The sequence below is a fragment of the Asanoa siamensis genome, from assembly GCF_016862555.1.
GTDB classification, from domain to species: Bacteria; Actinomycetota; Actinomycetes; order Mycobacteriales; family Micromonosporaceae; genus Asanoa; species Asanoa siamensis.
The window spans coordinates 1-57404 of sequence record NZ_BONE01000049.1 but is presented as its reverse complement, the minus strand read 5'-3'; the positions used below and the strand labels follow the sequence as shown (position 1 = coordinate 57404).

At 72.4% G+C, this 57404-nt stretch carries 47 protein-coding genes and 1 pseudogene (1 of these 48 running past the window's edge); 33 read left to right on the top strand and 15 right to left on the bottom strand.

What is annotated here, in order from left to right; all coding sequences use genetic code 11:
• The 3 genes in view from Asi02nite_RS26895 to Asi02nite_RS26885 are tightly spaced (at most 60 nt apart) and all read left to right on the top strand, a layout consistent with a single transcriptional unit that may run on beyond the window.
• On the top strand, window positions 1–776 hold the 3' portion of the coding sequence (locus tag Asi02nite_RS26895) for a citryl-CoA lyase (protein ID WP_203716703.1). 22 nt of this gene lie to the left of the window's left edge; only the last 776 of its 798 coding nucleotides appear in the window; the start codon falls outside the window, past its left edge; it ends in the stop codon at window positions 774–776.
• A gap of 14 nt (window positions 777–790) precedes the next feature.
• Entirely contained in the window at window positions 791–1768 is a 978-nt protein-coding gene (locus Asi02nite_RS26890) for a ThuA domain-containing protein (RefSeq protein ID WP_203716702.1), read from the top strand.
• Between the two features lie 60 nt (window positions 1769–1828).
• Window positions 1829–3436: an FAD-dependent oxidoreductase gene (locus Asi02nite_RS26885; protein WP_203716701.1), complete on the top strand. Its 1608-nt coding sequence runs from the start codon at window positions 1829–1831 to the stop codon at window positions 3434–3436.
• Between the two features lie 45 nt (window positions 3437–3481).
• On the opposite strand, the gene Asi02nite_RS26880 is transcribed toward Asi02nite_RS26885, so the two are convergent.
• A complete protein-coding gene (locus Asi02nite_RS26880; RefSeq protein WP_239127127.1) occupies window positions 3482–5632 on the bottom strand; it encodes a bifunctional SulP family inorganic anion transporter/carbonic anhydrase in 2151 nt (716 codons plus the stop codon).
• Window positions 5633–5845: 213 nt separating this feature from the next.
• Here Asi02nite_RS26880 and Asi02nite_RS26875 point away from each other — a divergent pair, with 213 nt between their 5' ends.
• The 8 genes from Asi02nite_RS26875 (at window position 5846) to Asi02nite_RS26840 (ending at window position 16241) form a co-directional block, all read left to right on the top strand.
• Entirely contained in the window at window positions 5846–7027 is a 1182-nt protein-coding gene (locus tag Asi02nite_RS26875) for an ROK family transcriptional regulator (protein WP_203716699.1), read from the top strand.
• A 152-nt stretch (window positions 7028–7179) separates the two neighbouring features.
• Window positions 7180–8280, top strand: a complete 1101-nt coding sequence (locus Asi02nite_RS26870; protein WP_203716698.1) for a sugar ABC transporter substrate-binding protein — start codon at window positions 7180–7182, stop codon at window positions 8278–8280.
• Complete coding sequence (locus Asi02nite_RS26865; protein ID WP_203716697.1) at window positions 8277–9830, top strand: sugar ABC transporter ATP-binding protein; 1554 nt, start codon at window positions 8277–8279, stop codon at window positions 9828–9830. Before Asi02nite_RS26870 ends, Asi02nite_RS26865 begins: the two co-directional genes overlap by 4 nt.
• The gene (locus Asi02nite_RS26860) at window positions 9823–10761 is read left to right on the top strand and encodes an ABC transporter permease (RefSeq protein ID WP_203716696.1); all 939 of its coding nucleotides are present in this window, start codon (window positions 9823–9825) and stop codon (window positions 10759–10761) included. Before Asi02nite_RS26865 ends, Asi02nite_RS26860 begins: the two co-directional genes overlap by 8 nt.
• Entirely contained in the window at window positions 10758–11684 is a 927-nt protein-coding gene (locus Asi02nite_RS26855) for an ABC transporter permease (protein WP_203716695.1), read from the top strand. The genes Asi02nite_RS26860 and Asi02nite_RS26855 overlap by 4 nt, the downstream gene beginning before the upstream one ends.
• Window positions 11677–12522 carry an SMP-30/gluconolactonase/LRE family protein gene (locus Asi02nite_RS26850; RefSeq protein ID WP_203716694.1) on the top strand — a complete coding sequence of 282 codons (846 nt, stop codon included), beginning with the start codon at window positions 11677–11679 and terminating at the stop codon, window positions 12520–12522. The genes Asi02nite_RS26855 and Asi02nite_RS26850 overlap by 8 nt, the downstream gene beginning before the upstream one ends.
• A gap of 29 nt (window positions 12523–12551) precedes the next feature.
• Complete coding sequence (locus Asi02nite_RS26845) at window positions 12552–15311, top strand: helix-turn-helix transcriptional regulator (RefSeq protein WP_203716693.1); 2760 nt, start codon at window positions 12552–12554, stop codon at window positions 15309–15311.
• A 174-nt stretch (window positions 15312–15485) separates the two neighbouring features.
• The gene (locus Asi02nite_RS26840; protein ID WP_203716692.1) at window positions 15486–16241 is read left to right on the top strand and encodes an EAL domain-containing protein; all 756 of its coding nucleotides are present in this window, start codon (window positions 15486–15488) and stop codon (window positions 16239–16241) included.
• A gap of 6 nt (window positions 16242–16247) precedes the next feature.
• On the opposite strand, the gene Asi02nite_RS26835 is transcribed toward Asi02nite_RS26840, so the two are convergent.
• On the bottom strand, window positions 16248–16763 hold the full coding sequence (locus tag Asi02nite_RS26835) for a nitroreductase family protein (protein WP_203716691.1): 516 nt from the start codon (window positions 16761–16763) through the stop codon (window positions 16248–16250).
• Between the two features lie 144 nt (window positions 16764–16907).
• Here Asi02nite_RS26835 and Asi02nite_RS26830 point away from each other — a divergent pair, with 144 nt between their 5' ends.
• Together Asi02nite_RS26830 and Asi02nite_RS26825 are read left to right on the top strand one after the other, a co-directional pair.
• Window positions 16908–18203 (top strand): KAP family P-loop NTPase fold protein, encoded by a 1296-nt coding sequence (locus tag Asi02nite_RS26830; protein ID WP_203716690.1) that lies wholly within the window; start codon window positions 16908–16910, stop codon window positions 18201–18203.
• Window positions 18200–20002, top strand: coding sequence for an Hsp70 family protein (locus Asi02nite_RS26825; protein WP_203716689.1), 1803 nt, complete (start codon window positions 18200–18202; stop codon window positions 20000–20002). Before Asi02nite_RS26830 ends, Asi02nite_RS26825 begins: the two co-directional genes overlap by 4 nt.
• Here the strand turns inward: Asi02nite_RS26825 and Asi02nite_RS26820 are convergent.
• Window positions 19995–20624 carry a TetR/AcrR family transcriptional regulator gene (locus Asi02nite_RS26820; RefSeq protein ID WP_203716688.1) on the bottom strand — a complete coding sequence of 210 codons (630 nt, stop codon included), beginning with the start codon at window positions 20622–20624 and terminating at the stop codon, window positions 19995–19997. The two genes, Asi02nite_RS26825 and Asi02nite_RS26820, sit on opposite strands and share 8 nt — an antisense overlap.
• A gap of 119 nt (window positions 20625–20743) precedes the next feature.
• On the opposite strand from Asi02nite_RS26820, the pseudogene Asi02nite_RS26815 reads away from it, so the two are divergent.
• Window positions 20744–21700 (top strand): annotated as a pseudogene (locus tag Asi02nite_RS26815) (aldo/keto reductase); the annotation flags it as partial.
• 156 nt (window positions 21701–21856) lie between these two features.
• Here the strand turns inward: Asi02nite_RS26815 and katG are convergent.
• The 3 genes from katG to Asi02nite_RS26800 are packed head-to-tail and all read right to left on the bottom strand — an operon-like array spanning window position 21857 to window position 24769.
• Window positions 21857–24106, bottom strand: coding sequence for a catalase/peroxidase HPI (gene katG, locus Asi02nite_RS26810; protein ID WP_203716686.1), 2250 nt, complete (start codon window positions 24104–24106; stop codon window positions 21857–21859).
• A complete protein-coding gene (locus tag Asi02nite_RS26805) occupies window positions 24103–24546 on the bottom strand; it encodes a Fur family transcriptional regulator (protein ID WP_203716685.1) in 444 nt (147 codons plus the stop codon). The genes katG and Asi02nite_RS26805 overlap by 4 nt, the downstream gene beginning before the upstream one ends.
• A gap of 58 nt (window positions 24547–24604) precedes the next feature.
• Window positions 24605–24769, bottom strand: coding sequence for a hypothetical protein (locus Asi02nite_RS26800; RefSeq protein ID WP_203716684.1), 165 nt, complete (start codon window positions 24767–24769; stop codon window positions 24605–24607).
• 266 nt (window positions 24770–25035) lie between these two features.
• Here Asi02nite_RS26800 and Asi02nite_RS26795 point away from each other — a divergent pair, with 266 nt between their 5' ends.
• The 6 genes from Asi02nite_RS26795 (at window position 25036) to Asi02nite_RS26770 (ending at window position 34228) form a co-directional block, all read left to right on the top strand.
• Window positions 25036–26325, top strand: coding sequence for an MFS transporter (locus Asi02nite_RS26795; RefSeq protein ID WP_203716683.1), 1290 nt, complete (start codon window positions 25036–25038; stop codon window positions 26323–26325).
• 68 nt (window positions 26326–26393) lie between these two features.
• The gene (locus Asi02nite_RS26790; protein WP_203716682.1) at window positions 26394–28412 is read left to right on the top strand and encodes a molybdopterin oxidoreductase family protein; all 2019 of its coding nucleotides are present in this window, start codon (window positions 26394–26396) and stop codon (window positions 28410–28412) included.
• Window positions 28409–29809 (top strand): FAD-dependent oxidoreductase, encoded by a 1401-nt coding sequence (locus Asi02nite_RS26785; RefSeq protein WP_203716681.1) that lies wholly within the window; start codon window positions 28409–28411, stop codon window positions 29807–29809. The genes Asi02nite_RS26790 and Asi02nite_RS26785 overlap by 4 nt, the downstream gene beginning before the upstream one ends.
• Window positions 29806–32499, top strand: a complete 2694-nt coding sequence (nirB, locus tag Asi02nite_RS26780; protein ID WP_239127124.1) for a nitrite reductase large subunit NirB — start codon at window positions 29806–29808, stop codon at window positions 32497–32499. Before Asi02nite_RS26785 ends, nirB begins: the two co-directional genes overlap by 4 nt.
• On the top strand, window positions 32496–33584 hold the full coding sequence (locus tag Asi02nite_RS26775) for a uroporphyrinogen-III synthase (RefSeq protein WP_203716680.1): 1089 nt from the start codon (window positions 32496–32498) through the stop codon (window positions 33582–33584). The genes nirB and Asi02nite_RS26775 overlap by 4 nt, the downstream gene beginning before the upstream one ends.
• Window positions 33581–34228: a sirohydrochlorin chelatase gene (locus Asi02nite_RS26770; protein WP_203716679.1), complete on the top strand. Its 648-nt coding sequence runs from the start codon at window positions 33581–33583 to the stop codon at window positions 34226–34228. Before Asi02nite_RS26775 ends, Asi02nite_RS26770 begins: the two co-directional genes overlap by 4 nt.
• Here Asi02nite_RS26770 and Asi02nite_RS26765 read toward each other — a convergent pair.
• Entirely contained in the window at window positions 34204–34401 is a 198-nt protein-coding gene (locus Asi02nite_RS26765) for a hypothetical protein (protein WP_203716678.1), read from the bottom strand. The two genes, Asi02nite_RS26770 and Asi02nite_RS26765, sit on opposite strands and share 25 nt — an antisense overlap.
• A gap of 133 nt (window positions 34402–34534) precedes the next feature.
• On the opposite strand from Asi02nite_RS26765, the gene Asi02nite_RS26760 reads away from it, so the two are divergent.
• The 3 genes from Asi02nite_RS26760 (at window position 34535) to zwf (ending at window position 37952) form a co-directional block, all read left to right on the top strand.
• Window positions 34535–34795 carry a DUF1330 domain-containing protein gene (locus Asi02nite_RS26760; protein ID WP_203716677.1) on the top strand — a complete coding sequence of 87 codons (261 nt, stop codon included), beginning with the start codon at window positions 34535–34537 and terminating at the stop codon, window positions 34793–34795.
• Between the two features lie 69 nt (window positions 34796–34864).
• Window positions 34865–36493 (top strand): glucose-6-phosphate isomerase, encoded by a 1629-nt coding sequence (gene pgi / locus Asi02nite_RS26755; protein WP_203716676.1) that lies wholly within the window; start codon window positions 34865–34867, stop codon window positions 36491–36493.
• Between the two features lie 73 nt (window positions 36494–36566).
• A complete protein-coding gene (gene zwf, locus Asi02nite_RS26750; protein ID WP_203716675.1) occupies window positions 36567–37952 on the top strand; it encodes a glucose-6-phosphate dehydrogenase in 1386 nt (461 codons plus the stop codon).
• On the opposite strand, the gene Asi02nite_RS26745 is transcribed toward zwf, so the two are convergent.
• Window positions 37949–39172 (bottom strand): RNA polymerase sigma factor, encoded by a 1224-nt coding sequence (locus Asi02nite_RS26745; protein WP_203716674.1) that lies wholly within the window; start codon window positions 39170–39172, stop codon window positions 37949–37951. The two genes, zwf and Asi02nite_RS26745, sit on opposite strands and share 4 nt — an antisense overlap.
• Entirely contained in the window at window positions 39169–39492 is a 324-nt protein-coding gene (locus tag Asi02nite_RS26740) for a YciI family protein (protein WP_203716673.1), read from the bottom strand. Before Asi02nite_RS26740 ends, Asi02nite_RS26745 begins: the two co-directional genes overlap by 4 nt.
• A gap of 242 nt (window positions 39493–39734) precedes the next feature.
• On the opposite strand from Asi02nite_RS26740, the gene Asi02nite_RS26735 reads away from it, so the two are divergent.
• Window positions 39735–40790, top strand: a complete 1056-nt coding sequence (locus tag Asi02nite_RS26735) for a hypothetical protein (protein ID WP_203716672.1) — start codon at window positions 39735–39737, stop codon at window positions 40788–40790.
• Here the strand turns inward: Asi02nite_RS26735 and Asi02nite_RS26730 are convergent, their stop codons facing one another.
• From Asi02nite_RS26730 to Asi02nite_RS26710, 5 genes are all read right to left on the bottom strand, one after another.
• On the bottom strand, window positions 40791–41732 hold the full coding sequence (locus Asi02nite_RS26730) for a M15 family metallopeptidase (protein WP_239127123.1): 942 nt from the start codon (window positions 41730–41732) through the stop codon (window positions 40791–40793).
• A 170-nt stretch (window positions 41733–41902) separates the two neighbouring features.
• Entirely contained in the window at window positions 41903–42688 is a 786-nt protein-coding gene (locus Asi02nite_RS26725; RefSeq protein WP_203716671.1) for a MerR family transcriptional regulator, read from the bottom strand.
• A gap of 23 nt (window positions 42689–42711) precedes the next feature.
• A complete protein-coding gene (locus Asi02nite_RS26720) occupies window positions 42712–43458 on the bottom strand; it encodes an ABC transporter permease (protein WP_203716670.1) in 747 nt (248 codons plus the stop codon).
• Window positions 43455–44222 carry an ABC transporter ATP-binding protein gene (locus tag Asi02nite_RS26715; RefSeq protein ID WP_203716669.1) on the bottom strand — a complete coding sequence of 256 codons (768 nt, stop codon included), beginning with the start codon at window positions 44220–44222 and terminating at the stop codon, window positions 43455–43457. The genes Asi02nite_RS26720 and Asi02nite_RS26715 overlap by 4 nt, the downstream gene beginning before the upstream one ends.
• Window positions 44223–44267: 45 nt before the next feature.
• Window positions 44268–44789, bottom strand: a complete 522-nt coding sequence (locus Asi02nite_RS26710; protein ID WP_203716668.1) for a hypothetical protein — start codon at window positions 44787–44789, stop codon at window positions 44268–44270.
• Window positions 44790–44874: 85 nt separating this feature from the next.
• On the opposite strand from Asi02nite_RS26710, the gene Asi02nite_RS26705 reads away from it, so the two are divergent.
• The 6 genes from Asi02nite_RS26705 to Asi02nite_RS26680 are packed head-to-tail and all read left to right on the top strand — an operon-like array spanning window position 44875 to window position 52123.
• The gene (locus Asi02nite_RS26705) at window positions 44875–46518 is read left to right on the top strand and encodes an ABC transporter substrate-binding protein (protein WP_203716667.1); all 1644 of its coding nucleotides are present in this window, start codon (window positions 44875–44877) and stop codon (window positions 46516–46518) included.
• Between the two features lie 8 nt (window positions 46519–46526).
• On the top strand, window positions 46527–47483 hold the full coding sequence (locus tag Asi02nite_RS26700; RefSeq protein WP_203716666.1) for an ABC transporter permease: 957 nt from the start codon (window positions 46527–46529) through the stop codon (window positions 47481–47483).
• Window positions 47480–48364, top strand: a complete 885-nt coding sequence (locus tag Asi02nite_RS26695) for an ABC transporter permease (protein WP_203716665.1) — start codon at window positions 47480–47482, stop codon at window positions 48362–48364. Before Asi02nite_RS26700 ends, Asi02nite_RS26695 begins: the two co-directional genes overlap by 4 nt.
• Window positions 48361–49362 carry an ABC transporter ATP-binding protein gene (locus Asi02nite_RS26690; protein ID WP_203716664.1) on the top strand — a complete coding sequence of 334 codons (1002 nt, stop codon included), beginning with the start codon at window positions 48361–48363 and terminating at the stop codon, window positions 49360–49362. Before Asi02nite_RS26695 ends, Asi02nite_RS26690 begins: the two co-directional genes overlap by 4 nt.
• Entirely contained in the window at window positions 49359–50339 is a 981-nt protein-coding gene (locus Asi02nite_RS26685) for an ABC transporter ATP-binding protein (RefSeq protein ID WP_203716663.1), read from the top strand. Before Asi02nite_RS26690 ends, Asi02nite_RS26685 begins: the two co-directional genes overlap by 4 nt.
• Window positions 50336–52123 carry a gamma-glutamyltransferase family protein gene (locus Asi02nite_RS26680; protein WP_203716662.1) on the top strand — a complete coding sequence of 596 codons (1788 nt, stop codon included), beginning with the start codon at window positions 50336–50338 and terminating at the stop codon, window positions 52121–52123. Before Asi02nite_RS26685 ends, Asi02nite_RS26680 begins: the two co-directional genes overlap by 4 nt.
• 85 nt (window positions 52124–52208) lie before the next feature.
• Here the strand turns inward: Asi02nite_RS26680 and Asi02nite_RS26675 are convergent, their stop codons facing one another.
• Entirely contained in the window at window positions 52209–52877 is a 669-nt protein-coding gene (locus Asi02nite_RS26675) for a GntR family transcriptional regulator (RefSeq protein WP_203716661.1), read from the bottom strand.
• Window positions 52878–53082: 205 nt separating this feature from the next.
• Between Asi02nite_RS26675 and Asi02nite_RS26670 the strand changes: the two genes are divergently transcribed.
• The 3 genes from Asi02nite_RS26670 to Asi02nite_RS26660 form a co-directional block, all read left to right on the top strand.
• The gene (locus Asi02nite_RS26670) at window positions 53083–53760 is read left to right on the top strand and encodes a hypothetical protein (RefSeq protein WP_203716660.1); all 678 of its coding nucleotides are present in this window, start codon (window positions 53083–53085) and stop codon (window positions 53758–53760) included.
• Window positions 53757–56903 (top strand): ATP-binding protein, encoded by a 3147-nt coding sequence (locus Asi02nite_RS26665; protein WP_239127121.1) that lies wholly within the window; start codon window positions 53757–53759, stop codon window positions 56901–56903. The genes Asi02nite_RS26670 and Asi02nite_RS26665 overlap by 4 nt, the downstream gene beginning before the upstream one ends.
• A 29-nt stretch (window positions 56904–56932) precedes the next feature.
• A partial coding sequence (locus tag Asi02nite_RS26660; protein ID WP_203716659.1) for a hypothetical protein occupies window positions 56933–57404 on the top strand: 472 nt, incomplete at its 3' end.

Sequence of the window (57404 nt, the reverse complement as noted above, 5' to 3'; positions counted from 1 at the left end):
AGGACGTGTCGGACTGGTGGGCCACGGCCGTCTCGCGCGTCGAACCCGACGTCATCGAGTTGCGCGGCCGGCCGATCCAGGAGCTGATCGGCACGACCAGCTTCGCCGGGGTCATCTGGCTGCTGCTGCGCGGCTCCGCACCGACGCCCGGCCAGCAGCGGCTCCTCGAGGCGGCGCTCGTCAGCTCGGTCGACCATGGTCCGCACGCACCGTCGATCGCGATCGCGCGGATGGCCGTCACCTGCGGCATCGGGCTCAACGGCGCGATCGCCAGCGGCGTGAACACGCTCGGCGACGTGCACGGGGGTGCCGGCGAGCAGTGCATGGAGATGCTCGCCGAGGTGACCCGGCGCGATGGGACGGACCTCGATGGCGCCGCCGCCGAGGTCGTGTCGCGCTGGCGCCGGCGGGTGCGCTACCTGCCCGGTTTCGGGCACCGGTTCCACACCGTCGACCCGCGCCGCGCGCCGCTGCTGGACCTGGTCCGGGAGGCTGCCGCCGGCGGACACGTCGACGGCGCGTACCTGCGCGCCGCGGAGGCGGTCGAGCGGAACCTGGCGATCGGCCGGGCGCGTCCCGTACCGATCAATGTGGACGGACTGACCGCCGTCGTCTACGGCGAGCTGGGCTTCCCACCGCCACTGGCCCGCGGCCTGTTCGTGCTCAGCCGCAGCGTGGGCATCCTCGCCCACGCCTGGGAAGAGGCCGGCCAGGGCCGGCGCAACAAGGGTCCGATGCCCCCTTCCGTCCTACCCACGTACGAGGGACCTTCCTGACGAAGGAGCAACCCATGCCCGTGAGACGCGACACCGTCCTCGCCGCCACGATCGGCGCCGCCCTGACCGCCATCCTGCTCGCCGGTGCCTCCCTGCCCAGCGCGGCCGACCGTGCCGCGCCCCGTCCGAAGGACACCGGCGCGCAACACCTGGGCGACCCCGACTACGGCGTCTGCCGCGGCACCAACCCTGCCTGTTACCACGACTGGGGCAACTTCGACCCGGCCGCCGACGGCTACCGCGTGCTCGTCTACAGCCGCACCGCCGGCCCGCGGCACGCCCACCTCGGCCCGGCGCTGCCCGCCGGGCTCAACCCGCCCCTGACGCCGGCCCACGCCGCCCAGAGTGCCCTCGTCGAGCTGGGCGCGGAGCACGGCTTCGCCGTCGACTGGACCGAGGACGTCACCCAGCTCTCGTCGCCGTCGCGGCTGTTCCGCTACAACGCGGTCATCTTCATGAGCACCACTCGCGACGCGCTCGACGACCCGGCGCAGACCGCGCTGCGCCAGTACGTCCGCGGTGGCGGCGGCTTCGTCGGCATCCACAACGCGTTCGGCACCGAGTACAACTGGGAGTGGTACGAGGGCCTGCTCGGCGGGGCCAACTACTACGACCACGGCCGCAACCAGCCGGGCACCGTGGTGACCGGCAGCCGTCGGGACGCCTCGACGGCCGGGCTGCCGGCCCGATGGGACTTCGCCGACGAGTGGTACAACCTCGTGCCGTTCCCGAGCGACGTCCGCGTCCTCGCCCGCGTCGACGAGGCGACCCTGCCCGACGGTGCCGAGGGCGGCAGCGGCCACCCCGGCCACGGCCGCGACCACCCGGTGTCGTGGTGCCAGTACTACGACGGCGGGCGGTCCTGGGTCACCACGCTCGGCCATGCGGTGGAGGCGTGGACCGACGCGCCGATGGCCGGCGACCAGCAGTTCATGGCGCACGTCCTGGGCGGCATCGAGTCCGCGATGGGTCGCGCCCCGTTCTGCCGCTGACTTCGCGGTGCCGTCGCGTCCCGGCATCGCGAGGCGTCCGGCTTGGTAGGGTCGACCATTGTGGACGACGCGGAGGGCGGCGCGGCACCGCGCGGACCGTTTCTGGACCCCGACCAGTTCCGCCGCCTGGCCGCCTACGGCGAGCACGAGCTCGTCGAGACCGGCGACCATCTCTTCCGCACCGGCGACAGCACGTACGACTTCTTCCTGCTCGACTCGGCCCGCGTGGAGATCTTCCGCGACCCGACGGCGATCGCGCCGGAGCGGTTGATCTTCCACGCCGGCCCGGGCGACTTCGTCGGTGAGCTCAACCTGCTGACCGGTCAGCACGTCCACCTGACGGCCCGGGTGGTGGAGGGCGGCGCGGTCGTCCGGCTCGGGTCGGCGATGCTGCGCCGGGCCCTCGCCGAGCAGGTCGACGTCGCCGACATCGTGCTCGCGGCGTTCCGCGAGCGCCGCGACGTCATCCGCGCGGCGGCCGGGGACGTCCTCGAGATCGTCGGCCGGCCGGACGCCGCGGAGACACTGGAGCTGCGCACCTACCTGAGCCAACTGCTGCTGCCGCACTCCCTGCTCGACGCGGCCTCGGACTCCGGGCGCACGCTGATGCGCCTCGCCGGGGTCGGCGCCGACGAGCTTCCCGCGGCGACCATCGCCGGCACCACCCTGCGGCGCGCCACCCCGAGCACGGTCGGCGAGCACCTCGGCCTCACCTATCGGTCGGACGGGCCGCCGGCCGACCTCGTCGTGGTCGGCGCCGGCCCGGCCGGGCTGGCGGCCGCCGTCTACGGCGCCTCCGAGGGCCTGTCGACCGTGCTGCTCGACCGCACCGGACTCGGCGGCCAGGCCGCCAAGAGCGCCCGGATCGAGAACTACCTCGGCTTCCCACAGGGCATCAGCGGGGAGAACCTGACCCGGTTGGCGATGGTGCAGGCGCTCAAGTTCGGCGTGCGGATCTACGCGCCGTGCGCGGTGGCCGGCCTGGACCTGCGCGACGCGCGCCGCCCGGCCGTGGTGCTGGCCGGCGGCGAGCGCATCGGCTGCGGGGCGGTCATCGTCGCGACGGGCGCGCGCTACCGCCGGCTCGACATCCCGCGCTGGTCCGCGTTCGAGGAGGCGGGCGCGATCCGCTACGCCGCGACCGAGCTGGACGTGCGGGAGTACGAGAACCGGCCGGTGACGGTCATCGGCGGCGCGAACTCGGCCGGCCAGGCGGCGCTCTCGCTGGCCGGCCGGGGCGCCACGGTGGACCTGGTCGTCCGCGGTGCCGACCTCGGCGCGCGGATGTGGTCCTACCTGACCGAGCGGATCCACGCGCATGCCCGGATCCGGGCGCACACCGGCACCGCGGTCCGCGAGCTGGCGGGCGACGACACGCTGAGGTCGATCGTGGTCGAGCGGGCCGGCGGGCAGCGGGAAGAGCTGGAGTCGCGGGCGCTGTTCTGCTTCATCGGCGCCGAGCCGGTGTCGGGCTGGCTGGCGGGCGTGGCCAAGGACGACAACGGCTTCGTCCGCACGGACGGCGCGGGGGCTCTGCCCTACCAGACGAGCGCGCCGCGCGTGTTCGCGGTCGGCGACGTCCGCGCGGGCTCGATCAAGCGGGTGGCCACGGCCGTCGGCGAGGGCGCGAGCGCGGTCTCCTCGGTGCACACCGCCCTCGCCGACTGACCTCGGCACTCGCCGGCGTAGCGGGTTCCTGGAAGAGCTTCCATGTCAACGCGTGCCGACGGCCTCGCCCGCGTCGTCGAGCACGTGCATCCGGGCCTCCGCGATGTCGAAGTACATGCCGACCAGGCGCAGCCGGCCGGCGGCGAGTGCCGCCCGGACGCTCGGGTAGGTGCGCAGGTGGTCGAGCTGGCGCCGGACGTTGGCCTGGCAGTGCCGCAGCTCCACGTCCGCGTCCGGCTCGCCGGTCACGGGTGGCGCGCCGGCGTGGCTCAGCCACCGGCCCAGTGCCGCGTCCGGTGTGGTCGAGCCGGCGATCAGGGCGCGGACCGCGCCGCAGGCCGAGTGGCCGCAGACCGTGATCGTGGTGATGCCGAGCACGTCCACCGCGTACTCGACGGCCGCGCCCACGGAGTCGTCGCCCGCGCCGTGCGGCGGGACGATGTTGCCGATGTTCCGTACGCAGAACAGGTCGCCCGGGCCGCTCGCGGTGATGAGGTTCGGGACCAGGCGCGAGTCGGCGCAGGTGATGAAGAGCTGCTGTGGTCGCTGGCCGTTGGCCGCGAGGTCGGCCAGGTGCGGGCGGACCAGCGGCGCGACCGTGCGCTCGAACTCGTCGATGCCCGCCGCCATCGCCCGTGCCGGTCGGCCGTCGGCCGCGTGGGCCGCCTGCCACTGCGACCAGGACGCCAGGAAGCGTGGTACGTGCGTGGGCGTGCTCTTGCCGTGGCCCAACCGGCCCGAGCGCGCGCGGTGCAGCCACTCCCGGTGCGTCTCCTGCACCCGCACCTGCCCGCCGCCGCGCTCGTACGCCTGGCGCCATTGCTCGATGGCCTCGAACGCGCCGTGGTCGAGGTAGTCGAGATGCAGCTCGAGGTCGACCGACTGCCCCGGCGGCACCGCGCCCAGCTCCCGGGTGAGCCGGCCCGCGGCGACGAAGGCCAGCGTGCCCGTGACGGTGACCAGCCAGCGGCCCGGCTCGCGTTCCGTGCTCCGGATGTCGCAGCGGGCCAGCCGGTAGAGGGTGAGCCCGAGCGCGACACCGATGCCTGCGGTCACGCCGAGCATGAGGTCGGTCAGCACCACGCCGCCGGCCGTCACGAGATAGACGGGCAGCTCCCGGTGCCGGGCGTACGTGCGCAGGTGGGCGAGGCTGACCAGCCGGATGCCGACGACGACGAGCACGGCGGCCAGCGCCGACATCGGGATCAGCTCGAGGACGTCCGTGAAGGCCAGCGCGAAGACGGCCAGCCAGAGCCCGTGCAACACTGTGGAGAGGCGGGTCCGCGCGCCGGCGGCCACGTTGGCGGAGCTCCGCACGATGACGCCGGTGACCGGGAGGCCGCCGAGCGCGCCGGAGACCATGTTGGCGGTGCCCTGCGCCACCAGCTCCCGGTCGAGGTTCGCGCGCGGCCCGGCGTGCAGCTTGTCGACCGCGACCGCGGAGAGCAGCGACTCGACGCTCGCCACGAGCGCGATCGTGACGGCGGCCAGCACGATCTCGGCGACGGGCGCGTCCGGCCAGCGCGGAAAGGTGAGCTGGGCGGCGGCGAGCGAGACCCGGGGCAGGTCCAGGCCGGCGATCGTCGACACCGCCGTGGCCGCGGCGACCGCCACGAGCGCCGCCGGCAGCAGCGAGACCTTCACCAGCCGAGGCCAGACCAGGAGGATGACCATCGTCAGTACGCCGATCGCCACGGACGCGTCGTGGTGGCCCAGCATCCGCTGGGGCAGGTCGCGCAGGTTCGCGAGCGGTGAGCTGAGCGGCGTGCCACCGAGCACCACGTGCGCCTGGCCGATGACGATCACCACGCCGATGCCGGCCAGCATGCCGTGCACCACCGCCGGTGACAGCGAGAGCGCCGCCCGCCCGAGCCGGGACAGGCCGAGGCCGACCTGCAGGGCGCCGGCCATCGCGACGATCGCCACGGTGCCGGCCCAGCCGAACTGTGCGACCGTCCCGACGACGATGACGGTCATGCCCGCGGCCGGCCCGCTGACCTGCAGCGGCGCGCCGCCGAGCGCGCCCGCGACGACACCGCCGACGACGGCCGCGAGCAGGCCCGCGAACAGCGGCGCACCGGACGCCGCGGCGATGCCCAGCGACAACGGGATGGCGACCAGGAACACCACCACCGACGCGGGCACGTCGTGGGTCAGGGCGGAGCGGAGCCGGGACTGCTGGTGGGGCGACGGCATGACGTCCTCTCTCGACACAGGGGGCGCGACCAGCATGCCCGGTTTGGCCGGTTGAGGAGGATATTTCCGCCTGGGACGTTGCTGAGAGCCGGTGCCGCTGTGTTTTGACTGGACCAGTCTTAATAGGACCGCTTTTTCGCGGAAACACGGTGGAGTATTGACTGCTATCGGCATAGGACTCGATACTCGGTCGCACCCGAGGGAGGAGGTGCGATGTCGTCTCCCGTCCCGTCCGCGCAGCGTTCGGCCAACCGTGCCCGGGTGGTCCGCGCGCTGCGGGAGCGCGGGGCGCAGAGCCGGCGCGCACTCGCCGAGATCGGGTTGTCGCGCTCCACCGTCAAGAGCGTCATCGAAGAACTGCTCGACGACGGCACGATCACGGAGGTGTCCGACGCCGAGCGGCGTACGGGCACGGGGCGGCCGCCCACGCTCGTCGGGCTCAACGGCGACCTCGGCGTGGCGGTGGGCCTCGAGATCGCCAACGGCGTGGTCCGGGCGGGGGTCTGCGACACCGCCCAGCAGCTGCTCCTGCACGACGCCGTGCCGATGGACGACCACACGCCGCCCGAGGCCACGCTCGGGACGGCGGCCACGCTGGTCGGGCGGATGCTCGACCGGCTCGGCATCGGGCGCGACCGCGTGCTCGGCGTCGGGGTCGCGATGCCGGGCCCGATCCAGCGCAACACGGGCGTCAACGGGCGGGCGACCACGCTGAAGCCCTGGGTCAACGTCAACCCCTACGCCACGGCGGCCGGCGTGCTGCGCCTGCCGCTGCTGGTCGGCAACGACGCCAACTTCGCCGCGCTGGCCGAGACCACCTGGGGTGTCGCCCGCGGCATGCGGGACGTCGCCTACGTCTACACGGCGTCCGGCATCGGCGTCGGGTTCATCCTCGGCGGCGCGCTCTACGTCGGCGCCAACGGCACGGCCGGCGAGCTCGGCCACACCACGATCGACGAGAACGGCGAGGTCTGCCGGTGCGGCGGGCGCGGGTGCCTCAACACGCTCGCCAACGCCGACTCCATCACCCGGAAACTGTGGCGCAGCCACCACGACCGGCTCTCCATCGCCGACGTGATCAAGATGGCGAAGCTGGGCGACGTGGGCTGCCGGCGCGTCATCGCCGACGCCGGGCGGCACATCGGCCTGGCCGCCGCCAACATGTACAACCTGCTCGACCCCGAGCTGATCGTCCTCGGTGGAAACCTCGCACCGGCGGGCGAGATCCTGCTGGCTCCCCTGCGGGAGTCGATGGCCCGGCGTGCGATCCACGCCGGGGAAGTGCTGCCTCCGGTCGTCGTCGGCGCGTTGGACGAGCACAGCGTGGTCGTCCTGGGAGCCGCGGCGGCGGTGCTGCGGGACACCGAACGGTTCCCGCTGCCCCTGCAGAGATAACGAGCCCGAACGGCCAGGGCCGCCAAGCCCTGGCCGCCCAGCCACACGCCAGTGCGGGCACTCACACCACAGGTGGCCGGCGGTTGCCCCCGCCGACCACGAGCCAGGCGCCGCAGGTCGGACCCGTCGCGCCCTTCACAGGTGGAGCAACCATGAATCTACCTCGACACCTCGCGGTCGTCGCCGCGACGCTGGTCCTGTTCGCCGGGGCCTGCAGCGACGCCGGCAGCCCGGCCGCCACCGACGACGCCGCGGGCGGCGGCAAGATCAAGATCGCCCTGTCCAACTCGTTCATCGGCAACCAGTGGCGCGTGGAGATGGAGAACGTCTACAAGGCCGCCTGCGCCATGCCGCCGTACGTCGACGAGGTCGAGTGCAGCGTCTTCAACGCCGGCAACGACGTGTCGACCCAGTCGCGCCAGATCTCCAACCTCATCTCGCAGGGCGTCGACGCGATCGTCGTCAACGCCGCCTCGACCAGCGGCCTCAACGGGGTGGTGCAGCAGGCCTGCGACCGCGGCATCGTGGTCGTCTCGTTCGACAACGTCGTCGACAACACGTGCGGCCTGACGGTCAACACCGACCAGGTCAAGTTCGGCCAGCAGCTCGCGCAGTTCATCGTCGACGAGCTCGGCGGGCAGGGCAACGTGGTGATGGTGACCGGCGTCGCCGGCACCGGCGCCGACAACGACCGCAACAAGGGTGCCAAGGAGGTCTTCGCGGCCCACCCCGGCATCAAGGTCGTCGCGACCTACACCGGCATGTGGGACTCGGCCACCGCGCAGCGGGCGACCTCCGGGCAGCTCGCGAACCTGCCCAAGGTGGACGGTGTCTGGGTCTCCGGCGGCACCGACGGCGTCATCAAGGCCTTCGCCGCCGCCAACCGCCCGATGCCCGTCGTCGGTGGCGAGGCCGAGAACGGGTTCCGCAAGTACATGGCCGGCCTGCTCACCCCGAAGGTGAACGGCATGTCGATCGGGCAGCCGCCGTTCCTGTCGGTCATCTCGCTCGAGCTCGCCCGCGCCGTGGTCAAGGGCGAGCACCCGAAGGAGAGTGTCACGATCCCGTTCCCGGTCGCGACGTCCGACCACATGGTGCCCGGCGAGACGGTCTTCCCCGACCTGCCGGACAGCTTCTTCGCCGACTTCACCGACTCGGGACCCAACGCCACCGTCGTCCTCTGCCAGGAGGCGGCGACGGACGGGACCCCGTGCCCCGGCAAGACCCTCGACGTCAAGCTCGGCACGCCATGACCGAGACCCCGTCGATCGCGCCGGCGCCGTCGCGGTCCGGCTCCGAGACCCTGGCGGTACGGGCATCCGGCGTCGACCGCGCCTTCGGCGGGGTCCAGGCGCTCCGGGACGCGTCGTTCGCGGCGCGTCCCGGCGAGATCCACGCCCTCGCCGGTGAGAACGGCGCGGGCAAGAGCACCCTCATCAAGGTCCTGTGTGGAGTGATTCGGGCCGACCGAGGCGCGGTGGAGATCTTCGGCACCGAGGTCACGCGGGTCGTCGGGCCGGCCGCCCGACGACGGCTGGGGGTGGCGACGGCGTTCCAGGAGCTGTCGCTGCTCCCGGACCTGACGGTGGCGGAGAACCTGCTCCTGCACGATCCGCCACGCGGGCGGCTCGGGCTGGTCCGCCGGGGTCGCCTGGCACCGGTCGCGCGGGAGGTGCTGCGCCGTTACGGCGTCGACGACATCGACCCGCGCGCCGCGGCGGCGGACCTGTCGGTCGCGCAGCGGCAGGTGGTCGAGCTCGTCCGGGTGCTGGCCGGCGAGCCCCGGGTGGTCATCCTCGACGAGCCGACCGCCGCGCTGCCCGACCGGCAGGTCGAGTGGCTCGCCCGACACATGCGGCGGCTGCGCGACGACGGCTGCTGCGTCGTCTTCACCTCCCACCGCTGGCGGGAGATCGAGGCGCTCGCGGACCGGGTGACGGTGTTCCGCAACGGCACCCGGGTCGCCACGCGGGAGCGGCTCTCCGAGGCGGAGGCGGTCACGCTGATGAGCGGGCGGAGCTTCGCCGGGGCGTACCCGACGATCAGCGCCCGGCCCACCGACGAGAGCGCGCTGCGGGTCTCCAACCTGTCCGGCGGGCGCCTGCGCGGGGTCGACCTCGACCTGCGGCGTGGCGAGATCCTCGGTGTCGGCGGCCTCGCCGGCCAGGGCCAGCGGGACCTCTTCCTGACGCTGTTCGGGGCGCGGCGCGCCGAGGGCGGCACGATCGAGGTCGACGGCCGGGCGGTCACCGTCCGATCGCCGAAGGACGCGATCCGGGCGGGCGTCGGCATCGCCTACGTGCCCGAGGACCGCAAGGCCGAAGGGCTGTTCCCGCCGTTGTCGATCCGCGACAACATCGCCACGGCGACGCTGTCGCGGCGTGCCACCGCCGGGTTCGTCAACCGCTCCGCCGAGCGGGTGGCCGTGGCGTCCATCGTGGACCAGCTCCGCATCGGGGCGGGACGGTCGACGAGCGGGGCCGCCGACACCCTGTCGGGCGGCAACCAGCAGAAGGTCGTGATGGCCCGCTGGCTGCTCACCGACGCCCGCATCCTGCTGCTGTTCGACGTCACCCGCGGCGTCGACGCGGCCACCAAGCACGACATCTACGAGCTGGTCGACACGCTCGCCGCGCGCGGGAAGGCGATCCTCTACCACTCCAGCGAGACCGAGGAGATCGCCCACCTCTGCCACCGGGTCCTGGTGCTGCGCGAGGGCCGCGTGGCGGCCGAGCTCGCCGGGCCGGTCGGCGACGCGGAGCGGATCGTCGCGGCGTCCATCAAGGAGAGTCAGGATGCGTGAAGCGTTGCGCCGGGTGAGCCTCGGCTATCTGGTGCTGGCGGCCACCGCGGTCGCCTACCTCGTCGTCTACTCGTCGCGGCTGGGGCGCTTCCCCACGTCGTTCGACTACCTGTCGATCCTCAACACCACGCTGCCGCTCGTGTTCGTCGCGATCGGGCAGAGCCTGGTCGTGCTCACCGGCGGCATCGACCTCTCGGTCGGCGGCATCGTCAGCCTCTGCGTCGCCGTCACCGCGTCGACGGTGTCCACGTCGGCACTGTGGCTCGTCGCGGTGCTGGCCCTGGGCGCCGCCTGCGGCGCGGTCAACGGACTGATCGTCGCCTACGGCCGGATCGCGCCGATTCTCACGACCCTGGCGACGCTGTCCGTCTTCACCGGTCTCGCGCTGCGGGTGCTGCCGGTGCCCGGCGGCTCGATCCCGCCGCAGGTGCGGCACGTGCTGACCAACCCCGCGACCCCGACAGGCCTGATCTGGCTCGGGCTCGCGGTCGCCGGCTGGCTCGTGCTGCGCCGCACCCGGTTCGGCATGCGGGTGTACGCGATCGGCAGCGACGAGGCCAGCGCCCGCGCGGTCGGCGTGCCGGCGGCTGCCGTGAAGCTGAAGGTCTACGCGCTCGCCGGGCTGTGTGCCGCGCTCGCCGCGGTGTTCTACGTGTCGACCACGACCTCCGGCGACGCCAACGCCGGCGCACCGTTCATCCTCACCTCCATCGCGTCGGTCGTCGTCGGCGGCGTCGCGTTCACGGGCGGGCGCGGCAGCGCGCTCGGCGCCGTCGCGGGTGCCGTGGCGCTGACGCTGGTCATCGACATCCTGTTCTTCGCGGGCATCGACCCGCTCTACCAGTCGCTCTTCCAGGGCCTGTTCCTGGTCGTGGCGGTGCTGCTCGGCACCGTCGCCGCCCTGGCGGCACGCCGCCGGAGGCCCGCATGAGCCGCCGCGTCCTCTACGCGCTCGCCGGCACCACGGCCGTCCTGCTGGTCGGCGCGATCCTGCACCCCGGTTTCGCGTCCTGGTCGAGCCTGCGGGTGATGCTGGTCGTCGCCAGCTTCACCGGCTTCGTCGCCGCCGGGCAGATGCTCGTCGTGCTCGTCGGCGGCATCGACCTGTCGATCCCGTGGGTGCTCAACGGCGCCGCGATCGTGCTCACCACGTCGAGCCTGGGCCAGACCTCGCGGGCGCCGCTGGCCGTCGTGCTGGCGCTGGGTGTGGGCGCGCTCGTCGGGCTCGGCAACGGGTTCGGCGTCGCCTGGCTCGGTGTGCCGGCCGTCGTCATGACGCTGGGCATGAACGGGGTGATGCAGGGGCTGACGCTCGGGCTCTCGAAGGGACTCACCTGCGCGTCCTGCGGCTCGTACGCCCCGTCGCCGTTGCGTGGCCTGTTCTCCGGCGCGGTGCCGGGGCAGCTGTTCCTCTGGGGCGGAGTGGCGCTGCTGATGACCGTGCTGCTCACGCTGACGACCTTCGGGCGCCGGGTGTACGCCGTGGGCGTCAACCCGCGCGCCGCGTTCCTGTCCGGCGTGGGCGTGCGCGGCGTGACCGTGGCGCTCTACACGCTCAGCGGGGTCTTCGCCGCACTGGCCGGGATCGCGCTCGTGGCCTACGGCGGGCAGCCGTCGCTCGGCCTCGGCGACCCGTACCTCTTCGAGTCCATCGCCGCCGTCGTGGTCGGCGGCGTCTCCATCCTCGGCGGCCGCGGCCACTATCTCGGCGTCATCGCCGGCTCGGTCACCCTGGTGGCGGTGACGACGTTCCTCGCCGCGCAACGCGTCCCCGAGTACGGCCGCCTCATGATCTACGGCCTGGTCATCCTCGCGATCCTGTTCGCCTACGGCCGGGAGAAGGCCCATGACTGACGTGACCGTGTTCAACGACATCCCGTGCACGCTCGGCGAGAGCGCGTTGTGGGACGGGTCCCGCCTCTACTGGGTCGACATCCTGGAGCGGCGGATCTACGCGAAGGCGTGGCCGGCCGGCCCGGTGCGGACGCTGCCCGTGCCGGACCTGGTCGGCAGCGTCGCGCTGCGGGCGGGCGGCGGGCTGGTGGCGGCGTTGCGGGACGCCATCGCCTACTGCGACGTCGACGCGGGGACGGTCGAGGTCGTCCGCGGCATCGACACCCCGCCCGGCACGCGGCTGAACGACGGCGCGGTCGACCCGTACGGCGCGTTCTGGTTCGGCTCGATGGACCTGGCCGAGAAGGAACCGCTCGGTTCCTTCTACCGGCTCGAGCCGTCGCTGACTCTCATCCGGGCCTTCGGCGGGATCGTCTGCTCCAACGGGCCGGCGTGGAGCCCGGACGGCCGGACGCTGTACCACGTGGACTCCACGGTCCGGGTCATCCGCTCCTACCCGGTCTCGCCGTCGGGCGTCGTCGGGGAGGGCGTGGTCTTCGTGTCCGATGTGGAGCACGGCTGGTTCCCGGACGGTGTCACGGTCGACGCCGAGGGGTTCGTGTGGAACTGCAAGTTCGGCGGCGGCCGGATCGTCCGCTATGCCCCGGACGGCACGGTCGACCGCGTGGTGCCGGTGCCCGTGGCCAACCCGACCCGCTGCGCGTTCGTGGGGCCGGACCTGGACCTGCTGGCGGTCACCTCGGCGCGGCTCGGCGGCGACCCCGCTCCCCTGGCCGGCCAGACGTTGCTGCTCGATCCCGGTGCGCGTGGGCTGCCCGCTTCCCGCTATGCCGGTTGACAGCGGTCCACGGGATTACTGTGAAAGGGATGCATCCAGGACAGGGACTGTACGGTCGGGCCCACGAGTGCGAGGTGCTCGACGCGCTTCTGGACGAGGCCCGGGCCGGTCGGCACGTGGTGCTGGTGTTGCGCGGCGAGTCCGGTGAAGGCAAAACGGCCCTGGTGGACTACCTGGGCGAGAAGGCCGCCGACGCGCGGATCATCCGGGTCACCGGCGTGCAGTCCGAGATGGAGCTGCCGTACGCCGGCCTGCACCAGTTCTGCGTCTCGATGCTCGACCGACTGCGCGACCTCCCCGGCCCGCAACGGGAGGCGCTGGGTGTCGCGTTCGGGCTCGTCGACGGGGCGGCACCCGAACGGTTCCTGGTCGGTCTGGCGGTGTTGACCCTGCTGTCGCAGTCGGCCGACGGCAAGCCCGTCGTCTGCCTGATCGACGACGTCCAGTGGCTGGACCACGCCTCGGTGCAGGCGCTCGCGTTCGTCGCGAGACGGCTGGGGGCCGACCCGATCGCCCTCGTCTTCGCCCAGCTCGACCCGAGCGACAACCATGAGCTGTTCGGGTTGCCGGAGCTCGCCGTCACCGGGCTGGACGACCGGAACGCGCGCGCCTTGCTGGCCGCGGCGGCACCGGCGCTGCAGGACGAACGGGTGCGGGACCGGATCCTCGCCGAGGCGCGCGGGAACCCGCTCGCGCTGCTCCAACTGCCGGCCGAGCTCACGTCGACGGAGTTCGACAGCCGGCCCAGAGCCCGGCCGCTGGAGAGCCGGTCCGCCCGGATCGAGGACGCCTACCTGCGGCGCATCCGCGCCCTGCCGGCCCACACCCAGCAGTTCCTGCTGCTGGCGGCGCTCGAGTCCGTCGGTGACCCGACCGTCCTGTGGGGGGCCGCGCGCGTGTGCGGCCTCGAGGACGACGCCGCCGCACCGGCCGAGGCCGCCGGGCTGATCACGCTGGGCACCCGGGTCCGCTTCACGCATCCGCTGGTGCGGTCGGCCGTGCACCGGGCTGCCGGGCGCGCCGACCGGCAGGTCGCCCACCGGGCGCTGGCGGAGGTGACCGATCCCCAAACCGATCCGGACCGGCGCGCATGGCATCTCGCGGCCGCGGCGGTCGCCCCGGACGAGTGGCTGGCGGCGGAGCTGGAGCGCTCGGCGAGCCGGGCGCAGGCGCGCGGCGGGGCCGCCGCGGCGGCGGCGTTCCTGCGGCGGGCCACCGAGCTGACGCCGGTGCAGGCGCACCGCGGCCGGCGGGCCCTGGCCGCGGCGGAGGCCGCGGTGGCCGCCGGCGCGCCGGACGCGGCCGACGAGCTGCTCGCCACCGCCGAGATGGCCCGGCTGGACAGCCTGCAGATGGCCCGGCTGGAACGACTTCGCGCGGACCTGGTGTTCAAACGCAGTCGCGGCACCGACGCACCGGCGCTGCTGCTCGACGCGGCGCGCCGGCTCACGCCGCTGGACGTGCCCCTGGCCCGCGAGACCTACCTGGAGGCGCTGCTGGCCCCGGTGTTCGCCGGTGCCGGACGCCTGGAGCCGGAGCACGGCGTGCGCGTGGTGGCGGAGGCCGCGCGGTCCGCGCCCGGCAACCCGGGCAGCCGCGATCCGGTGGACCTGCTGCTCGACGGCCTGTCGGTCCAGTTCACGGAGGGGTACACGGCGGGGGCGCCGCTGTTGCGGCGCGGGCTGCGGGCCAGTCTCACGCGGGAGCAGCGCACGCTGATCTGCGTGGCGGCCTCCCTGGTCGCCGCGGAGCTGTGGGAAGGGCCGTCGTGGGCCGACCTGCTCGGCCGACACGTCCAGGAGGCTCGCGCGAGCGGGATGCTGAGCCTGCTGCCCACGGCGCTGGACTACCTCGCCAGCTTCCACCTCCAGGCCGGGGACTTCGTGACCGCGGCCGCCATGACCGAGGAAGCCGCCGCCCTCAGCGGTGCCATCGGGCTGGCGCCGCTGCCGTACACCCCGATCATGTTGGCGGCCTGGCGGGGCGACCAGGCGAGCACCGAGGAGCTCACCGAGGCCGTGGTCCAGGAGGCGTTCCCCCGTGGGGAAGGCAGCGCCCTCGTGCTGACCGAGTACGCGGCGGCGGTGCTCGACAACGGGCTCGGCCGTTATGCCACGGCGCTGGCCTCGGCCCGGCGGGCCACCGCCGGCGACCAGCTCGTGGCGAAGTCGTGGGCGCTGCCCGAGCTGGTCGAGGCGGCCGCGCGGCTGGAGGAGTGGGACGTCGGCGAGGCCGCCCTGCGCGAGCTGACGAAGCGGACCCAGGCGAGCGGCACCACGTGGGCGCTGGGGACCGAGGCCCGGTCGCGGGCGCTGCTCGCGCGCGGTCCGGACGCCGACGGCCTCTACCGGACGGCCATCGACAAGCTGACCGGGTGCCGCATGAGCGCACACCTGGCGCGCGCGCATCTCGTGTACGGCGAGTGGCTGCGCCGCAACAACCGCCGGGCCGACGCCCGCGACCAGCTCCGGCACGCCCACGACCTGTTCACCCACATGGGAGCGGACGCGTTCGCCGAGCGGGCGCGCAACGAGCTGCTGGCCACGGGCGAGACGGTGCGCAAGCGTACGCCGGACACCACGATGGACCTGACGCCACAGGAGACGCTGATCGCCTCGCTGGCCTGGGAGGGCCGGACCAACCAGGAGATCGGGGCCGAGCTGTTCATCAGCCCGCGGACGGTCGAGTGGCACCTGCGAAAGGTGTTCGCGAAGTTGGCGATCGGCTCCCGTCGGGAGCTGCGGGACACCCCGCTGGACACGGGCATGGCGGTGCCCGCGTCCCGGTGACGGCCCTCCCGTGCCCCTGAACCGGACATCCGGGCCTGGTCCGGGCTCCCCCCGGGGCCCCCGTGAACCCGACCGGGTGCCCCGGGACCCGCGTCGCCGACAGGGCTGATGCCACCACGTGCCCGGCCACAGTGGGGCGGTCCTCAGTTCGCCTCTCCCAGGAGCCCGCAGATCATGACCACCTGCCTGCCCGAGCCCACCCTCGCCGAAGCCGTCGCCCACGACGAGCTACGGCTGCTCTACCAGCCCATCGTGCGGATCGCTGACCGGGCCGTCGTGGCGGCGGAGGCCCTGGTGCGCTGGCAGCACCCGGACCGCGGGCTGATCACGCCGGCCGAGTTCCTGCCGGCCGGCCACGAGGCGGGTCATATGCCCCTGCTGGACCAATGGGTGCTGCAGCGGGCCTGTGGCGACCTCGCCTCGCTCGGCCGGCTCGCCCCCGCGCACGTCAACGTCAACCTCTCCGCGCCCACGCTGGCGACCGACTTCTGCCACCTGGTCACGTCGGCGCTGCACCACGCGGGGCTGCCCCCGGAGCGGCTGCGGCTGGAGCTGTCCGAAGGCGCCGACCTCACGACGCTGACCCACGCGGCGCCCCGGCTGGAGAGCCTGATCGCGCGCGGCGTCGGCGTCGCCCTCGACGACATGGGCACGGGGTCGACGGACCTGCGCTACCTGTCGCGGCTCGCCCTGCACGGCATCAAGATCGACCGTGAGTTCGTCGGCGGGATGCTGCACAACCCGCGCGACCACGCCATCGTCCACCTGCTCACCGACCTGGCCCACACCCTGCGGTTGCACGTGACGGCGGAAGGCGTCGAGACGGCCGAACAGCTCGCGGCGCTGGAGCGGATAGGGGTCGCGTACGCGCAGGGCTACCACCTCGCGCGGCCGTTGACGCTGGCCGAGTTGGCCAGCAGCCTGGCCTGACCCGCGTCACCAGCGGCCGCGGTGCACGACCTCGTCGAAGGGGCGGCGGTTGGGGCGCTTGACGGGCCGCAGCGGCCGGTCGGCCGGGTGGCCGACGCCGAGCAGGTAGGCCACCTCGTGGTCCTCCGGCACACCCAGGATCGCGCGCGCCCGGGCCTGGTCGCCCACCGAGGAGTGCCCCGTGCCGATCCCGCGGTCGGCGGCGGCGAGCATCATGGCGTAGGTGGCCTGACCGAGGTCGTACTGGTCGAGCACCTTCTGCCGCTCGTCGACGGGCAACGGCACCACCAGCGCGATCGCGGCGGCCGCGCGTCCGATGTGCCCCGCCGAGGGCCACACGGTCGCGAGATCGGTGAGCTGCGCCCGGTCGGTGACGAGGACGAAGTCCCAGTGCTGCCGGTTGGACGCGGACGGCGCCCGCCAGCCGGCCTCGACGATGCGGTCGAGATCGTCGCCAGACACCGGGTCGGCGGTGTAGTCACGCACGTTCCGCCTGGCCCGAAGGGCATCCCACGTCTCCATCGCGGTCCAGTCTAGGCCGGGTGGCGGATCGTGTCGGGAAATCGACGCGGCGTGTGTACGGCGTGCCCGATCAGGTGATTTCGCGTGTGGCGGCGGCCGCCAGAATGGAATGATTCGCATTCGCACCGTCGAATGGAGTGTCCATTGGGGCCGATCCTGCTGACAGACAACCCGATCCGGGGCACGTCGGCCGACGAGTTCGGTTTCCAGGACCACGCGGAGCTGCTCTGCGACGCGATCGCGGCCACATCGGACCTTCCGCTGACGCTCGCCGTGTTCGGCCCGTGGGGTTCGGGCAAGTCGAGCTTCCTCAACGTGTGCCGCGACCTGCTGGACGCGAAAGGCATGTCCACGGTCGCGTTCAGCCCGTGGAAGTACGACAAGCGCGACGAGGTCTGGCACGCGCTCATCCAGACGCTGCTGAACGAGCTCGTCCGGGCCGCCGCGAGCTCGCCCGAGCCCGCCGTCCGCAACCGGCTGCGCGGCACGCTGGCCCGGGTGGCCCGGCTGTCCGCGTCGGCGACCTGGCTCGTCGCCCGCCAGCTCATCACGACCGCCACCGGCAGCCTGGTCTCGGTCGACGACCTCGAGTCACTCAAGCAGCAGGCGCGGAAGGAGTTCTCCGGCACGGAGGCCGCGGGCCAGGAGCTGCCGGCCGACATCTACGGGTCGGTCAACCGGTTCGAGAAGGACTTCACCGAGGTGGTCCGGGCGCTGACCGGCGACCGCCCGCTCGTCGTCTTCATCGACGACCTCGACCGCTGCCGCCGCGAGACGGCGCTGTCGGTGCTGGAGGCCCTGCGGATCTTCACCGGCGACGCGCCGTGCGTCTTCATGATCGCGATGGACCAGGGCGCCCTCGTCGACGCGGCGGCCGCCCAGTTCGACGGCGACCGCACGCGTGGCCGGTGGTACCTGGAGAAGCTCGTCAACTTCGCCTACCACCTGCCGGCCGTCCGCTACGAGTCGCTCTGCAACTCGGTCCGGCCGCGGCTGTCCCACCTGCGCGACGACCCGGTGCTGTGGGAGGTCGTCCGGGTCGCCTTCGAGAACAACCCGCGACGCGTACGCCGGTTCGTGAGCAGCCTGAATCTCACGCTGACGATGCTGGGCCGGATCGGCGACCAGTCGGCGGAGCGTATGCGGCAGGTCGCCATCCTGCTCATGCTGCGCCAGGAGCACCCGGAGTGCTTCGCGGCGCTCTCCGTCGACCCGCACGTCTGGGAGCGCCTCGCACACGCGGCCGACCCGCCGGAGCTGACCAAGCAGGTCGACCGGAACCTGGTCGCCGCCGATCCACGGCTGCTCGCGACGTTGCGTACCATCGCCGCCCCGGGTTCGGGGTTCGTGTTCCCGCCGCCCCCGTCGGCGGACCTGCTGACCCTGCTGACCGACGTGCTCGTCGTCGGGACCGTCACCGGCGCCGCGGAGGGCGAATGACCATGGAGTGGCTCGCGAAGCGGTACGCGATCGGTCTCGACATCGGCGACGGCGAGAGCTGTCTGGCCTGGACGGACACGGAGGACCACACCGAGCCGGTCGTCTACACCCGACCGGTCACACAGGAGCGCAGCGTGCTGACCGCGACGGCCCGCGCGCGCGACGGCGCGTGGGTCTTCGGCGAGCAGGCCCTGATGGTCGGCGACGCGGTGCAGTTCACCGTCAACGTGAAACGGCCGCCGGAGACCGACCTGCAGACGCCCGACTCGGTGCTGTTCGCGCAGCTCCTGCTCGGCGAGTTCTTCACCCGGCATCCGGAGCTGCGCGACGACTGCCACGTCGTGGTCGGTCACCCGTCGGGCTGGCCGGCCGGGGCCGTCGACATCTACCGGCGGGCGCTGACGAGCTCGACCGTGCCTGTCTCGCTGCTGTCCGAGTCGCAGTCGGCGCTCGTCCACGTCTGGGAACGCGACACCGACGGCCCGCTCGACAACGTGCTGATCGTCGACGTCGGGTCCTCGACGACCGACTTCACGATCATCCGGGACCTCGAGCCGCGCAACATCCCGCTGGGCGCCGACGTCGGCTGCCGCGAGATCGACGCGGAGCTGGCCACCTCGGCCATGGCGGCGCTGGGCGGGAAGCCGGCCTTCCAGCGGGCGATGGACCGCCCGGACGCCGCGATGCTGCTGCGGCTGGCCTGCCGCCGGGCGAAGGAGGCCCAGTTCTCGGGCGCCACCTTCATCCTGCACGACCGGCCCGAGGCGCTCGACCCCGCGCTGGCACCGATCTTCGACCTCGCCACCGGGTGGCTGCGTACCCAGGACATCAAGCATCTGGTCGCCCGTACGGGCGGCTGGGCCGACCGGTTCGAGGCGCTGCTGACCGAGGTCCGGGCCTGGCTGACGGTGCCGCCGGCCCTGCTCGTCCTCACCGGCGGCGGCAGCCGGATGGACGTAGTCGCCGCGCGCTGCCGCGCCGTGTTCCCGGAGTCGGACCTCGACCACGACCCGGAGCCGTCGTTCTCGGTGGCCCGCGGCCTGGCCGGGGCCGGTCGCCACCAGGCCCGGGTGGCCCGGTTCCGGCAGGAGATGACGGGCCTCCCGCAGATCCCGGAGGTGGAGGAGGCCATCCGGGAGCACACGCTGACGACGTTCGAGGAGACCAAGCAGGTGGTCCTGGCCCGGCTGCGGGCGGCGAAGACCGCGGACTGGTCGAAGGAGGTCGACTCGCTGCCGAGCTCGGAAGCCGACGCGCAGCGGACCGAGAACGGCCTGGACCGCATCATCCGGCCGCACGCCGAGGCCATCTGCCGCCGCTACGGCATCGACGTCGAGATCGGCACGTCGATCAAGCTCACGCCGGGCCGGATGTTCACCCTCAACTACGTCGGCCGGATCGCGGTCGCCTCGACCAGCCCGCAGGTGCTGTCGGCGGCGGCGTCCTCCGGACGACCCGCGGTGCCCATCAACCCGGCGACGGTGCAGCTCCTCGCGAAGGCGGTGGCGGGCGGTGTGGCCGCGGTGCGCCAGCACGGCTTCGCGGCCGCGGTGGGGCGCGGCGCCCGCGTCGGCGGGAAGTACGCCCTGATCACCGGCGGGGTGGTGGCGGCGGGCCTGGCCATCGCCGTGGGCACCGACAAGGTCATGGACGTCCGCCACCGCAAGGCGTTCCTGGCCACGGTCGAGGCGGCGGAACTCCCGAACGAGTTCGTCGCCGACCTGGTGGCGGACCTCTCCAGCGAAATCTCCCGCGTTGTCAACGAAAGCGTCGCCCCGCTCCTCAAGCTCGTCAGCTAGACCCGCCGGGCTGGTCGGCGGGGCGGCGGTAGACGCCGTACCACCAGGTGCGGCCTAGTTCGCGGCAGAAGGTCGCGTCGTCCGCCGGGTCGCCGTCGGCCACGTGGTCGACGATCGCGCGTTCGCCGCCCTTGACGATGATGCGGGCCACGCTCGGCAGGTCGATGTCGGCCGGCGTGCGGCCCGCTTCCTGTTCCTGGCGGAGCAACCTGATCGTGTTGTCCGTGAACTGGCCCAGGCGCTCGTACCAGTAGTCGCGCACCGTGCGGTCGTAGGTCGCGACCTCCGTGATCGCGCGCAGCACCGCCGCGTGCTCGCGGTAGATCGCCACCACCTGCAGGAACGCGTCGGCGACCGCGTCGACCCCGTCCTTGGGCTCCCAAGCCGACGCGATCGTGAACGACGTGCGCGTCAGGCCCGCCGCCAGCCGCATCAGCAGGTCGGTCTTGTCGCGGAAGTGGATGTAGAAGGTCGAGCGGGCCACGCCCGCCTCCGCGCAGACCTGCTGGATGCCGAGCTCCGTGAAGCTGGCGCCGTCGATCAGCAGGCGCTCGGTCGCGGCCAGGATGTCGGCCTCGGCCGAGGCCGGTCGGCCGGCGCGGCGCCGGGTGATCGAGGGCATGTGCGGATCCTAGTGGTCGCCCGGGGCATGACCTGGATAACACTACACGGTGTCCGGACACGCTGTAGTGTTTCGCCGTCGACGCCGATCCCGGGTCGGACATCAGGGGCACAAAGGGAGTGGCAGTGAAATACCGTCTGCTGGGGCGTACCGGAGTCTGGGTTTCCGAGATCTCGCTCGGCACCATGACGTTCGGCGGCAAGGAGCACCCGGTGTTCCGCAACGTCGGCGCACTCGGGCAGGCCGAGGTCGACCAGGTGGTCGGCAGCGCGCTCGACGCCGGGGTCAACTTCATCGACACCGCCGACGTGTACGCGGACGGCGAGAGCGAGGAGCTGCTCGGCCGGGCGATCGGCTCCCGCCGGCGCGACGTGATCGTCGGCACCAAGCTGCTGGCGCCGGTCGGCACCGGGCCCAACGACCAGGGACTGACCCGCCTGCACATCATGCGCTCGCTGGAGGACAGCCTGCGCCGGCTCGGCACCGACTACATCGACCTCTACCAGCTGCACAACTACGACCACGTCACCCCGCTCGAGGAGACCCTCGGCGCGCTCGACGACGCGGTGCGGCAGGGGAAGATCCGCTACATCGGCTGCTCGAACTTCGCGGCCTGGCAGATCAGCAAGGCGCTGGGCATCTCCGCCCTGCACCACCAGGCGCGGTTCGTCGCCAACCAGACGCACTACTCGCTCGTGTCCCGCGACGCCGAGCGGGACCTCGTGCCGATGGCCGAGGACGAGGGCGTGAGCCTGACCGTGTGGAGCCCGCTGGCCGGCGGCTTCCTCACGGGCAAGTTCCACCGCGACGGGGGTACGACCGACGAGAACAGCCGTCGCGCGAAGGCCGGCGCCGACTTCGTCCAGTTCGACGAGGAGCAGGGCCACCGGATCGTCGACGTGCTGCGGACCGTCGCCGACCGGCACGAGGTGAGCCCGTCCCGCGTCGCGCTCGCCTGGCTGCTCGCGCAGCGCGCCGTCACCAGCGTCGTCGTCGGCGCCCGCCGGCTCGACCAGCTCGCGGACAACATCGCCGCCAGCGAGCTGACGCTCACCGCCGAGGACCTGGCCGCGCTCGACGAGGTCAGCCGCCCGGCGGTGGCCCCGTACCCGAACTGGATCCAGACCGCGTTCGCACCGGTCCGCATCCCGGCGGCCAACGCGGCCTGACCCCTGGACGAAGCCGGCGCCCGGTCGATCCACAAGGGATCGGCCGGGCGCCGGTCGGCATGGTCAGCTCAGGTCGAAGCGGTCCAGCTCCATCACCTTGGTCCAGGCCGCGACGAAGTCGGTCACGAACCTGTCCCGGCCGTCCTGGCTGGCGTAGACCTCGGCGAGGGCGCGCAGCTGGGAGTTGGAGCCGAAGACCAGGTCGACGGCGGTGGCCGTCCACTTGAGATCGTCGGTGGCCAGGTCCCGGATCTCGTACACGTGCTCCTGCGACTTCGACGCCTGCCACCGGGTGCCCGGCGAGAGCAGGTTGGCGAAGAAGTCGTTGCTGAGCACGCCGGGCCGGTCGGTCAGCCGGCCGTGCTCGCTCGCACCCGCGCCCAGCGCCCGCAACCCACCGATGAGGACGGTCATCTCCGGCGCGGTCAGGTTCAGCATGTACGCGCGGTCGACGAGCAGCACCTCCGGCTGGGTCTTCTCGCCGGGGCGCAGGTAGTTGCGGAACGCGTCCGCGCGCGGCTCGAGGACCCGGAACGACTCGACGTCGGTCTGCTCCTGGGTGGCGTCGGTGCGACCGGGCCGGAACGGCACCGTCACATCGACGCCCGCGTCGCGCGCGGCCTTCTCGACCGCGGCCGAGCCGGCCAGGACGATCAGGTCCGCGAGCGAGATCTTCGCGCCGCCCGCGTCGTTGAACTTGCGCGCGATGCCCTCGAGGGTCTCCAGCACGGTCGCGAGCTGCTCGGGCTGGTTGACCTCCCACCCGCGCTGCGGCTCGAGCCGCACCCGGGCACCGTTGGCGCCGCCGCGCTTGTCGGTCGACCGGAACGAGGCCGCCGACGCCCAGGCGGTCGAGACGAGCTGGGCCGTGGTGAGACCGGACTCCAGCACCTCGGCCTTGAGGCTCGCGACGTCGGCCGGACCGACCAGCTCGTGGTCGACGGCCGGGACCGGGTCCTGCCAGAGCTGCGGCTCCGGGACCCACGGCCCGAGGAAGCGGCTGACCGGGCCCATGTCGCGGTGCAGCAGCTTGTACCAGGCCTTGGCGAACGCGAGCGCGAACTCGTCGGGGTTCTCGAGGAAACGACGGGAGATCCGCTCGTACGCCGGGTCGACGCGCAGCGACAGGTCGGTGGTGAGCATCGTCGGCAGGTGCGTGCGCCCCGCATCGTGGGCGTCCGGGATGATCGCCTCGGCGTCCTTGGCGACCCACTGCTTCGCGCCGCCGGGGCTGGTGGTCAGCTCCCACTCGTACCCGAAGAGGATCTCGAAGAACCGGTTGCTCCACCGGGTGGGCCGGTCGGTCCAGGTCACCTCGAGGCCGCTGGTGATCGTGTCGGCGCCCTTGCCGGTGCCGTGGGTGCTGAGCCAGCCCAGGCCCTGCGCCTCCAGCGCGGCGCCCTCGGGCTCGGCGCCCACGTGGTCGTCGGCGACGCCGGCGCCGTGGGTCTTGCCGAACGTGTGGCCGCCGGCGATGAGGGCGACGGTCTCCTCGTCGTTCATCGCCATGCGGCGGAACGTCTCGCGGATGAAGTGCGCCGCCGCGAGCGGGTCCGCGCTGCCGCGGGGCCCCTCCGGGTTGACGTAGATGAGGCCCATCTCCGTGGCGCCGATGTCCGGCACCATCTCGCTCTCCGACGCGTAGCGCTCGTCGCCCAGCCAGGTGTCCTCGGGACCCCAGAAGATCTCCTCGGGCTCCCAGACGTCCGCGCGGCCGAAGCCGAACCCGAAGGTCTTGAAACCCATCGACTCGAGCGCGACGTTGCCGGCCAGCACGAGCAGGTCGGCCCAGGAGATCTGCTGGCCGTACTTCTGCTTGACCGGCCACAGGAGGCGGCGGGCCTTGTCGAGGTTGGCGTTGTCGGGCCAGCTGTTGAGCGGCGCGAACCGCTGGCCACCGTCGCCGGCGCCGCCGCGCCCGTCGTGGATGCGGTAGGTGCCGGCCGCGTGCCAGCTCATCCGGATCATCAGGCCGCCGTAGTGCCCGAAGTCGGCCGGCCACCACTCCTGCGAGGTGGTGAGGACGTCGACGATGTCGCGCTTGAGCGCGTCGACGTCGAGCTTGGCGAACTCGGCGGCGTAGCTGAAGCTCGCGCCGAGCGGGTTGCCCTTGGCCGAGTGGGCGTGCAGCACGGAGAGGTCGATCTGGTTGGGCCACCAGTCGCGGTTGGTCCGCGGCCGCCCACCGGTCTTCGGCGTGGGCGAGTCGATCGCGGGGTTCTCGCTCTCGCTGCCGTGCGCGGTCACGGAGTCCGCCGCGAGCGACGGCTTCCGCTCGATGCCCTGCGCGCTGCTGTCGTGGTTGTCGGTCATCTGCTTCCTTCCGAACCGGGGGTACGTCCGGCCGCGCAGTCGGGGCAGGCGCCCCAGAACACGACCTCGGCCTCGTCGACCACGAACCCGCGGTCGTCCGAGGCGGTGAGACAGGGAACGTGGCCGACGGCGCAGTCGACGTCGGCGATGGCACCGCACGAGCGGCAGACGACGTGGTGATGGTTGTCGCCGACCCGCGACTCGTACCGGGCGGTGGCGCCGGCGGGCTGGATGCGCCGCACGAGCCCGGCGTCGGTGAGTGCCCGCAGGATGTCGTAGACCGCCTGCCGGGAGACGCTCGGATCATCGGCCCTGACCAGCGCGATCACCTGCTCGGTGTCGACATGCGGGTGATCGCGCAGGGCAGCCAGCACGGCGAGTCGCGGTCTGGTCACACGCAGCGAGGCTGCCCGCAACTGTCCCTCGAAGCCCGCTGTCATCCTCTGAACGTAGACAGTTGTCTGGAATCAATCAACTTTTAGCGCCGCCCTCGGCGCGTCACCGGCCGGCGCGGAGCATCCCGGTCAGGGGGTCGTAGCGGAACACCTGGTTGGTCTTCTTCGGCACGTCCACCTGCAGGCCTGTGGTCTTCACCGTGGTCCTGCCGGTGTCGTAGCGGTCCTCGGTCTCGACGCGCAGCCACGGCCGGCCGTCGCGCAGCACCGTGACCTCCTCGATCAGCGTGCCGTCGCGGCCCGCGGCGATCGAGTAGACCGGGGCCCGTCGGCGGGGCGAACTCGACGCCGCCGCCCGCGCGGATGGTCAGCGTCGCCACCAGGTCGCTCGGCCCCGAGTTGTACGCCACGTTGGCCACGAGACGGTCTCATGGCGCCCTCACCACCGGCGCCGGGGCGTGGTGACGGCGATTTCACGAACGGCGCACGCGAGCGGTCATCGGGGCGCAACGCCCCGGCCGGAGAGTGGCCGCCATGACGACCACCGCCACCCCCACCCCAGCGGTACGGCCGGCGCCGGGCTGGATCGCCGACTGGCGACCGGACGACGAGGCGTTCTGGGCCGCCACCGGCCGCCGGATCGCGCGGCGCAACCTCGTCTGGTCGATCGCCGTCGAGCATGTCGGGTTCTCGATCTGGCTCCTGTGGAGCGCGGTGGCCGTGAGCCTGCCCGCGGCCGGCTTCGCGTTCTCCGTCGACCAGCTCTTCTGGCTCGTCGCCCTGCCCAACCTCGTCGGTGCCGCGATGCGGATCCCCTACACGGCCGCGGTCGCCCGCTTCGGCGGGCGGAACTGGACGGCGGTGTCGGCCGCGCTGCTGGTCCTGCCGCTCGCCCTGATGGTGGCCTGCGTGACCAACCCCGCGACGCCCTACTGGGCCTTCGCCGCGGCTGCCGCGACCGCGGGGCTGGGCGGCGGCAACTTCGCGTCGTCGATGGCGAACATCTCCTACTTCTATCCCGCGCGCCACAAGGGACTCGCGCTCGGCGTCAACGCCGCGGGCGGCAACGTCGGCGTCGCCGTGGTGCAGCTCGCGGTGCCCCTCGTCGTCGTCGCGGGCGGCGGGCTCCACCTGGCGTACGCGCCGCTGCTCTGGCTCCTGCCCGTGCTCGTCGCGATGGTCGGCGCGTGGCTGTGCATGGACAACCTCACCGTCTCCCGGGCGCCGCTGCGCCAGCAGGCCGCGGTGCTCAAGAACCCGCACACGTGGGTGATGTCGTTCCTCTACGTCGGCACGTTCGGCAGCTTCATCGGCTACTCGGCGGCGCTGCCGCTGCTGATCCGCAACGAGTTCCCGGCCGCCGGCAGCGTGCTCTTCGCCGCGCTCGGCCCGCTCGTCGGCTCGGCGGCACGGCCGGTCGGCGGCTGGCTCGCGGACCGGATCGGCGGCGCGAAGGTCACCCTCGTGGCGTTCCTCGTGCTGGCCGCGGGCGTGGCGGCCGTGCTGGCGGTCGGCGGTTTCGGGCCGTTCCTGGCCGCGTTCCTGCTCCTCTTCGTGGCCAGCGGGGTCGGCAACGGCGCCACCTACCGGATGATCCCGGCGATCTTCCAGGGCGCCGGTGCCGCCGCCGTCATCGGCATCGCGGCGGCCGTCGGCGCGCTCGGCGGGTTCCTGATCCCGCGCGGGTTCGGCATCTCGATCGCCCGGACCGGCTCGATCGACGCGGCGCTGCTCACCTTCCTCGCCGGCTACGCCCTCTGCGTCGCCGTGACCTGGTGGTGCTACCTCCGCCGGGATCTCACCGCCGCCCGGGGGCCGGTGTGAGACGCGATTTTCAACCCGGTAACAGCCGGGAGGCCGCCCCGAAACGGCCGCTGGGCACCGTGGTGGGCATGCCGGCCGCCGACACGCACTGCCCGTACTGCGCGCTGCAGTGCGCGATGACGCTGCGCGCCGGCATGACCGGGGTCGAGGTCGAGGGCCGCGAGTTCCCCACCAACCGGGGCGGGCTGTGCCAGAAGGGCTGGACGGCGGCCGACCTGCTCCGCCACCCCGATCGGCTCACGCAACCGCTGGTCCGCGACGGCGGCGCCCTGCGGCCGGCGACCTGGCCCGAGGCGCTCGATCGCGTCGTCGACGGCATCAGGGCGATCCAGGACAGGCACGGCCGCGATGCCGTCGCGGTCTTCGGCGGCGGCGGCCTCACCAACCAGAAGGCGTACGCGCTGGGCAGGTTCGCCCGGGTCGCCCTGCGCACCCGCACCATCGACTACAACGGCCGGTTCTGCATGTCGTCCGCCGCGGCGGCGGGCAACCGGGCGTTCGGTCTGGATCGCGGCCTGCCCTTCCCGGTCGCCGACATCGCGGCGGCCGACGCGGTGCTGCTCGTCGGCGCGAACCCGGCCGAGACGATGCCACCGTTCGTGCGGCACCTCGACGGGGCCGGGCTGATCGTGGTCGACCCCCGGCGCACCGCCACCGCCCGCATGGCGTCGCTGCACCTGCAGCCCACGCCCGGCACCGACCTCGCGCTCGGCAACGGGCTCCTGCACATCGCGATCACCGAGGGGCTGGTCGACAAGGCGTACGTGGACGCGCGTACCACCGGCTTCGACGCGGTGCGGGCGGCCGTGTCCGACTGGTGGCCGGCCCGGGTCGAGCGGCTCACCGGCGTACCCGTGGCGGACCTCCACGCGACCGTCGAGCGGCTGGCCGGAGCCCGGCGGGCGGTGGTGCTCACCGCCCGCGGCGCCGAGCAGCACGCCAAGGGCACCGACACGGTCACGGCGTTCGTCAACCTCGCCCTCGCGCTCGGCCTGCCCGGGCGGCCCGGCAGCGGCTACGGCTGCCTGACGGGGCAGGGCAACGGGCAGGGCGGGCGCGAGCACGGCCAGAAGGCCGACCAGCTACCCGGCTACCGGCGCATCGACGACCCGGCGGCACGCGCTCACGTGGCCGCCGTCTGGGGTGTCGATCCCGCGGACATCCCGGGGCCGGGGCCGTCCGCGTACGAGCTGCTCAGCTCCGACGAGGTCCGCGCCCTGCTGGTGTTCGGCTCCAACCCGGCCGTGTCGGCCCCGCGGGCCGCCCGTGTCGAGCGCTGGCTGCGCGGGCGGGACCTGCTCGTCGTCGCCGACTTCGTGCTGTCGGAGACCGCCGCGCTCGCCGACGTCGTGCTGCCGACCGCGCAGTGGGCCGAGGAGGACGGCACGCTGACCAACCTCGAGGGCCGGGTGATCCGCCGCCGGCGGCTGGCCGCGCCGCCGCCGGGGGTCCGTACCGACCTCGAGGTGCTGGCCGACCTCTCGGCCCGGTTGGGCGTGCCGACCTCGGCCGAGCCGCGGGTCGTCTTCGACGAGTTGCGCCGGGCCAGCGCGGGCGGCGCCGCGGACTACGCCGGCATCACGTACGACCGGATCGACGCCGAGGGCGGCGTGTTCTGGCCCTGCCCCGACGCCGCGCACCCGGGCACGCCGCGGATGTTCCTGGACCGGTTCGCCACGCCGGACGGCCGCGCCCGGTTCGTGCCCGTCACGCACCGCCCGGCGGCCGAGGAGCCGGACGCCGACTTCCCGCTCTACCTGACCACCGGGCGGGTGCTGACCCAGTACCAGTCCGGCGCACAGACCCGCCGGGTCGCCGCCCTGCCCGGCGAGCCGTTCGTGGAGCTGCATCCCGACCTCGCGGCCCGGCTCGGGGTGGCCGACGGCGGCCCGGTCACGGTCGCCACCCGGCGCGGCAGCGCGACGGCGCCCGCCCGGCTGAGCGACGCGATCCGCGCCGACACCGTCTTCATGCCCTTCCACTACGCCGGGGCCGCCCGGGCCAACACGCTGACCAACCCCGCGCTCGACCCGGTCTCCCGGATGCCGGAGTTCAAGGTCTGCGCGGCGCGGGTGACGGCCGCGTGAGGGTCCTGGTGGTGGGCTACGGGATGGCCGGGGCGCGGGCCGTGGCCGAGCTGCGGGCCCGGGACGCCGACGTCAAGGTGACCGCGCTGGGCGCCGAGCCGCACCGGCCCTACAACCGGATCCTGTTGTCGGCGCTGCTGGCCGGCAAGGTCGACGAGGACGACCTGGCGATCGCGGCCGCGCCGGCCGGCGCCGACGTGCGGCTGGGTGAGGCGGTGGTCGCCGTCGACGCCGGGCGCCGGGTGGTGCGCACGGGCGCGGAGGAGCACGAGTACGACGCCCTGGTGCTCGCGACCGGCTCGGCGCCGGTGGTGCCGCCGCTGCCGGGCATCGCACGGTCCAATGTGTACGCGTTCCGGACCCTTGACGACTGCCGGCGGATGCTGGCCGCCGCGACCGGAGCCGGCCGGGCGGTCGTGCTCGGCGGCGGGCTCCTGGGCATCGAGGCGGCCCGCGGGCTCGCCGGCCGCGGCCTGACGGTCGACGTCGTCCACATCGGACGGCACCTGATGGACCGCCAGCTCGACGACGACGGTGGCCGCGTGCTCACCCGGACGCTGGCCGGCCTCGGCATCCGTACGCACGTCGGCGTGCCCGCCGAAGCCTGGACCGGCGCGGCGTTGCGGCTCGCCGACGGCACGGAGATCCCCGGTGACCTGCTCGTGCTCGCCTGCGGCGTCCGGCCGGACACCCGGCTCGCCGCCGGGGCCGGGCTCACGGTCGATCGCGGGATCGTCGTCGACGACGCGATGCGCACCAGCGACCCGCACGTCTACGCGATCGGTGACTGCGCCGAGCACCGTGGCACCGTCCACGGCCTGGTCGCCCCGGCCTGGGACCAGGCGGCCGTCGCCGCCGACCGCATCACCGGCGGCGCCGCGGCCTATCGCGGGTCCCGCGTCGTGACCCGGTTGAAGGCGAGCGGCGTGGACCTCGCCGCGATGGGTTCGCCGACGGCCGACCCGGACGCCGAGGTGGTCAGCTTCGCCGACCCGGCCCGCGGCACCTACGCCCGGCTTGTCATCCGCGACAACCGGCTCACCGGGGCGGTGCTGCTGGGCGACAACCCCGCGGTCGGCCACGTCGTGCAGCTCTTCGACCGCGACGCCGACGTCCCGGCCGACCGGCGGACGCTGCTGCTCGGCCGCGCCCACGGCGCGGACCCGCCGGCGGTGGCCGCCTCCCCCGCGCTGATGCCGGACGCGGCGGTCGTCTGCCGGTGCAACACGGTCCGCAAGGCGGCCATCACCGCGGCGTGGCGGGCCGGCGGGCGGACCGTCGGCGAGGTGGTCGCCGCGACCCGGGCCACCACCGGTTGCGGGAGCTGCCGGGAGGCGGTGTGCGGACTGGTCGATTGGTTGTCCACGGTGGATCCGAGCACGGAGGTCGCGGCATGAGACTCGTCGTCGTCGGCAACGGGATGGTCGGGCAGCGCTTCGTCGAGGCGCTCGCCGCGCGGGACACGGCGAGCCGGTGGTCCGTCACGGTGCTCGCCGAGGAGCACCGGCGCGCCTACGACCGGGTGCGGCTGTCGGCCTTCTTCGAGGGCGCCTCGGCCGAGGACCTCACGCTCGCGCCGGCCGGCGTGCCGTCCGGTGTGGACCTGCGGCTCGCCGAGCCGGTGGTCGCGGTCGACCGGGCCGCGCGGGTGGTGCGGACGGCGGTGGGCGCGTATCCCTACGACGCGCTGGTGCTCGCGACCGGGTCACGGCCGTTCGTGCCGCCGGTGCCGGGCCGGGACGCCCCGGGCTGCTTCGTCTACCGGACGCTCGACGACCTGGAAGCGTTGCGGGATTACGCCGTCGGCCGGTCGGCCGGGATCGTCGTCGGCGGCGGCCTGCTCGGTCTCGAGGCCGCCAACGCCCTGCGGCTGCTGGGCCTGCGGACCTCCGTCGTCGAGTTCGCCCCGCATCTCATGCCGATGCAGCTCGACCCGGCCGGTGGCGCGATGCTGCGCCGGCGGATCGAGGACCTGGGCATCGCGGTGCGCACCGGGACCGCGGTGACCGCCATCGCCGCCACCGGCGACCGGCTGCGCGTCTCGGCGGGCCCCGACGCGGCACTCGACACCGACGTCGTGGTGTTCGCGGCGGGTGTGCGGCCGCGCGACGACCTCGCCCGGGCGGCCGGCCTCACCGTGGCCGAGTGCGGCGGGATCCTGGTCGACTCCGCACTGCGGACCAGCGACCCCGCCATCTCCGCGATCGGCGAGTGCGCCGCCGTCGACGGCCGCTGCTACGGGCTGGTCGCGCCGGGCTACGCGATGGCCGACGTGGTCGTCGACCGGCTGCTCGACGGTGCCGCCACGTTCGGCGGCGCCGACACCTCGACCAAACTCAAGCTGCTCGGCGTCGACGTGGCCAGCTTCGGCCAGAAGGCCGGCCCGCTCGACGTCGTCTACGCGGACCCGGCCAACGGCCTGTACGCCAAGCTGGCGCTGACCGACGACGCCCGGACCCTGCTCGGCGGCGTCCTGGTCGGCGACGCCGCCGCCTACGGCACCCTGCGCGCGGCCGTCGGCGGGCCGGTGCCCGGCAAGCTCGCCGACTTCCTGTCCTCCGGTGCGCCGGACGTCGCCCTGCCCGGCGGGGCGCAGGTCTGCAGCTGCAACAACGTCGCCAAGGACGAGGTGCTGGCGGCCGTCGGCGACGGCTGCCACGACGTGGCCGCGGTCAAGGCGTGCACGCGGGCCGGCACGACGTGCGGGTCGTGCGTGCCCTTGCTGAAGTCGTTGCTCACCGAGGCCGGCGTCGCGCAGTCGAAGGCGCTCTGCGAGCACTTCGCGTTCTCGCGGCAGGAGCTGTTCGACCTCGTCCGCGTGCGCGGGATCCGGACCTTCTCGGCGCTGGTCGCCGAGCACGGCACCGGGCGCGGGTGCGACGTCTGCAAGCCGGCGGTGGCCTCGATCCTGGCCTCGCTCGGCAACGGGCACATCCTCGACGGCGAGCAGGCGGCGCTGCAGGACACCAACGACCACTTCCTGGCCAACATCCAGCGCGACGGCACGTACTCGGTCGTGCCGCGGATCCCCGGCGGCGAGATCACGCCCGACAAGCTGATCGTGATCGGCGAGGTCGCCCGGGACTTCGGCCTCTACACGAAGATCACGGGTGGGCAGCGGATCGACCTGTTCGGGGCGCGGGTGGAGCAGCTCCCCGAGATCTGGCGGCGGCTGGTCGCGGCGGGATTCGAGTCCGGGCACGCGTACGGGAAGGCCCTGCGCACGGTGAAGTCCTGCGTCGGCTCGACCTGGTGCCGGTACGGGGTGCAGGACTCGGTCGGCCTGGCGGTCGCCTTGGAGCTGCGCTATCGCGGGCTGCGGGCGCCGCACAAGATAAAGTCCGCGGTCTCCGGGTGCGCGCGCGAGTGCGCGGAGGCCCGGAGCAAGGACTTCGGCGTCATCGCGACCGACAACGGCTGGAACCTCTACCTGGGCGGCAACGGCGGCTTCCGGCCCCGCCACGCCGACCTGTTCCTCTCCGACGTGGACACCGACACGCTGGTGCGCACCGTCGACAGGTTCCTCATGTACTACATCCGCACCGCCGACCGCCTGCAGCGCACGGCGGCCTGGATCGAGGGTCTCGACGGCGGGCTCGACCACCTCCGCGCGGTCATCGTCGACGACAGCCTCGGGCTCTGCGCCGACCTCGACGCCGCGATGGCGCGGCACGTCGGGGCGTACGAGGACGAGTGGCGGGCCGTGCTGGCCGATCCGGTGAAGCTGCGCCGCTTCGTCTCGTTCGTCGACGCGCCCCGCACGCCGACCGGGTGGGCGCCCGTATGCCGGTTCGAGGACCTGCTGCCGGAGCGTGGCGTGGCCGCGCTGGTCGGCCCGGAGCAGGTGGCGGTGTTCCGGCTGCACGACGGCGGGCTGCGGGCGATCGGCAACCGCGACCCGGTCAGCGGCGCCCACGTGCTCTCGCGCGGGCTGGTCGGCACCCGTTCCGGCCGCCCGGTGGTCGCGTCGCCGATGCACAAGCAGGCGTACGACCTCGACACGGGCGAGTGCCTCGACACGGCGGCCCGCGTGCCGGTGTTCCCGGTCCGGGTCCGGGACGGCATGGTCGAGGTGGGCGCCCCGTGACCCAGCCGCTGCGGGGCTTCACGGTCGCGACCACCGCCGAGCGCCGGCGCGACGAGCTCGGCGCCCTGCTGGAACGCCGCGGCGCGCGGGTGCTCTCCGTCCCGGCGATCACGATCGTCCCGCTGCTCGACGACGCCGCGCTGCACGCCGCGACCGCCGCCTGCGTCGCGCACGCCCCGGACATCGTCGTGGCCACCACCGGCATCGGCTTCCGGGGCTGGCTGGAGGCGGCCGAGGGCTGGGGCGTCGGCGAGGCGCTGCGCGGCGGGCTGCGCGGCGCGCGGCTCATCGCGCGGGGTGCCAAGCCGTGCGGTGCCATCCGGGCCGCCGGCCTGACCGAGGACTGGTCCGCGCCGACCGAGTCGTGCGCGGAGATCCTCGACCGGCTCCTCGCCGAGGGCGTCTCCGGCCGGCGGATCGCCGTGCAACTCCACGGCGGGCCGCAGGACGAGTTCACCGGCGCGCTGCGGGCCGCCGGGGCGGCGGTGGTCGAGGTGCCCGTCTACCGCTGGACGCGGCGGGCCGACATGGAACCGCTGCGCCGGCTGGTCGACCAGATCGTCACCGGCCAGGTCGACGCGGTCACCTTCACCAGCGCGCCGGCGGTGATCGCGCTCCTGGACACCGCCGGCGACCGCGCGGCGGACGTGCTCGCGGCGTTCGGCGACCGCGTGCTCGCCGCCTGCGTCGGGCCGGTCACCGCCGCTCCCCTGCTGGACCGGGGCGTGCCCGCCCTGACGCCCGAGCGGTCCCGGCTGGGCGCGCTGGTGCGGGCCGTCACCGACACGCTGCCGACCCGCGCCCGGCGGCTCTCGGTCGGTGGCGTCACCGTGGAGGTGCGGGGGCACGCGGCGGTCGTCGACGGCGAGGTCCGACCCCTCGCACCGGCCTCGATGGCGCTGTTGCGGGCGCTCGCGGCCCAGCCCGGCGCGGTCGTGCCGCGCGCCCTGCTCGCCACCGCGCTGCCCCGCGGCGAGCGCGGGCACGCCATCGACATGGCGGTGGCCCGGTTGCGGGCCTCACTCGGGGCCGACCTCGTGGAGACGGTCATCAAGCGCGGCTACCGGCTGCGGGTGCCGGCGTGACCGTGCTGCTGGTGGCGCACGGGACGCGGGTGACGGCCGGGCAGGAGCAGATCCGTGCCCTCGCGCGACGGGTGGGGCGGGAGCATGACGTGCGACTGGCCTACGTGGACGTCCAGGTGCCGCACGTGCGCGACGTGGCGGCGCGGCTGGCGGGCCCCGCGGTCGTGGTCCCGCTGCTGTTGACCAACGGCCACCACGTGCGGGTCGACATCGCCGGGGCGGTCGATGGCGCCGACGCCGTGGTCGCGCCCGCGCTCGGCGCGGACGGCGCCCTCGTGGGCGCGCTGGTCGACCGGCTGGCGGCGGCGGGTCCGGCGGACGCGGTCGTGCTCGCCGCCGCCGGGTCCAGCGACGGGCGGTCGCGGGCCGAGGTGTCGGCCGTGGCGGCGGCCCTGCCGGTGCCCGCGGTGGTCGCGTACGCGGCGTCCGCGACGCCGTCCGTGCCGGAGGCGGTGCGGGCGCTGCGCGCCGCCGGCGCGCGGCGGGTGGTCGTCCTGGCCTACCTGCTGGCCGACGGCCGGTTCCACCGCGCGTTGCACCGCGCCGGCGGCGACGTGGTCACGCCGCCGCTGGCGGATCATCCGGTGGTGGTCGATCGGGTCCTGTGCCTGGCCGGCGCTCAGCCGCTGCGGCGGTTGCCGTAGTTGCGCGGCGGCTGGTAGGAGCCGCCCTTGCCGGTGAACCCGCCCGAACTGTGCTGGTGGGCCTGTGCGCCCTTGCCCTTGGCCTTGCCCTTCGCGCGGCGCTCGGCCCGGTTGGCGAAGGTCGGCTCCTCCTCGACGGCCTCGTCCGGCGTGGTGTTCTCTTCGTCGGACATGAATGCTCCTAGCGTCGTGCCGTGCGCGGTCAGGCAACAGCGTAGTCACTCGGGTGGCGGTGGTCGCGAAACGGGCGTCGACCAGCCATTCCGGCGATAACCTGAGCCAGCCGATCATGAAGGAGCTGACGCAGTGGCCACATATCTGATCACGCACGAGGTCGACGACGTCGAGGCGTGGAAGGCCTCGTCGAGACGGGAGGAGGTCTTCGGGCCGCTGGGCATCCGGGTTCGCCCGTTCGTGGACCCGGCGGGTTCGAACCGCGTCGGGCTGATCGCCGAGATCCCGGACATGATGGCCTTCCAGGCGTTCATGCGCTCCGACGAGGCCGCCGCGGCGATGCGGCACGACGGCGTCCGGCCCGACACCCTCGTGGTGCTCGGCGAGGGCTAGGTCGAGTCGTCGATCGGGGCACAGCGGTAACATCTCGCCTGCACCTGGAGCGCTCACCTGGAGGACACCATGTCGACGACGCCGTTACGCGAACGACCCTCCTGGCAGGCGCTCGCCGCGCACCACGCCGACATCGGCGGGCGGCACCTGCGTGAGCTGTTCGCCGAGGATCCGGCCCGCGGGGAGCGCCTGCGGGCCGAGGCGGCCGGCCTCTATCTCGACTACTCGAAGAACCGCGTCACCGACGAGACGATGCGGCTGCTGTTCGAGCTCGCCCGGGAGTGCGAAGTCGAGCAGCGGCGCGACCTCATGTTCTCCGGTGCGCCCATCAACACCTCCGAGCACCGCTCGGTGCTGCACGTCGCGCTGCGGATGCCGAAAGGCGCCTCGCTGACGGTCGACGGCGTCGACGTGGTCGCCCAGGTGCACGAGGTGCTCGACCGGATGGCCGCGTTCGCCGAGCGGATCCGGTCCGGCGAGTGGCGCGGGCACACCGGCAAGCCGATCCGCAACATCGTCAACGTGGGCATCGGCGGCTCGGACCTCGGGCCGGTCATGGCGTACGAGGCCCTGCGCCACTACACCCGCCGCGACCTGACCTTCCGGTTCGTGTCCAACGTGGACGCGACCGACTTCGTCGAGGCCACCCACGACCTCGCGGCCGACGAGACGCTCTTCGTCATCTCGTCCAAGACGTTCGGCACGCTGGAGACCCTGACCAACGCGCGGTCCGCCCGCGACTGGGTGGTCGGTCAGCTCGGTGACGACGCCGCGGTCGCGAAGCACTTCGTCGCGGTGTCCACCAACGCGGAGCGGGTCGCCGCGTTCGGCATCGACACCGCCAACATGTTCGGCTTCTGGGACTGGGTCGGCGGCCGCTACTCGATGGACTCCGCGATCGGACTGTCCACGATGCTCGCCGTGGGACCCGACGGCTTCGCCGAGATGCTGGCCGGCTTCCACGAGATGGACGAGCACTTCCGCACCACCCCGCTGGAGCGCAACCTGCCGGCGCTGATGGGCCTGCTCACCGTCTGGTACGTCAACTTCTTCGGCGTGCAGAGCGTCGGCGTCATGCCCTACGACCAGTACCTGAAGCGCTTCCCGGCCTACCTGCAGCAGCTCACGATGGAGTCCAACGGCAAGCACGTGACCCGCGACGGGCACCCGGTCGACTACGACACCGGCCCCGTCTACTGGGGCGAGCCGGGCACCAACGGCCAGCACAGCTTCTACCAGCTCCTGCACCAGGGCACCCGGCTCATCCCGGTCGACCTGATCGGGTTCGGCCGGTCCCTCAACCCGCTCCGCGACCACCACGACCTGCTCACGTCCAACGTGTTCGCGCAGGCGCAGGCGCTGGCCTTCGGCAAGACCGAGGAAGAGGTACGCGCGGAGGGCACGGCGGACGACGTCGTGCCGCACAGGGTGATGGAGGGCAACCGGCCGAGCAACACGCTCCTGGCGGAGCGGCTCACCCCGCGGCTGCTCGGCGCCCTCGTGGCGCTCTACGAGCACAGCGTCTTCACGCAGGGCACGATCTGGGGCATCGACTCCTTCGACCAGTGGGGCGTCGAGCTGGGCAAGGTGCTCGCCTCGAAGATCGCCCCCGACCTGACCGGCCCGGCCGACGCGGCGCTCGACTACGACTCCTCCACCGCGGCACTGATCCGTCATTACCGCGCCCTGAAGGGCTGACCTGGCCAAATCACCGTCGCGGGGGCCGTCCGTCGGGCCAGAATGAGCGTATCGCCGACGGGGAGGAGCGCGGGTGGCCACGCACGGGACCTCCGACGCCCTGGTCTTCTTCGGCGCGACCGGCGACCTCGCGTACAAGCAGATCTTTCCCGCCCTGGCGGGCCTGAGCGCCGAGGGCCGGCTCGACATGCCGGTGATCGGGGTCGCCAAGGCCGGCTGGGACCGCGAGCGGCTGGTGCAGCGCGCCCGGCAGAGCCTGGCCGAGCACGGCGTCACCGACGAGTCGACGGTGCGCCGGCTGACCGACGCGCTGCGCTACGTCGACGGCGACTACCGCGACACGGCCACGTTCGAGGCGCTCCGGACCGCGCTCGGCTCGGCCCGGTCGCCGCTGTTCTACCTGGCCATCCCGCCGACGCTGTTCGGCACGGTCGCGACCGCGCTCGGCGACTCCGGCTGCGCCAGGGGCGCCCGCGTCGTCGTGGAGAAGCCGTTCGGCCGCGACCTGGCCGGTGCGCGTGAGCTGAACACGGTGCTGCACCGCATCTTCCCCGAGGACGCCATCTATCGCATCGACCACTTCCTCGGCAAGGACGCGGTCCTCGGCCTGCTCTACTTCCGGTTCGCCAACGCGCTCCTCGAGCCGTTCTGGAACCGGTTCTGGGTCGACTCCGTCCAGATCACGATGGCCGAGGACTTCGGGGTGGCCGACCGCGGCGCCTTCTACGACAAGACCGGCGTGATCCGTGACGTCGTGCAGAACCACCTGCTGCAGGTGCTGAGCCTCGTGGCGATGGAGCCACCCGGCGGCTACGGGCACCAGGACATCCGCGACGAGAAGACCAAGGTGCTGCGGGCGATGCCGCCGTTGCGCCGCAACGACGTGGTGCGGGGCCAGTTCGCGGGATACACCGATGTGGAGGGTGTCGCGTCCGGGTCCACGGTGGAGACGTTCGTGGCACTGCGCGCGCACGTCGACACCTGGCGGTGGGCCGGGGTGCCGTTCTACATCCGGGCCGGCAAGATGCTCCCGGTCACGGCCACCGAGGTGCTGGTCCGGCTGCGCCGCCCGCCGGCCGCCCTGGCCGGCACCGACCACGACCACCCGCCCAACCACGTGCGGTTCAAGCTGGGCCCCGACGGCGCCATCTCGCTGGGCGTGACGGTGAAGGCACCCGGCGGCGAGTCGATGCGCGGCACCGACGTCGAGCTGGCGGCGCTGGACCGGCCCATGGAGCCCGACCTGCCGCCGTACCAGCGGCTCCTGGGTGATGCCCTGGACGGTGACGCCTCGCTGTTCACCACGCAGCGCGGCGTGGAGGCGGCCTGGTCGATCGTCGAGCCGGTCATCGACGACTCGACGGCGCCGCACGTCTACCAGCCCGGCACCTGGGGGCCCGACGAGGCGAGCGCTCTCACCGCCAGCCACGGCGGCTGGTACGACCCCTCCGGCGCCTAGGCGAGCTGGTCGCGGCGCCGGGTCAGGTAGGCCGTCTCGGCCGTGTTTCCCGCCAGCTCGATGGCCCGGTCGTAGGCCGACCGCGCCTCCGGGCCACGGCCCAGCCGGCGCAGCAGGTCGGCGCGGGCCGCGTGGTAGGCGTGGTAGCCGGTCAACGCGCTGTCGAGCCGGTCGACGGCCGCCAGCGCCACGTCCGGCCCGTCGAGCTCGGCGACGGCGACCGCCCGGTTGAGCGCGACGATCGGCGACGGGTCGACGCGGACGAGCCGGTCGTACAAGGCGACGATCTGTGACCAGTCGGTGTCGCGTACGTCGCGGGCCGAGGTGTGCACGGCGTTGATCGCGGCGAGGAGCTGGTAGCGGCCGGGCGCGATCCCGGTGGCGATGCGTTCGAGGACCAGCCGCTGGCCCTCCGCGACCAGGTGCTGGTCCCAGGCCCCGCGGTCCTGCTCGCCGAGGGCGACCAGCTCGCCGCTCGCGGACACCCGGGCCGTGCGGCGGGCCTCGGTGAGCAGCATCAGCGCCAGGAGGCCGGCCACCTCGCCGTCGTCCGGCAGGAGGACCCGGATCAGCCGGGTCAACCGGATCGCCTCGGCGGTGAGGTCCTGCCGCACGGGATCGGTGCCGGCGCCGGTCGCGAGGTAGCCCTCGTTGAAGACGAGGAAGAGCACGGCGAGCACACCGGAGACGCGGGCCGGAAGGTCCGCGGTGGACGGCACACGGTACGGAATGCGGGCCGCCCTGATCTTGTCCTTGGCCCGGGTGATCCGCCGTCCCATGGCGGACTCCTGCACGAGGAAGGCGCGGGCGATCTCGGGGACGGTCAGCCCGCCGACCATGCGCAGCGTCAGCGCCACCCGGGTCTCCATCGCGAGGGCCGGGTGGCAGCAGGTGAAGACCAGCCGGAGCCGCTCGTCGTCGATGGCGCCCACAGGCTCGGGCGGGTCGCCGTCGTACAGCATCACCGCCTCCTTCTGCTTGTCGAGACGCTTGTGCTCGCGCCGGAGCCGATCGATGGCCTTACGGTTGGCGGTGGTCGTCAGCCAGGCGCCCGGGTTCGGTGGCACGCCGTCGGCCGGCCACCGCTCGACGGCGGTCGCGAACGCCTCGGCGGCCGCCTCCTCGGCGACGTCGAGGTCGCCGAAGCGCTTGGTGAGGGCGGCGACCACCCGGGCCCACTCCGCGCGGTGGGCCCGGCCGACCGCGTCGTCGACGTTCACAGGAAGGGACGCACCTCGACCTTGCGGTTGCAGTGTTTCGATCCCTCGGCGGCGAGCGTGAGCGCCACGTCGAGGTCGGCCGCCTCGAAGACCCAGAAGCCGGCGAGGAACTCCTTCGTCTCCACGAACGGCCCGTCGGTGAACAGCGCCTCACCGCCCCGGTTGTCGATGACGGTGGCGGTGCTCGGGTCGGCGAGCCCACCGGCGAACACCCAGTGCCCCGCGGCCTGGACCCGCTCGTTGAACGCCCGGATGGCGGTCATCTCCTCCTGGGTGGCGGAGTTGGACCTCTCGTCGATCACGGAAACCAGGTACTGCATCGCGTCGTTCTCCTCTGGTCTGGGCCGGTGCTCATCCTCGCTACGAACGCCCGGACCCCGATCCGACAACCTCTCGCCGAATTCCCCTTCCGACTCTAGGCGGACGCGCTCGCATCGACGCTGGAGCGTCGTTGGATTGGACAAATCGCTCACATCTGGTCGTCGGTGCTCATATGCTCGAAACCGCTGATCGCGGGTGTGCGCCGCTGGCACGACCGCCTGGACATGAAGGACGGTCACCAATGCGGGTACGCCGGATCCTGGCCGCGACTGTCGCGGCGGGCAGCATCGTCGTGGGCGTGCCCGCGGCCGCCTCGGCCTCGTCCTATGTGCCCTGTGACGGGCGCGCCCTGCAGGCCGCCGTGGTGAGGGTCAACAACGCCGGTGGCGGCACGCTCAATCTCACGCCGCGCTGCACCTACCGGCTCCGCACGCCGGCGAGTGGTGACAACGGGCTGGCGGCTGTCACGACGCCGATCCGGGTCAACGGGAACCGCGCCACGATCACCCGCGCGTCGGCCGCGAACTTCCGGTTCTTCGAGATCGGTGCGGCGGGCCACCTGACCCTGAAGTGGCTGACCCTGCGCAACGGGCGTACCGCCGACGGTGGTGCGATCTTCGTCAACGGCGGGCGCCTCGACCTGGTCGCCGGCACGGTCACCGGGAACACCGCGACCGAGAACGGCGGTGGGATCTACAACACGGGAACCATGGCCATCACCGCCAGCAGCCTGAGCGACAACACGGCGGCCCAGGGCGGTGCCGTCAACAACCAGGGAGCCGAAGCCAGCATCGACCTCACCACGGTGACCCGGAACCACGTCGCCACCGGGGTGGACCAGGGCGTCGGCGGCGGGATCCTGAACGCGGCCCCGCTCACGCTGAAAGGCGTCCGCATCGCCGGCAACACCGCGAGCGGTCAGGGCGCGGTCGGTGGCGGCCTGTGGAACGTCGGCGACCTGACGATGACCGGCGGCTCGTTCGTCGACAACGTCGCCGACGGCGCCGGCGCGGGCGGTGGCGGGCTGTGGAACGGCGACTCGGCGACCGTCACCGGCACCCGGTTCCTGTTCAACACGGCAAGCGGCGGGCAGGCCCGGGGCGGCGGCATCTTCAACGTGGCCGGCACCGTGGTGCTGAACCACGCCACGGTGGTGGCCAACCAGGCGACGGGCGCCGGCGCCGACGGCGGCGGCATCTTCAGCGAGACCGGAACGGTGACGCGGACGGGCGGCACGCTGAGGGGCAACAGGCCCAACAACTGCGGCGCCCCGAGCACGGTCCCGGGCTGTCCCTGATCAGCCGCCGTTGGCGGAGAAGTGCATGTAGTCCTTGAGGGCGCGGTAGTCGCCGCCCCACTCCCAGCCGATCGAGGCGAAGGCCTTGACCGCCGCGCCGCGGGGCTCGGCCATCCCGGCCCGGTGCGGGGTCCGGTCCAGATAGCTGGTCGCCAACTCGGGCAGGACGACCTTGCCCTTGTGGTACGGGTTCTGGAACGGGTTGATGTCCACGGCGAGCCCGTACGCGTGCTGCGACCACGACTGCTGGCCCCGCACCGGCCGGCAGGCGAACGACTCGGTGGTGTTGCCGTCACCGGTCGACGGCGCGTTCAGCTCGGCGGCGGACGAGATCCGCATCCGCTCGATCGGGAAGTCGGCCGCGAAGAGCTGCCGGAACACGCTGACGAGACCGTTGGCGGCCTTAGCGTTGACCAGCAGCTCGCCGGTGTGGGCGCGGCCGTCGAAGCCGCGGAAGCTGAGCGTGACGTAGCGCAGGTCGGTGCTGTCGACCGGGCAGCCCTTGGTCCAGCTCGACCGGGCGAGCACGTCCGCGGGAACGGCCCGGACCGTGGCGTGGAAGCGACCGTCGGCCGGCGGCGGCAGCTCGTCGACCGTGACGAGCGAGCGGTTACGCAGCTCGGGCGGGGTGGGTTGGGCTGCGGCGTGGCCGTCCGGCCCGGTGGGCAGCACCCGGGTGCCGAGCCACGCTGGGGCCGGGGTGGCGGTCCCGGCGGTCGGGGTCGGCGCCGTCGGACTCGGCGCCGTCGGACTCGGTGCCGTCGGACTCGGTGCCGTCGGGCTCGGTGCCGCCGGGCTCGCGACTGTCGAGGCCGAGGCAGAAGCGGCGGCCCGGGGTGCCGGCGACCCGCCCCGGGCGCCGGCGCAGGCGGCCGCGGCGAAGCCGAGGAGGGCGACCAGGAACAGCAGGATCGCCGCCCGGGTGCGTTTGCGCGTGGCCAACTCCGTCACCTCCGTCCGTCCCCGTCCAGCGGTGACCCCGGTCACCGAGCAGGAGGTACGGGCGGGGGGCACCGGGCGACAAGGCTACGCGGCCGCGACGCCCGCGCCCCCTCACCCGCGCGGGGACGCCCGCCACACCGAGGGCGACGGTTTCGCCCGGGGAGCGCGGATCATGACCGTTCGTCCGATCCGGGCAGCCGCTCCAGGTTGGTCCAGCCCGTCCAGCCGCGCTCGCGCAGCAGCTCCAGCAACCGGGCCGCGCGCGGGTCGGCCTCCAGCGGCATGGCGTCCAGTAGGCTGACCGCCACCTCGTCGCGGGCCATCTCCGGCAGGGTCAGCTCCCCGGCGTCGTACGCGTCCTCGGCCAAGGCGGCCAGGATGTCGGCGACCTCGACGAGACGCGGTTCGTCGGCCGTGCCGTCCGCCAGCAGCTCCGACAGCAGGCGGTAGAGCCGGACGAGCCGCGGGTCCTCGAGCTGCGCGCGCTTCGCGGCCATCACCGGGCCGATCAGGTGGGGCCACCGGGCCGCGACCAGGATCCACCCGTCCCGCTCCCCCTCGACGATCCCCTCCGACGCCCCGATCTCCCGCAGCAGGTCCAGGTAGGAGATCACCTCCGGCGGGAGGGCCAGCGTCTCGATGTCGGGGAGCTGGGCGATCTGCTTGCGGCTCAGCTCCAGCCGGTCGATCTCCGCGCGCAGCTGGTTGTCGATCCCCTCGACCGCCGTGGCGAAGGCGGCCGGGTCGGCTTCGAGCATCTCGCCGATCCGGGAGAGCGGCACGCCGGCGTGTGCGAGCGTGCGGATCTTGATGAGCGACACCGCCGCCCGCGCGCCGTACCTCCGGTAGCCCGAGGCGTCCCGTTCCGGCTCGGGCAGCAGGCCGACCTGGTGGTAGTGGCGCACCGCCCGCACCGTGACGCCGGCGAACGCCGCCAGTTGACCGATCGTGAGCATGCTTCGATCCTGCCTGGTCGGACTCAGGAGATCCTGCGCCGGTAGACGAGATTCGCACCCAGATAGGCGACCACGAGGATCCCGGCGCACCACGCGAGCGCGGCCCACAGGTCGCCGCCGACCGGCTGCCCGGTGAACAGGCCGCGCAGCGCGTTCACCAGAGGGGTCACCGGCTGGTGCTCGGCGAAGGCGCGCACCGGGCCGGGCATGGTGCCGGTGGGCACGAAGGCAGAGCTGATGAACGGCAGGAAGATCAACGGGTACGAGAACGCGCTGGCGCCGTCGAGGGTGCTCGCGGTCAGGCCGGGGACGACGGCGATCCAGGTGAGCGCGAGCGTGAACAGCAGCAGGATGCCCGCGACCGCGAGCCAGGCGAGCGGCCCGGCGCCGGAGCGGAAGCCCATCAGGAGGGCGACGCCGACGACGACCACGAGCGAGAGCGCGTTGGCGACGAGCGAGGTCAGCACGTGCGCCCAGAGCACGCCAGGGCGGGCGATCGGCATCGACTGGAAGCGCTCGAAGATCCCGCTACGCATGTCGGTGAAGAGCCGGAAGGCGGTGTACGAGATGCCCGACGCGATCGTGACGAGCAGGATGCCCGGCAGCATGTAGTTCACGTACGAGACGGATCCGGTGTCGATCGCGCCGCCGAACACGTACACGAAGAGCAGCATCATGGCGATGGGCGTGACCGCGGTCGTGATGATGGTGTCCAGGCTGCGGGTGACGTGCCGCAGCGTCCGTCCGGTGAGGACGATGGTGTCGGTCATGCGGCGTCCTTCACGACGGCGAGGAAGACGTCCTCGAGGGTCGGCTGCTTCTCGACGTACTCGACCTGGGCGGGCGGCAGGAGCCGCTTGAGCTCGTCGAGCGTGCCGTCGACGACGATCCGTCCCTCGTGGAGGATCGCGATCCGGTCGGCGAGGTGCTCGGCCTCCTCCAGATGCTGCGTGGTGAGCAGCACGGTCGTGCCTCCGGCGGCGAGCTCTTTCACGGCGGCCCACACCTCGATGCGCGCCTCCGGGTCGAGCCCGGAGGTGGGCTCGTCGAGGAAGATGACGGACGGGTCCCCGATGAGGCTCATCGCGATGTCCAGCCGGCGCCGCATGCCACCGGAGTAGGTCGCCGCCCGCCGGGCACCCGCCTCGGTCAGCGCGAACCGCGCCAGGAGCCCGTCCGCGATCGCACCCGGGTTCTTCAGGTGCCGCAACCGGGCGACCAGCACGAGGTTCTCCCGGCCGGTGAGGATGTCGTCGACGGCCGCGAACTGCCCGGTGAGGCTGATCGACGCCCGCACGTGGGCGCCCTGGGAAGCGACGTCGTACCCGTCGACCCGGACGGTCCCGGCGTCGGCCCGCAGCAGTGTCGACAGGATCCGCACCAGCGTGGTCTTTCCGGCCCCGTTGGACCCGAGCAGGGCGAAGATGCTCCCCCGGGCCACATCGAGATCGACGCCGCGCAGCACGCGCAGCTCCTTGTAGGCCTTCTCCAGCCCCCGCACGCTGATCGCGGGACTTTGATCGCTTGTTCTCATGCCGGCCAGCATGGAGGGTTGACGCTGCGTCAGGGTCAAGCCCGATCAGGCCAGCAGGGCCGGCGCGAGGAACAGCGTGAAGAGCACGGCGAAGAGCGTGTCCCAGTTCGAGGGCGAGTGGAGGCGGATCCACGCGCCACGTCGACCGGCGGCGAACTGCGCGTCGATGGCTGCCTGGTAGTGCATCGCGGGCCCGTACCGCAGGCCGTTGATCAGGACGTTGCCGAGTGCGAACACGAACAGGCCGGTCACCGCCACCCGCGACGCGGCCAGGAGCGGTTCGAGGCCGGGGCCGACCTCGTCCCGGAGATAGGTCGTCAGGCCGATGAGGGGCAGGCTCACGGCCGCGACCGTCAGCCAGGCCTGGATGCGCACGATGTTGGCCATCGTCAGGTGCGCGCCGTCCGTCGGGTGGTCGCGGCCCATCGCGCGGATCTCCTCGACGGTGAACGTCGCCCCGCCGCGGCGCATGAGTGCGCGCCGGATGAGGGGGGCCAGCAGGTGGACGAGTGGCCGTCCCGGATCACGAAACCGGCGTGTGACCACATCGACCCCGCTCGTCGTCATGGCTCAGCAGCGTAGCGCCCGCCATGTCTTGCGCGATCTTCGTATACAACATACGCTCCGACAACCGTCGATAGAGGAGCCCCTCATGACGAACCTCTCGCGTGCAATCGGTCGGGCCGCCATCGGGGCGGTCGGGGTCGTCTGTGCGCTCACGGCGTGCTCGCCGGTTGACCCCGCGCCCGGATCCGACGAGAAGCCGGCGCAGACCCAGAACTCCTTCGGCACTCCCGCCAACGCGGACGAGGTCAAGCAGGGCGGCAAGCTCACCGTCGCGCTGTCCGCGGAGCCGGACCGGCTGGATCCCTCCTTGTCCCGCAGCCTCTACTCGCGCTACGTCTTCCAGGCGATGTGCGAGAAGTTGTACGACGTCAACGAGAAGGCGGAGGTCGTGCCGCAACTGGCCACGGCCCTGCCGACCATCAGCGCCGACGGCAGGACGGTCACGATCCCCGTGCGGCAGGGCGTCAAGTTCGCCGACGGCACCGACTTCAACGCCGCCGCCGTCAAGACCACCCTGGAACGGCACCTGACCCTGCCGGAGTCGGCCCGCAAGAGCGAGCTCGGGCCCGTCGACACGGTCGAGGCCACCGACCCGCAGACCGTCGTCGTCAAGCTGAAGACGCCGTTCGCCCCGCTCGTCGGCGCGCTCGCCGACCGGGCCGGCATGATCATGAGTCCCACGGCCCTGCAGAGCCTGGGCACCAACTTCGCCTCGGCGCCGGTCTGCGTCGGCCCGTTCAAGTTCAGCAAGCGGGTGCCGCAGAGCTCGATCGACGTCGTACGCGACAGCAACTACTACGCCGCCGACAAGGTGCACCTCGACGGCATCTCGTGGCGCATCCTGACCGACGCGAGCATCCGCTCCGCCAACCTGCGGGCCGGCGACGCGGAGATCGCGGACAGCGTGTCCACCCAGGACGTCGAGAGCCTCCGCAAGGAGTCGTCGCTGACGGTGCTGCAGTCGCAGTCGCTGGGCTACCAGGGCATCACCATCAACGTGGGCAACGTCGACGGCCTCGGCACCCCGCCGAAGCCCATCGACCGGCCGATCGCCAAGCAGAAGGAGGTACGGCAGGCCTTCGAGTACGCGATCGACCGCAAGGCCCTCGTGGACGCCGTCTTCAACGGGATCCCCAGCCCGGCCTGCGGCCCGATCTCGCCGGCGAGCGTGTTCTCCTCGGAGGCCGCCCAGAAGTGCCGCGAGCACGACCCGGCCAAGGCCAAGCAGCTGCTGGAGGCGGCGGGCGTGCCGACGCCGTACACGGTGAAGATGTTGGCCTCGAACACCCCCGACACGCTGCGCCTGGCCCAGGCACTGCAGTCGATGGTCAAGGAGGGCGGCTTCAACATCGAGATCGTTCCGGTGGAATATTCCTCGCTCCTCGACGAGCAGGACCGCGGCAACTTCGAGATCCTCCAGCTCGGCTGGAGCGGTCGCATCGACCCCGACGCGAACATCGTCAACTTCGTGGGCACCGGCGGCAGCCAGAACGTCGCCGGCACCAGCAACCCGGCGCTGGACACCGTGCTCGGCAAGGCCCGCCAGTCGACGAGCCTCGACGAGCGCAGGCAGCTCTACGGCGAGGCGGTGACCCTGCTGCAGGAGGACAACCCGCTCGTCTACCTCTACCGCCAGGCCAATCTGACGGCGTTCTCCAACAAGGTCAAGGGCGTGCAGGTGTTCCCGGACGGCGTCATCCGCGCGGCCTTCGCCGGCTTCGCCAAGTAGGTCGCCCGGTGGCCAGATACCTTCTGACGCGGGCGTGGCACTCCGCGCTGACCCTGGTGTTGGCGTCGGTGGTGGTGTTCCTCGGAATCCGTGCGCTTCCGGGGGACCCCGCGCTCGCGCTGGCGGGTGAGGACCGGACGCCGGAGGCACTGGCGGCGATCCGCAAGGAGTACGGGCTGGACCGTCCCGTGACGGTCCAGTTCGGACAGTACGTGGAACGGGCCGTCCAGGGCGACTTCGGGCACTCGATCCGCACCGGCCTGCCGGTGTCGGACATGCTCCGCACCGCCCTGCCGGTCACGATCGAGCTGTCGGTGCTCGCGATCCTCATCGCCGCGGCGTTGGGGGTCGGCGCCGGGGTGGTCGCGGCGGTGCGCCGTGGCCGCCCGGCGGAGTGGGCGGCCAACGCCCTGGCCCTGATCGGCCTGTCGGTCCCCCACTTCTGGCTCGGCCTGCTGGCGATCCTCTATCTCTCGGTGGCGACGGGCCTGTTCCCGGCCTCCGGGTTCGTGCCGTTCTTCGACGACCCGGTGGGCAACCTGCACCACCTGATCCTGCCCGCGGTGATCCTCGGCACCGGCCTCGCGGCCATCATCATGCGGCAGACCCGGTCGGCGATGCTCGACTCGCTGTCGGCCGACTACGTGCGGACGGCCAAGGCCAAAGGCCTCTCGCCGCGCGCCGTGATCGGCCGGCACGCCCTGCGGAACAGTCTCATCGTGGTCACCACGATCGTCGGCCTCCAACTCGGCGGCCTCATATCGGGGGCGGTCGTGACCGAGCAGATCTTCGGCCTGCCGGGCTTCGGCAAGATGACGATCGACGCGGTGTTCCAACGGGACTATCCGGTGATCCAGGCGGTGGTGCTGCTGACCGCCACGGCGTACATCGTGATCAATTTCCTGGTCGATCTGCTCTACTCGCTGATCGACCCGCGCATCCGGGTGGCAGGTGACGCCGCATGACCATCGCCAGTGTCCCGGTGGCCGAGACCGGCCAGGTCAGCCTGACCGGACGCACCCGCGTCTTCCGGCGCCTGCGCCGCAACCCGCTCGCGATCGTGAGCTTCACGGTGCTCGCGATCGCGGTCGTGGTCGCCCTGCTGGCACCGTGGATCGCGCCGTACTCGGTCGACCAGACCGACTTCGGCAACATCTTCGCGCCACCCGGCACGCCCGGGCACCTGCTCGGGACCGACGACCTGGGCCGCGACGTGTTGTCCCGCATCATGCTGGGCGCCCGGGCGTCCCTTGTGGTGGGTTTCCTCGCGGTGCTGACCGCCCTCGTCATCGGGGTGCCGCTCGGCCTCGCGGCTGGCTACTTCCGGTCGCTGGACGCGGTCATCGGGCGGCTGACCGACCTGCTGCTGGCCTTCCCCTTCCTCATCCTCGCGGTGGGGCTGGCGGCGATCCGGGGCCCGAGCCTCGGCAACGCGGCCGTGGCGATCGGCATCGCGCAGATCCCGGGCGTGATCCGGGTGATCCGCTCCGACACGCTGCGCCTCAAGTCGCTGGACTTCGTCGCGGCGGCGGTGGTCGACGGCGCCAGCGACCTCTGGGTCCTCGGCCGGCACATCCTGCCCAACGCGACCTCGGTGATCCTGGTGCAGGCCACGGTGGCACTACCGGCGGCGATCCTGGGCGAGGCGGTGCTGTCGTTCCTCGGCCTCGGCATCCAGCCACCGGCACCCAGCCTGGGCACGATGCTGGCGACGGCGCAGCAGTTCGCGGCCCAGGCGCCGTGGGCGGCCACACTGCCCGGCCTCGCCATCATGATCCTGGCGTTGACGTTCAACGTGTTCGGCGACGCCCTGCGCGACGCCCTCGACCCGAAGGGTGACCGATGACGACGGCTACCCGGACCACCACCGCGATCCTGGAGGTCGCCGACCTGTCCGTCTCGTTCGAGACCGAGAGCGGCAAGGTCTCGGCGGTCGACCACGTCAGCCTGGACCTCGCCGCCGGTGAGATCGTCGGCGTCGTCGGCGAGTCCGGCTGCGGCAAGAGCGTCACGGCGATGAGCCTCGCCGGCCTGCTGCCGCGGACGGCCCGCGTCTCCGGTTCGGCCCGGTTGCGCGGCACGGAGCTCATCGGTGCCCCGGAGACCGAACTGCGGCGTGTACGCGGCAAGGAGATCGCATACATCTTCCAGGAGCCGATGACGTCGCTGAACCCGGTGCTCACCGTCGGGCGCCAGATCGGCGAGGTGCTCCAGGTGCACGAGCGGCTCTCCCGCAAGCAGGCCCGGGCCCGCGCCGTGGAACTCCTGGCGCTGGTCGGCATCCCGTCGCCGGCGACGCGGGTCGACAACTACCCGCACCAACTCTCCGGTGGCATGCGCCAGCGCGTGATGATCGCGATGGCGGTCGCCTGCAACCCGACGGTGCTGGTCGCCGACGAGCCGACGACCGCGCTCGACGTCACCGTGCAGGCGGGCATCCTCGAGGTGCTGCGGGACCTGCGTGACCGGCTCGGCACGAGCATCCTCGTCATCACGCACGACCTGGGCGTGATCGCCGACATCGCGGACCGCGTGGTCGTCATGTACGCGGGACGCGTCGTGGAGCGGGCGCCCGTGCACGAGCTGTTCGCCCGGCCGCACCACCACTACACGACGGGTCTGCTGAACGCCTCCCCCACGCCCGGCCGGCACGCGGGAACCGAGCGGCTGCAGGAGATCCCGGGTCTCGTGCCCGTGCTGACGACGCAGCCGGACGCCTGCACCTTCGCCGACCGTTGCCCGGCCGCTTCGGACCGGTGCCGCGGCGAGGCCCCGCCGCTCGGCACGCTCGGCCCCGCCCATCTCGTCGCGTGCTGGCACCCCGTGCAGGAGGCGGACCGATGACCGACGCCCTCGAGATCGAGGACCTGCGCATGCACTTCGGCCCGGTGCGGGCCGTGGACGGCGTGTCGCTGACGGTCCCGCGCGGCGGTGTGACGGCGCTGGTGGGTGAGAGCGGCTCCGGCAAGTCGACGGTGGGCCGGTGCGTGGTGCGGCTGCTGAAGCCGACGAGCGGCGTCGTGCGGATCGGCGGCGTCGACGTCACCGGCCTCTCGCGCCGCCAGTTGCGCCCGCACCGCGGCCAGGTGTCCATCGTGTTCCAGGACCCGGCCGGTTCACTGGACCCGCGGATGCTCGTCGGCGACGTGGTGGCCGAGCCGCTGCGGCTCTCGGAGCGGCGCCTGTCCCGCCGGGACAGGCAGCAACGTGTCGCCACCTCGCTGGGCCAGGTCGGCCTGCGGGAGGAGGTGGCCCGCCGCTATCCCCACGAGCTGTCCGGCGGCCAGCGGCAGCGCGTGAGCATCGCCCGGGCCCTGATCTCGAAGCCGGCCCTGCTCATCGCCGACGAGCCGACCAGCGCGCTCGACGTGTCGGTGCAGGCCTCGGTGCTCAACCTCCTCGCCGACCTCCAGCGGGACATCGGGTTCGCCTGCCTGTTCATCACCCACAACCTGTCGGCCGTGGAATACCTGGCCGACGAGATCGCGGTCATGTACCTCGGCCAGCTCATGGAGAAGGGCCCGCGGGAGCAGATCTTCGCGCGCCCGGCCCACCCGTACACCCAGGCTCTGCTCGCGGCCGCGCCCGTCGCGGACCCGGTGCGGCAACGCGCCCGCACGCCGGTCCTGCTCGGCGACGACCTGCCCTCCGCGCTGGACCCGCCCTCGGGTTGTCGGTTCCGGACGCGATGCCCCCTGGCGTTCGACAAGTGCGCGGCGGAGGTGCCGCCGCAAGTTCCGATAGGGACCGGAGAGGCGGCCTGTCACCTCGTGGGGGCCGACGGGACGCGACCGGACGTGCGAGCGGGAGCGCAGGGATGACGTTCACGACCAGGCCGACGCTGCAGGGCACGTTCGGGATGGTGTCGTCGACGCACTGGCTGGCGAGCCAGGCGGCGATGGGGATCCTCGAACGCGGCGGCAACGCCTTCGACGCGGCGGTCACCGCGGGCTTCGTGCTGCACGTGGTGGAGCCGCACCTGAACGGCCCCGGCGGCGAGGTGCCCGCCATCGTGGCCACCGCGGCGGATCCGCGCCCCCGGGTGCTGTGCGGGCAGGGCGTCGCCCCGGCGGGCGCCACCATCGGACACTTCCGGTCGCTCGGGCTGGACCTCGTCCCCGGGTCGGGCCTGCTCGCCGCCGCCGTGCCGGGCGCCGTCGACGCGTGGCTGCTGCTGCTGCGGGACCACGGCACATGCTCGCTGCGGGAGGTGCTGACACCCGCGATCGGGTACGCGAATGCCGGGCACCCGCTGGTCGGCCGCGTCGGGGACACCGTGGCGGCCGTGCGGTCACTGTTCGAGGAGCACTGGCCCACGTCGGCGGCCCTCTGGCTGCGGCGGGGCGCGCCTCCGCGGGCGGGCGAGATGTTCACCAACGCGGCGTACGGTGCCACGCTCGAACGGCTGGTGGCCGAGGCAGAAGCCGGCGGCGCGGGCCGCGAGGCCCAGGTGGAGGCCGCGCGGCGCGCGTGGCGGGAGGGGTTCGTCGCCTCGGCGATCGACCGCTTCTGCCGGCAGCCGGTCCGGGACTCCAGCGGTCGGGCACATGCGGGCCTGGTGACCGGGGACGATGTCGCCGGCTGGTCGGCCTCGTGGGAGGAGCCGGTCACGTACGGCTTCCAGGACCACGTCCTGGCCAAGACGGCGCCGTGGGGCCAGGGACCGGTGCTGTTGCAGACCCTGTCCATCTTGGACGCGCTGGACGATCCCGGCGTCTTCGACCCGTCGACCGAGCACGGCATCCACGCCGCGGCGGAGGCGCTCAAGCTGGCGTTCGCCGACCGCGAGGCCTGGTACGGCGACACGGGCGACGTGCCGGTGAAGGCGTTGCTGTCGCGGGAGTACGCGCTCGCGCGGGCGGGCCTGATCGGCCCGCGGGCCGCCACGGACCTGCGACCGGGGCGGCCCAACGGGGCGTCGCCCCGCCTTCCGCGCCACGTCTCCGGCGGCGGCTCGGGTCCGTCCATTTTCGACCCGACCACCGGCGAGCCGACCGTCCGGCCCGACGGCGTGACCCGCGGCGACACCTGCCACGTCGACGTCGTGGACCGCTGGGGCAACATGATCTCGGCGACGCCGAGCGGTGGGTGGTTGCAGAGCTCCCCCACGATCCCGGAGTTGGGCTTCCCGTTGGGCAGCCGGCTGCAGATGTTCTGGCTGGACGAGGGGTTGCCGTCGTCGCTGGCACCGGGCCGCCGGCCGCGGACGACGCTGAGCCCGACGATGGTGCTGCGCGACGGCCAGCCGGTGCTGGCCTGCGGCACGCCGGGTGGCGACCAGCAGGACCAGTGGCAGTTGCTGTTCCTGCTGCGTCATCTGGTGGGGGGCCGGTCGCTGCAGGAGGCGATCGACGCTCCTATGTGGCACACGACGAGCTTCCCGGCGTCGTTCCATCCGCGGGAGAGCGAGCCGGGGGTGCTCGTGCTGGAGGACCGGGTGGACGAGGAGGTTGTGGCCGGGCTGCGCGGGCGGGGGCACGAGGTCCGGCTGTCGGGGGCGTGGAGCCTGGGGCGGATGTGCGCGGTGTCCCGGGACCCGGCGACGGGGGTGCTGGCGGCGGGGGCGAACCCGCGGGGCATGCAGGGGTACGCGGCGGGGCGTTGAGCCCCGGTCGGGCTCGAGGGGAGGCGAGGTGTCGGCTGGGGGCGCGACGACCTTGCCCGGATCCTTCAGCGGGTGCCGTTGTCTCCTAGGCGCGGCCGGCGGTCTCGTGGGCGGCCGCGGACGCCGCGCCGACGTGTTCGAGGGCCACGGTCTCGGCCAGTTCGCCGTCGCCGGAGCCGATCGCGTCGACCAGCTTGATGTGCTCGTCCCACGAGTGCGGCGCGCGTACCTTCGCGGTCATCTGGAACACCCACTGCACGTGCAGGTAAAGGGCCTTGGCGATCGAGGCGAGCCAGGGGTTGCCGCTGATGCCGAGGATCTGCAGGTGCAGGGCGCTGTTGAGCTCGCCGACGCGGCGCAGGTCCTGGGCCTCGGTGGCGAGGCGGGCCTGCTCCAGCACGGCACGCAGGCTCGTCACGTCGCCCGGCGTGGCCCGCTCGGCGGCGAGGCGGGCGGCCAACGGTTCGAGGCGCTCGCGTACCGCGAAGATGTCATGGATCGTGGCACTGCTCGGCGACGCGACGACAGCACCGCGGCGCGGCAGGATCACCACGAACCCCTCGGCCTCGGCGACGCGCAGGGCCTCGCGAACCGGGTTGCGGGAAACCCCGAAATCCTCGGCCAGCCGATCCTCGGTGAGCCGCTCCCCCGGCGGATAGTCGCCGCTGATGATCCCCTTGCGAAGAGCAGCGAGCACCTGGTCGCGCAGCGGCAGGTGCTGAGCGCCGATCTTGGCCGGCTGGTCCGTATCCAACCCGACCGCCTCTCTATATGACGCGTGACGACGTATTGTATACGAAGAACAATCGCCATTGCGCAGGGCGCACGGTCAGAAACCGGACCACGAACCAGGTGGACGGTCATTACCGCGACCGAAGCGTTGCCGACTATCGGTTACCTGACACCCGCCCGGGGGCGCCCGGGCCTTCAGGGGCTCGCGGGAATAAGCCAATCCAGCAATGATGCTCTTTGCGGCTTCCCTGACCGCGCTCCCGACTCGGAAGATCATCGCCATGCCTGTTGCCCTGAGCACGCCTGCCCGGCAGGCTCTGATCGCCTTGATGCTGCACGTTACGGAAGCCTCGAACCCGGACCTTCGAAAGCTCTATCGCGTGACGATCGACAAGTCCGCTCGTGACGAGTTGAGCGGCGAGAAGCTGCTTACCTGGAAAAAGGGTTTGCGCAATGCGATCTTCCACGAGCTGACCGACCTGGGCTGGGCCCGTGGCAGACAGGAGTTGACGCTCGCGCCGCCGGATCGGGGCGGTGCCGCCTGGCACCTGCTCTACGGCACCTTTCGGCACCTTGACGGTCTGATGGCCACGAACGGTTACAAGCTTTCCGACGTCTTCGTCGGTCAGGACCATGGCCCACGTTCCATCGAGGACCGCATCCGGCAGGCATACGGCAAGCTTGCCGACGAACCCGGAGCCTTTGTCAGCCTTGCTCGGTTGCGCGATGAACTGCCGGACATCCCGCGAAAGGAGCTGGATGAGGCCCTGCTGGTTCTCGATCAGCAGCGGGCGATCCAGCTCGATCCTGACCCGAACCGCAAGGCCCTCAGCGACCGTGCCAAGGCGGCCGCGATTCCGCTCGGCGGAGAGGACATGCATCTGATCACGATCGGCTCCTCATGATCGACCCGCTCGAGCGGCGCGCGCTCGACGAGCTGCGCCGGCTGGACTGGGCGCCAACACAGGACGACGTCTGGTCGCGCCTGGACTTCCACATCGATGGGCTGAACGGTGACGTAGGCGCCGCGGTCCTCCGAACCTACGAAACGGCGGCTTCGAGCACTGGCCGCAACCCGGTCGGCCTGGTGATTCAGGGTCAGCACGGGTCTGGAAAAACGCACCTGATCCGCTGGGCGCGCGAGCGCGTGCAACTTCGCGGCGGCTACTTCTTTCTCATGGGGATCGCGGACGGCAGGTCGTTCTGGCCGAACGTGGTCTCCGCGCTGTTGCGCGGTCTGCACCGGCCCGGCTCGTACCGGCATCCGCAGCTCGCGGTGCTGCTCGAACGACTGGCAAAGATCGCCGGCGTGTCCAACGACCTGCGTTTGCGCGTGCGCGGCGCCAACCAGCTCACGCCCGAAGCGCTCGATCAATTCATCTCCGCATTCAGGCGGGCCGCGCCTGAAGTAGGACGCGAGTGCCGGCACACCCTCCGAGCCCTCACCATGCTCGCCTCCTCCGAGGAACACGCTAACGATCTCGCGGAGAACTGGCTCACTTCTGCGCAGGAGGAGACCGCCATCGGGCTGGAGCGCTGGGGCGTGCCCACCACGGTGAAGCAGCCGCAGGAGGTGGCGGGGGAACTCTCCCGTCTCGTCGCATGCACCGGGGCGGCGCTGTTTGCAGTGGACCAGATCGACCCGGTGTTCGCACAGGCGCGGACCTCCACGGTCGAGGACGGATCCGGTCGCGGAGCCAACGAGCCGATCGCGTTGGCCGCCGATCTCGGCGAGGGCCTGATGCAGCTACGCGAGGTGCTGAGTAGGACCGTGACAGTGGTCGCCTGCCTGCCGGGATCATGGGGGCTCATCGAACAGAACGCCGTGGCCTCGGTCAGTGGACGGTTCCGCAAGGAGACCCGACTCGCCCGGATCCCGTCCGCCGAGATTGCGACTGAGCTGGTCACCGCACGGTTCGAGCCATATTTCGAAACCGCCGAGTTTCCGCCGCCCTACCCAACCTGGCCGGTGGTGCCGGAGGCGTTCCGAGGCGCCTTGGGTTTCACGCCGCGCGGGCTGCTGCAGCGAGTGGACGAGCACGTGCGGGCGTGCCTCGAGGCGGATGAGGTCGTGCCGCTCACGGATCTGGATCAGGCGAAGCGGGTTCCGACTCGGTATGTGCCAGCGCCGCCTCGAGGCCGCCTGGAAATGCTGGACGGCCGTCTGGCCGCGCTCCGCGACGAAGTGGTGGTCGATGGAGCGCTGGCACCCGCGACCGAGGACAGGGAGATGTCCAGGCTGCTGCTCGCGGGTCTGCAAGCCTGGACCATCGAACAAGGCGAGAAACGCGCTCGATACAGCGTGCAGCGCGGTGAGGACGGCAACCCGTCGATGCACGCATGGCTTCGAGAGAGCTTGGACGAGGAGACCGAGGACGAGGCGCACTGGTCGTTCCGGGCGCTGTCACATCCCAACGCAATAGCGGTGCAGGCCCGGCTCCGGCGGCTGCTCAGTTTCGTCAACCTCGACCCGGCGATCAGCAAGCGTCGTGCCATCGTGCTGCGCAACCCGACGTGGCCGACTGGCAAGGTCAGCCAGCGCGTGAAGCAGGACTACCTCGACCGCGGTGGGATGCTGACCACGGTCTCGACCGATGACCTCCGAACCTTTGCCGCGCTCGCAGCGATGCTCAACGAGCACGATCCGGCCCTACCGGACTGGTTGCTAGCACGACGTCCGGCTGGAAACACCGCGCTCTTCGGTAAGGTCTTCGGGCCACCGCCCGACGACGGGGAGCCACAGAAACCCCAGCCCGACGCAACGGGCGGGCCCACGGGTTCGACGTCGGAGCCAGAGCCGGCGTTGGCACCCGAGCGCGCCGGGCCCAGCCTGGACCTCGGAACGATGACGGAGACCGGCGAGCCGGTACGCGCGCCGCTCGAATCTTTACGCAAACATGCGGTGATCTTTGCCGGCTCCGGGTCAGGGAAGACCGTCCTGATCCGGCGCCTGATCGAGGAGTGCGCGCTGAACGGCGTCTCCGCCATCGTTCTCGACCCGAACAACGACCTCGCCCGGCTCGGCGACCCCTGGCCAGAGCCACCGAGGACGTGGCGACCTGGCGACGCCGACCTGGCCGCCACCTACCTCGAGGGCACGGACGTGGTCGTTTGGACGCCTCGGCGGACCTCTGGGCGCCCGGTCAGTTTCCAGCCATTGCCGGACTTCGCGGCCGTCCTGGACGAGCCGGACGAGTTCGGTCTGGCCTTGGACACCGCCGTCGCGGCGCTCGCCCCGCGGGCCCGCATGGCCGGCAACACCGCGAAGGCGGACCGCGGCCGAGCGGTTCTTCGGCAGGCTCTGGACTATTTCGCGCGCACCCGCAACGGGGACCTGTCCCGGTTCGTCGACCTGCTCAGTGACCTGCCGGAAGGGGCGGCATCACTCAGCCGCGCGCATCAACTGGCCGCAGACATGGCCGAGACGCTGCGGGCTGCGATGGTGAACGACCCGATGTTCGGTGGCGAGGGCGAGACGCTCGACCCTGCAGTCCTGCTGAAGCCGGCGCCGGGCAAGCGCGCCCGGATTTCGGTGATCAGCCTGATCGGGTTACCGAACGACGAGCATCGTCAGAGCTTCGTCAACCAACTGCAGATGGCATTGTTCGCCTGGATCAAACGACACCCGGCGGGTGACCGGCCTCTGGGTGGCCTGTTCGTAATGGACGAGGCCCAAACCTTCGTACCCTCCGGGCCGCTGACCGCCTGCACTGAGAGCACCCTCGCGCTGGCCAGCCAGGCTCGGAAGTACGGGTTGGGCCTGATCTTCGCGACCCAGGCGCCGAAGGGCATCCACAACCGCATCATCGGTAATGCTGCGACTCAGTTCTACGGCTTCCTGAACAGTCCGGTCCAGATCGCGGCAGCGCGCGAGGTCGCATCGGCCAAGGGCACCACGGCGCTCGAGATCTCGCGCCTGGAAGCTGGTCAGTTCTACACCGTCGGCGAGGGAACACCTTTTCGCAAGCTAGCCGTTCCGATGTGCCTGTCGTATCACCCGGCGACCGCACTGAGCGCGGAAGAGGTGCTGGCTCGCGCCCGGACGTGAGCGGTGCCGCCAGATATCGAGGAGTTGGCATGGACATTGTCGTCGAAGGCCTCCTGAAACAGTTTCAGGCCGATCATGATCTCGACGCGCTTGCTGTCGACGAGGCGTTCGAGGCGTTCGCCGGCTTCTGCGTGCTGAGCTCCTTCTACGAGAGCGACTTCACGCCGGATGTGTTCCGGATGGGCGGCGGCAACGACTACGGCATCGACGTCTACGGCATCCTCGTCAACGGTGTCCTGCTTCGCGACGCGGCCGACGTGCGGGCGGCCGCGGAACAGGCCCGCCAGTTAGATGTGCATTTCATCGTCGTGCAAGCGAAGACGAGCGCGAAGTTCGAGACAAAGGTGATCGCCGACCTGGCTGACAACCTCTCGCACGTGTTCGGCACCGATGACCTGCCTTATCCGGCATCGTCCGATGTAGACAACCTGCGAGCCTGTCTCGATGCGATCTACGCCAACATAGCCAAGTTCTCGGGCGGCCGACCGCGGCTTCACGTTC

What these genes read in the sequence shown, in the direction of transcription:
- Asi02nite_RS26690 (WP_203716664.1), top strand. Translation starts at nt 48,361, where the DNA reads ATGACGACGGCTACCCGGACCACCACCGCGATCCTGGAGGTCGCCGAC.
- Asi02nite_RS26790 (WP_203716682.1), top strand. Translation starts at nt 26,394, where the DNA reads ATGCCGGCCGCCGACACGCACTGCCCGTACTGCGCGCTGCAGTGCGCG.
- Asi02nite_RS26855 (WP_203716695.1), top strand. Translation starts at nt 10,758, where the DNA reads ATGAGCCGCCGCGTCCTCTACGCGCTCGCCGGCACCACGGCCGTCCTG.
- Asi02nite_RS26795 (WP_203716683.1), top strand. Translation starts at nt 25,036, where the DNA reads ATGACGACCACCGCCACCCCCACCCCAGCGGTACGGCCGGCGCCGGGC.
- Asi02nite_RS26670 (WP_203716660.1), top strand. Translation starts at nt 53,083, where the DNA reads ATGATGCTCTTTGCGGCTTCCCTGACCGCGCTCCCGACTCGGAAGATC.
- Asi02nite_RS26845 (WP_203716693.1), top strand. Translation starts at nt 12,552, where the DNA reads ATGCATCCAGGACAGGGACTGTACGGTCGGGCCCACGAGTGCGAGGTG.
- Asi02nite_RS26735 (WP_203716672.1), top strand. Translation starts at nt 39,735, where the DNA reads ATGCGGGTACGCCGGATCCTGGCCGCGACTGTCGCGGCGGGCAGCATC.
- pgi (WP_203716676.1), top strand. Translation starts at nt 34,865, where the DNA reads ATGTCGACGACGCCGTTACGCGAACGACCCTCCTGGCAGGCGCTCGCC.
- Asi02nite_RS26715 (WP_203716669.1), bottom strand. Translation starts at nt 44,222, where the DNA reads ATGAGAACAAGCGATCAAAGTCCCGCGATCAGCGTGCGGGGGCTGGAG.
- Asi02nite_RS26805 (WP_203716685.1), bottom strand. Translation starts at nt 24,546, where the DNA reads ATGACAGCGGGCTTCGAGGGACAGTTGCGGGCAGCCTCGCTGCGTGTG.
- Asi02nite_RS26725 (WP_203716671.1), bottom strand. Translation starts at nt 42,688, where the DNA reads ATGCTCACGATCGGTCAACTGGCGGCGTTCGCCGGCGTCACGGTGCGG.
- nirB (WP_239127124.1), top strand. Translation starts at nt 29,806, where the DNA reads ATGAGACTCGTCGTCGTCGGCAACGGGATGGTCGGGCAGCGCTTCGTC.
- Asi02nite_RS26840 (WP_203716692.1), top strand. Translation starts at nt 15,486, where the DNA reads ATGACCACCTGCCTGCCCGAGCCCACCCTCGCCGAAGCCGTCGCCCAC.
- Asi02nite_RS26870 (WP_203716698.1), top strand. Translation starts at nt 7,180, where the DNA reads ATGAATCTACCTCGACACCTCGCGGTCGTCGCCGCGACGCTGGTCCTG.
- Asi02nite_RS26740 (WP_203716673.1), bottom strand. Translation starts at nt 39,492, where the DNA reads ATGCAGTACCTGGTTTCCGTGATCGACGAGAGGTCCAACTCCGCCACC.
- Asi02nite_RS26685 (WP_203716663.1), top strand. Translation starts at nt 49,359, where the DNA reads ATGACCGACGCCCTCGAGATCGAGGACCTGCGCATGCACTTCGGCCCG.
- Asi02nite_RS26865 (WP_203716697.1), top strand. Translation starts at nt 8,277, where the DNA reads ATGACCGAGACCCCGTCGATCGCGCCGGCGCCGTCGCGGTCCGGCTCC.
- Asi02nite_RS26890 (WP_203716702.1), top strand. Translation starts at nt 791, where the DNA reads ATGCCCGTGAGACGCGACACCGTCCTCGCCGCCACGATCGGCGCCGCC.
- Asi02nite_RS26835 (WP_203716691.1), bottom strand. Translation starts at nt 16,763, where the DNA reads ATGGAGACGTGGGATGCCCTTCGGGCCAGGCGGAACGTGCGTGACTAC.
- Asi02nite_RS26705 (WP_203716667.1), top strand. Translation starts at nt 44,875, where the DNA reads ATGACGAACCTCTCGCGTGCAATCGGTCGGGCCGCCATCGGGGCGGTC.
- Asi02nite_RS26825 (WP_203716689.1), top strand. Translation starts at nt 18,200, where the DNA reads ATGACCATGGAGTGGCTCGCGAAGCGGTACGCGATCGGTCTCGACATC.
- Asi02nite_RS26720 (WP_203716670.1), bottom strand. Translation starts at nt 43,458, where the DNA reads ATGACCGACACCATCGTCCTCACCGGACGGACGCTGCGGCACGTCACC.
- Asi02nite_RS26820 (WP_203716688.1), bottom strand. Translation starts at nt 20,624, where the DNA reads ATGCCCTCGATCACCCGGCGCCGCGCCGGCCGACCGGCCTCGGCCGAG.
- Asi02nite_RS26880 (WP_239127127.1), bottom strand. Translation starts at nt 5,632, where the DNA reads ATGCCGTCGCCCCACCAGCAGTCCCGGCTCCGCTCCGCCCTGACCCAC.
- Asi02nite_RS26665 (WP_239127121.1), top strand. Translation starts at nt 53,757, where the DNA reads ATGATCGACCCGCTCGAGCGGCGCGCGCTCGACGAGCTGCGCCGGCTG.
- katG (WP_203716686.1), bottom strand. Translation starts at nt 24,106, where the DNA reads ATGACCGACAACCACGACAGCAGCGCGCAGGGCATCGAGCGGAAGCCG.
- Asi02nite_RS26765 (WP_203716678.1), bottom strand. Translation starts at nt 34,401, where the DNA reads ATGTCCGACGAAGAGAACACCACGCCGGACGAGGCCGTCGAGGAGGAG.
- Asi02nite_RS26680 (WP_203716662.1), top strand. Translation starts at nt 50,336, where the DNA reads ATGACGTTCACGACCAGGCCGACGCTGCAGGGCACGTTCGGGATGGTG.
- Asi02nite_RS26695 (WP_203716665.1), top strand. Translation starts at nt 47,480, where the DNA reads ATGACCATCGCCAGTGTCCCGGTGGCCGAGACCGGCCAGGTCAGCCTG.
- Asi02nite_RS26710 (WP_203716668.1), bottom strand. Translation starts at nt 44,789, where the DNA reads ATGACGACGAGCGGGGTCGATGTGGTCACACGCCGGTTTCGTGATCCG.
- Asi02nite_RS26850 (WP_203716694.1), top strand. Translation starts at nt 11,677, where the DNA reads ATGACTGACGTGACCGTGTTCAACGACATCCCGTGCACGCTCGGCGAG.
- Asi02nite_RS26860 (WP_203716696.1), top strand. Translation starts at nt 9,823, where the DNA reads ATGCGTGAAGCGTTGCGCCGGGTGAGCCTCGGCTATCTGGTGCTGGCG.
- Asi02nite_RS26875 (WP_203716699.1), top strand. Translation starts at nt 5,846, where the DNA reads ATGTCGTCTCCCGTCCCGTCCGCGCAGCGTTCGGCCAACCGTGCCCGG.